This window comes from Lysinibacillus sp. NPDC097279, assembly GCF_044761745.1.
Classification (GTDB): domain Bacteria; phylum Bacillota; class Bacilli; order Bacillales_A; family Planococcaceae; genus Lysinibacillus.
The window spans coordinates 418,499-476,169 of the sequence record NZ_JBIWDA010000003.1 but is presented as its reverse complement, the minus strand read 5'-3'; the positions used below and the strand labels follow the sequence as shown (position 1 = coordinate 476,169).

Below are 57,671 nucleotides of genomic sequence, written 5' to 3'. Positions count from 1 at the left end.
TTGGTCTAGTGCTTCGATATCGCCAGCTTTAATAATTTCTGTTTTTCTAAAGGCTAGTTCGAGTAAGCTTTTATGCATTCTCTCTAATATTGTTAATGTAGAACAAATGGTTTCTACAGTCATATTACTAAGCACCCTTTCTGTATTTCCTAGAAGCGATAATATTTCAGCATATCTTCAGCAACTTTACGAGCATTGACCTTGTATTCTCCAGAATCAATATCTGCCTTTAATTGCTGCACGCGTTCAGCACGTTCAGTACTGTATGTCGTCACACCTTGCATTTCTTGAGCTGCTTTTGAAATTTCAATTTTATCAGCGAATGACGCTTTGTTGTCGCCAGATTTAACATTACGTACTTGATTTTTATATGCGTTTACAGCATTAACACCATACGATGTAATTTTCATATTCATCCCCCTATCTTAAAAGCTTATCTTACTATTATTTCGGATTGTCTCCAATAATGTTAAGTTTTCAAATATAAAAAAGTGTGCTAATTTTGTTTAAAATTAACACACTTTCGCTTATCAACCATCTTTAAGGTGTATAATTTAACTTCGTCATTCTCGATTCCCTGTTACATTTGCTTGGTAGATCGCATCAGCATTGGACGTATGTAAGTGAAGGAAGCTCAACTCTTGTGTAAAATCAACCTATTTCAAATTATTACTTTTTACGTTCGGCATGATAAGTTACACGATCATGTTCTGCTACACTTTCACGGAACTCCTTAGCTGCTTCAAATGTACGAAGATCTGACTTTAATTCATCTTGGCATTTTGTACACAGTTTCCCTGTTGTCGTTAAATGACCGCAGTTATCACATGGATAACCTAAGTTCGGGAACATTGCTGGCTGCAAACGCCCTTTACGAACCCATTTATATAATAATTCCTCTTCAGCACCAGTTGCCTCCACAATTCGTTCCACTGTAGCCGCACGATTTTCTCGTTTTCGTAAAAAACGATATACTATTTGATATAATTCCTCTTCTGATTGTGCGCATTTATGACATACGTCTCTGACCCCAGTATAATTAAAAAACTCATTACATTTTGGACAATTTCGAACCTCAGCCATCTCTTCTTCCTCCTCTTGCATGATCACTATTTAATTACACGAATCCTAAATTCGTAATCTATTATACATGATGTATTAGCATTTTCATCCATTAATTAATGTGAAGGTTCGAACATTTCGGGCACCTGCTTCTAGTAAAATCTGTTTCGCATGCCGTAGTGTTGTCCCTGTAGTTTGTATATCGTCAAAAAGGAGATAATCTTTATGTTCAACTTGCGCTACAGGGTTTAGTCGAAAAAGTGGAGCTGATTTTAGACGTTGCTCCCTATTTTTGGAGCTTTGTGTTTCTACTGTCGTTTTTTCTAAAAGTTGTTTATAGGGAATATTTGCGGCTTTCAGAAGCTCCTCGGTATGTGAAAAGGTACGCTCTTTTTGCTTAATCGGGTGCATTGGAATCGGAATAATCGTTGCTGCTTCACATTTAAATTGTGTATGAATCTGCTGTCGAAATACTTTAGCAAGTGCAACGTCTTGAAGAAATTTATATTGATGCAAATACTTCTTCATTGCATCGTTATATTGATAAAGTGCTGTCGTTGTTGAGGAAAGCTCAAATTTGGAGAAACATTTTTCACAAAGACAAGGTGGAAAGTGTCTTATTAAAAGTGTTTTCCAGCTAGGAACGATTCGCAAAGGCTGGGCACATAGTAAACAAAACATTTCTACTTTATTCATAAGGAGAACCCTACTTTATTGTTATAGATTATTTTCTCGCGCGCTTCATCCATGGCGATTGTAATGCCATGATGAAAAAATACGACGTCTCCCTCTGCATAAGCTTCATGTCGCCCAACTCGTCCTGCAATTTGAATCAATGCACTTCCAGTAAAAATAGCCGATTCTGCCCCAACTACAGCGACTTGTACATTCTTTATCGTAATACCTCTTTCTAAAATCGTCGTCGTTACTAATCCTGGAATCTCTTCATTACGTAGCTGAAGCACTTTTTCTTTTCTTTCTGGGTCATCAGCATGAACGGCTAAAATATTTGCATGTATCCTTTGAAAAAGTGGCGTGGCCATTTTCAACAATTCAACTTTCGGTAAAAAAATAAGAAATGGTTCTTTTTTAGTTAGCCGTTCCTCTATCCAAACTTTTAGCTTTCTCGGAAGTTTTCCCCGTTTTAAGCTTTTTTCATATCCCCATAGCGAGCTAAAGCGTGGCACCGGCAAAGGATTATTGTGATATCTTTTTGGAATAGATGAGCAATATTTAAACTGATCAATTATTGTCTGTGACGGTGTAGCTGTAATAAAGTAAGTTGAGGCTTTTGCAGTTTTGGCTTTTTTCACGGCTCTTGCTAATGTTTCATCGAATGAATAAGGGAATGCATCCACCTCATCAACAATCATGACATCAAATGCCTGTTCAAAGCGATATAGCTGATGCGTCGTCGCCAGTATTAGTTGCGCATAACCGTTCTGCTTCGGCGCTCCACTATAATAAGCGTGAATGACGGTTTCAGGAAAAGCCTTTTGAAAGCGAGGCAACAGCTCTAGCACAACATCTGTTCGTGGCGCTGCTATACAAACGCGCATCCCTTTTTCTAGCGCATACTGTACTGATTGAAAAAGCAACTCTGTCTTACCAGCCCCACACACCGCAGAAATCAAATGACATCGACCTGCTTTAACACTTTCAAGCAGCTCATTTGCCGCCTGTTGTTGGAGTTCTGTCAGTTGGCCTGTCCATTGGAGTGGATGCTGTCTTTTTCTATAAGCTTTCGGCCCTCGCCATATGACCAGTTGCGTGCAGCTACTCACTCTGCCCATGCTTAGACAATGTCTACAGTATAAACATTGTTGCTGGCATTTTGAGCAATCAAACATCGTAAAAAACTGAGGCTTGTCATTAGAGCAACGGTTACATCTCAAAGTTGGTGTTATTTGAATCCCTTCTATTATATGAAGATACTTTTTATCTATAGCATTCTGTATATCAAGCTTTGCAAAAGGTGAATGTTCCATTAACCATATACGCCCTTCATGAAAATCTCGTAAAGCAGGAGGCAACAGCCATCCTTTATAATTCATTCTAATTTACTCCTTTCTTTTTGTGATATTGGTTCTAACAGAGGGTTCTGCCTGGTTATCGGCGATTTACTCAGGTTTATCGGCGATTCGACAGAGTTTATCGGCGAATTAAGCAGTTCTATCGGCGATTCACGCGCTTCTATCTAAGGTTTCAACCAGGTTTACAGGCGATTCGCTCGCGCTATCAGAGATTTCTCGCCTACAATAAATAAAAAAAGCCCCTACAACAAGTTGTAGAGACTTTACTTTTTCATATTATTTTTTTGTCCAGCCTAATCCCATTGCACCTTCACCAAGGTGTGTGCCAATAACGGGGCCGAAATAGCTCAATTTAAAGTTTACGTTCGGATAGGTTGCAGCGAGCTGTGCTAACCATTCTTCTGCTTCTTTTTGGCAGTTGCCATGTATGACTACTGCATCCATCTTGTCATACTTGTTGGCATCTTCAGCTAGTAATTCTTCTGCACGCTTTAGTGCTTTCTTACGTGTACGAATTTTTTCGAAAGGTACAATTACCTTATCTACAAAATGCAAAACAGGCTTTACTTGTAATAAACCTCCAATTAAAGCTGCTGCTGAAGATAGACGTCCTCCACGTTGTAAGTGCGCTAAGTCATCTACAATGAAGTAAGCACGAATAGACTGCTTCATGTCCGCTAATGCTGCTAATATTTCTTGAGCCGTGCAACCTTGCGCCGCCATTTCAGCTGCACGTAGCACGTAAAAGCCTTGAACCGCACAAGAAATCTCGCTGTCAAATGCGAATACATCAATACCTTCCACCATTTCTCCTGCTTGGACAGCACCTTGATATGTACCGCTTATACCACTTGATAAATGAATAGAAATTACTTCGTCATAATCATTTGCCAACTCTTCAAAGAGAGCAGCAAACTCACCAATTGGTGGCTGTGTTGTTTTAGGGAATTCTTTTGCCCCACGTACTTTATTATAAAATTCAGAAGCCGTAATATCTACTTCCTCTGCGAATAATTCACCTGCGATGTTTACACTTAACGGAATCATACGAATATTTAAGCGCGCTCGTTCTTCTGGCGTAATGTATGCAGTACTGTCTGTTACGATTGCCGTCCTCATTCATGTCCACTCTCCTATGTTCCAAGTTTACCTCAAAAAGAAATGAATGTGAATTGAATTACGACCTAACGTAATTACATCATCGTTTGGACTACAAGCTCAAACGATGACGTCCATTTCACATTCATTTTCTATGTATTGTAAAGGGGATGACTTCCCCTTATTAATTGCCCGTGCTTGATTTAGTGTCATCTCCAATATAAAAGACGCTCGTCACTTTCCATTCTCTACCCTCTTTGACAAATACCGTTACTTGTCGTCCGGCACTTTCATGTTCAACATTCGTCTCGAGTTGGAGAGAGTGCGTTGTCATATTAGCGAATACTTGCGCTTCTTCCTCATCATACTTTGCAATAGTAACATTTTCTACATTGCGTTTTGTATCGGTTTGGTCGAATACTTGCTCTGCTAATATTTTATCTTCATCATAGTTAAAGCCTTTTGGTTTTTTAGATATCGTGTTCATATAACGATCAATGTCTTTATCATTGAATGCAGCAATATATTCATCAAACGCCGCTAAAATTGCTTCTTCCTCATTAGCTGGTACATTCGTCGCTTTTTCGACTTCTCCACCCATCATTTCAAAGCCTACTGTACCATCCTCAATAACCTTTTCTCGCTCTTTTGCAGTTAAGTCTTCATCTTTATTGCCACAGGCAGTTAACACTAATAAGGTTAAAACTGCTAGAATACTTTTCTTTAACATCATAAAACCTCCCGCGCAATATTGTAGCATATAAATGCATTAGTAGGAATTTTGTTGCGCATTTTCTACATTTAGGTGCTTATATCATTCTTATGACGTCTTTTAATTTAAAATGTTGCACAACAAAAAAACTGCCTTAAAAACTACTTTATCTGTTAAAGTAGCTTTTAAAAACAGCCTTCAATTCTATACTATACAGTTATCGTACTTCAACCCAACCATTTTTAATGGCAGTTACTACGGCTTGTGTACGGTCGTTAACATTCATTTTTTGTAAAATGCTTGAAACGTGGTTTTTAACCGTTTTTTCAGAAATAAACAGTGTCTCACCGATTGTACGGTTAGATTGACCATCTGTTAGTAATTGTAAAACTTCACATTCACGTTTTGTTAGTAAATGGAATGGACGACGAATTTCCGTTTGATGGAAGTTACCTTTGTTTTCATGTTCAGAAAGGCGACGGAATTCTGCTACTAAATTTTTTGTTACTTTTGGATGTAAATAAGAGCCGCCATTTGCCACTACTTTAATCGCTTCTACGATTTCATCAGCATCCATCTCTTTTAGCATATAGCCAAGTGCACCTGATTTTAATGCATGTGTTACATATGTTTCATCATCATGGATAGATAGCATGATTACTTTTGCATCTGGAAATTCTGCAATTAAATCAGCTGTTGCCTCTACACCATTTTTTCCTGGCATATTGATGTCCATTAAAACAACATCCGGTTGATTTTCCGCATATAGGTTTACAACATCTGTGCCATCGTCACCTTCTGCAATTACATCAAACGTATCTTCAAAATCTAAGATACGTTTAACCCCTTCTCGGAATAGCTGGTGATCGTCTACAATAATTATCTTCGTCATAAGTCTTTACCCCCTAAAATTCTGCAACACATTCTTTAATCTACTTCTAACGGAATTTTAAATAGTACCGTTGTACCTCTATTAATCTCGCTTTCAATTGAGATTGTACCATTTAATATTTCAATTCGTTCTCGCATTCCTAAAATACCAAAGGAATGATCTTTTACAACTTTTTGATCGAATCCAACGCCATCATCTTTCACGACAATATTTACCGCGTTATTCAACCATTCAAGCTTTACCCAAATATCCTTACATTTCCCGTGTTTCATAGCATTTGTTACACATTCCTGTACTAAACGGAAAATGGATACTTCATAATTTGATGGAATACGTTGTTCTGTACTCCTTGACTGAAAATGGATTTCAACTCCCGGATTATATTCGGTCACAGTCGACAAATATTTCTTTAATGTCGGTACAATACCTAAATCATCGAGTGCCATAGGACGTAAATCATAAATAATACGTCGCACTTCTGATAGCGCATTGCGCACTGTTTTTTTCAAATCAGCAATTTCAGCCAAAGCATATTCAATGCCCTTTTCACGATACGTTCTTTCAATTAAATCCGTACGCATTAAGACATTGGCCAACATTTGCGCAGGTCCATCATGAATCTCTCTTGATAAACGTTTTCGCTCTTCTTCTTGCGCTGCGATTATTCGTATACCAAAATCTTGCTTCATTTTCGCTTGTTCAAGCGCTAACCCAACATTTTTTAAATCAGACGTTAAATAATTTAAAATAACATTTACTTGATTAACAATATGATCAGCACGTTCAATTGTATCGAGTAAACCTCTTAGACGTCGCTCTAAATCATCTCTTTTGTCGCGCAGTTGCTTTTCTTGTGTTTTAATGACGGAGAGCTTCAATTGAAAATCATGGGCCGTTTCATATGCATCTCTAACTTGTTCTTCGGTATAATTATCAAAAGCTTTACTCACTAACACAAGTCTTTGCTTAGCAAGTTGCGTGCTTTTTTCTAAAGCATCGCCTTCATCGATGACAGTTGAAATCTGTTTTCGAACAATTTCTAGCTCTTGTTGCATATCTTCAAAGCTTCTACGGCTTTGTTCACTTATAATGAAAATATCGTCTTTAGAGCTCATTATTGTTTCTAACATTCGATTGAATACGTCATCAAGCGACTTTAAATCGAAGGTATCATTTGAAAACATAGTGTACTCCCCAGTCTAATGTCCTTATTACCACATAGTATTTTGAAAGACCAATTTCATAGAATCTAAGTCTAAACCTATTATAGCATCACAATGATAAAAATTAATGCTTTTTCTTTATGAAATTTATAGCATACAACCCTACTTTAAAGGAGAATGACACATATGAGAGATAACTATTTAACTGTAAAAGGCTATGGAGAAAGTGAAATCGTAATATCTAAATCTCGCTTTCTCACTTATATAGAACGCGCTGAAAGCGAAGAGGATGCAATGTTGTTTATTGAGCGCATAAAAAAAATGCATCATAATGCGACACATAATTGCTCTGCTTATATAATTGGGGAGCATGATCATATCCAAAAGGCCAATGATGATGGGGAACCTAGTGGTACGGCAGGCGTCCCTATGTTAGAGGTTTTAAAAAAACAAGGCTTAAAGGATACGGTCGTTGTCGTCACACGCTACTTTGGTGGCATAAAATTGGGCGGCGGCGGTCTTATTCGTGCTTACGGTAAAGCAACAACAGAAGGATTACTCGCTGCACAAGTTGTCGAACGCAAGCTACACCACCTAATGAAAATCGTCATCGATTACACTTGGCTTGGCAAAGTAGAAAATGAGATTCGCAACTCTGCTTACTCATTAGAGGAAATTCGCTACTTAGAAGGTGTCGAAATCATTGTTTCCGTGTTGAAAGAGGAAGAAAATCAGTTTACCAATTGGATTACAGAACTTACAAATGGACAAGCTTCGGTCTCATTCGAGAGTGCGCAATTTATCGAATTTATTGTGAAATAAATAGTTTTAATTGTCTAATGCTGAAGGTCCATAGTATAATTTTAATATTGAGCTAACTTACTCAGTTACGCCTCTGTGCTAATATGAATAAATTTTAGTTCAATCGCGTAATTATTCCCAAAATCAAGAGGAGAATATACCAGATATGAAAAGAACAAATGTAAAAAGGAAAAAGAGGTCTTCTAAAGCGTCTTTCATTATAAAAGTAGCATTACTACTTGTTGCTAGTTTGCTAATTTGCGTTACGGCCTATGGAGTATATATTACAAAGCAAGCCGAGCACGCTGCAAACTCAGCACATGAAGAATTAGAAGGTCGCGATGTTTCTACACTAAGAGAAGAAAAAGTAGAACCGGTTCATGATAATGTTTCGATTTTATTTGTAGGTGTTGATGATAGCGAAAATCGTGGACAAGGTTCTGATCACTCACGTTCAGATGCTCTGATTTTAGCTACTTTAAACAACAACACAAAAACGATTAAAATGTTAAGTATCCCTCGTGATTCTTACGTTTATATTCCTTCAGTAGGTTATAAAGATAAAATTACGCATGCACATGCTTTAGGCGGTACACTAGCAACCATTGAAACAGTTGAAGGACTTCTAGATATACCAATTGACTACTACGTGCGCATGAACTTTAATGCATTTATTGATGTTGTCGACGCATTAGGCGGCATCGAAGCAGAAGTGCCATATGCATTACACGAAAAAGATGAATTTGATCGTAATACAATTAATTTAAAACCAGGTTTACAGCAATTAAGTGGTAGTCAAGCACTTGCACTTGCCCGTACTCGTAAACAAGATAATGATATTCAACGTGGTATTCGCCAACAAGAAATTTTAACAGCTATTACGAATAAAGTAGCTTCAGTCGGTTCTATTACAAAGTATGACGATGTCATTAAGGCAATTGGTGATAATATGAAAACAAATATGACATTTAGTGAAATGAAATCATTCCTGTCATATTTAAAACAAGGTAAACCACGCATCGATTCGTTAACTTTAGAAGGTAACGATGATATGTCTACAGGTGTTTACTATTATCAACTAGATCAGCAATCAGTTGATGACGTATCACAAATTCTTAAAAATCATTTAGCTTTAAAATCTCCATCTTCTACGTTAACAAATAATAATACAGATAAAGATAATGCAGCTGGCGACGACAGTTCGACTAACGAGTCAGCACAATAAAGTTTTTGAGAAACAGCCAGTTGCGGGTATTTAACCTGTGACTGGTTGTTTTTCGCTTCCATTTAGTTTTTCCGCGCTTCATGACCCTTTTTCCGCGATACAACATCGTTATTCCGCGTTTCATGGGCTTATTCCCGCGCTTTAAACCCATATTTCCGCGAAGCAACAAGGTTTTTCCGCGATAGTACAAAAAAAGACAGAAGACAAACTCAAAGGCATTTGAGTTTGTCTTCTGTCTGAGCAACTATAGTCCAGTATAGTTGGTTCGAATGTTATTTATTAAAAATCCGCATGAAATTTAAGAGCGGTTTATAGTTTTTGCCAGCGAGTCCTATGATTTCAACAAAAATTTCAATGGCGATTAAAATCACTGTAATAAGCAATATTGCTCCCCATAATTTAGCCATTGAGAAGATAATAGCAGCTAAGCCGAACATCATCGCAATGCCATAAATAATCAGTACAGTTTGACGATGTGTAAAGCCCATATCCAATAATCGGTGATGTAAATGCGATTTATCTGGATCCGACCATTTTTTCTTCATACGTAAGCGACGAACAATTGCAAAGAATGTATCAGAAATCGGTACACCTAGCATAATAACTGGGATAATTAACGAAATGATCGTAAAGTTTTTATATCCTAATAATGCTAATACTGAAATCATAAATCCTAAAAATAGTGCTCCAGTATCTCCCATGAAGATTTTTGCTGGATGGAAGTTATAAAATAAGAAACCAATTGTCGCTGCAGCTAAAATTGCTGCAAAGGCTAATACGAACATATCGCCCATTATAAATGCCATACCTGATAATGTGATTAGTGCAATAGAAGAAACACCTGCAGCTAAACCATCTAAGCCATCAATTAAGTTAATCGCATTCGTAATACCAACAATCCATAGTATAGTAAATGGAATACTTAAGAAACCGAAATCTAATTGGCCACCAAATGGCAAGTTAATAAAGTCAATTTGAATTCCGCCAACAAAAATAACGATAAGGGCCGCTACTACTTGGCCGAGCATTTTTGCTTTTGCGGAAATTTCGCGCATATCATCAATGACACCAGTTGCTACAATAATACAAGCTCCGATAATAATCGCTAAACTATTTTCACCTTGTGGCTGTAAAAACGCCACCCCTATTAAAAACGCAAGGAAAATTGCCAGACCACCAAGCCTTGGCATTATGCGTGCATGTACTTTTCGATAGTTTGGCGCGTCAACGGCACCAATTCTAAACGCTAAACGTTTAACTAGTGGAGTTAACAAAATGGAAGCAACGAATGCTGCTATTAAAGACACGTAAAGCATGTCTCTCCCCCTCAAAAAATTAATCTACATTTGAATCCAATTTGATTATAGCATGAACAAGCTCTGAAATATACTTTTTCTATTCATTTTCCACCATTTCACAATTTACATTTTTCTCTATTATTCTACTTGTATTACTTAATGTCAAATGTAGTCATCATTCGTAAAATTTGATAGAATAATGAGGTGTCTAGCATTTAGACAACTTTAAAGGAGCGTAAATTCATGTTCTCAATTTTTAAACGCAACAACGAGCAAACAAGTGCTCGTCAATTAAAACGCTACTATAAAATAGTAGAGCAAATTAATCATCTAGAAGAAAACTATGTCAATAAGTCAGATGCTGAATTAAGAGAAATGACTTTTATTTTCAAGGATCGCTTAGAACAAGGCGAACCAATTACATCAATTATCCCAGACGCATTTGCAGTTGTACGCGAAGCCTCAAAGCGTGTTTTAGGAATGCGCCATTTTGATGTACAGCTGATTGGTGGACTTGTATTAACAGAAGGCAATATTGCAGAAATGCCTACAGGTGAAGGGAAAACGCTTGTCGCTTCACTGCCCTCTTATGTACGCGCATTAGAAGGTAAAGGTGTTCATGTCATCACAGTCAATGACTACTTAGCTAAACGTGACTTTGAGCTTGTTGGTCAAATTCACCGCTTCCTAGGTTTAACAGTTGGATTAAATATTCCAATGATGGAACCTACTGAGAAAAAAGAAGCGTATAACGCAGATATCACGTACGGTGTAGGTACAGAATTTGGTTTCGACTATTTACGTGACAATATGGCACATAGCTTAGCGGATAAAGTGCAACGTGCTTATCATTTCGCCATTATCGATGAAGTCGATAGTGTGCTTATTGATGAAGCAAAAACGCCACTAATTATTGCTGGTAAAATGCCTGCAAATGATGAGCTACACCGCATTGCAGCAATGTTAGCTAAACGCTTTAAAGCTGAAGAAGACTATGATTTTGATGATGAAACAAAAGCTACTTCTTTAACAGATAAAGGCATTGAAAAAGTAGAGGCTGCTTTCAATGTTGATAATTTATATGACTTAGAACATCAAACACTATATCACTATGTGATCCAAGCTGTTCGTGCCCATGTCATGTTCCAGCGTGACGTTGATTATATCGTTAAAGAAGATAAAATCGAGCTTGTAGACATGTTCACAGGTCGTATTTTAGAAGGTCGTTCTCTTTCTGATGGCTTACACCAAGCTATCGAAGCAAAAGAAGGCGTAACAATTACAGAAGAAAATAAAGCACAGGCACAAATTACAATTCAAAACTATTTCCGTATGTATCCGAAGCTTTCTGGGATGACAGGTACAGCGAAAACACAGGAAAAAGAAATTCGTGAAGTGTATGGCATGGAAGTAATTCAAATTCCAACAAACCGTCCACGTCAACGTGTTGATCAGCCTGATATGATTTTCAAAACGCAAGCTGCCAAATATAAATTTGTAGCTGCTGAAGCGAAACAACGACATGCTAAAGGACAACCAGTGTTAATTGGGACAACATCTATTCTACAATCCGAAATGGTTGCAGATCATTTGAAAAAAGAGGGCCTGAAATTCCAATTGTTAAATGCAAAAACGGTTGAACAAGAAGTTGAGCTTATTTCTCAAGCAGGTCAAAAAGGTCGTATTACCGTTGCCACAAATATGGCTGGTCGTGGTACAGATATCGTGCTAGGCGACGATGTCCATGAACTTGGTGGACTGTATGTTATCGGTACCGAAAAGCATGAAAGCCGGCGCGTTGATAATCAGCTGCGCGGTCGCTCTGGTCGTCAAGGTGACGTAGGTGAAAGTCGCTTCATTCTCTCTATTGAAGATGATATGTTCCGCCGCTATGCAAAAGAAGAAGTTGAGAAATTCTCTGCAAAAATGGTTGTGGATGAAAATGAAGTCATTCAAAACAAAGATGTACAAGAGCTAATTAATCGTACACAGCGCATTGTTGAAGGCTCACAATACGGCATGCGTGAGTACAATTTAAAATTAGACGATGTTATCAATGATCAACGTACTGTTATTTATGGTTTACGTGACAAGATTTTAGCTGGCGAGGATTTAATGGGTGAGTTAAAAAAAATGCTGAGCGAAACGGTCGATTTTGCCGTGCGAGATGCTGCGCCTGAAGAGCTCCCTTCTGTAGAATGGGCTTATGACCAAATGGAAAATTCACTTAATTCGTTATTCATTACTCCAGTAACGATCGATCGTGAAGTAGGTAAAGTGAAGCAAATTTTAGCTGATGTCCAGCCTTCTGAGCAAGAACTCCTTGATCATATGCAAAAATTTGCTGAAAATGAGCAAGTAATGGCTGTTATTCCACAAGTTATGTTGAGTTATTTAGATAGTGGCTGGGTGAAGCATTTAGAAGCAATGGCTCACTTAAAAGAAGGTATTGGCTTACGTCATTATCAACAAGAAGATCCAATGCGCATTTATCAGCGCGAAGGACTTGAATTATTCGGAAAGAACTTCCAGGAATTACGCCGTTCTATTATTATTGAAATTACAGGCTTCATGAAAATGATTGAAGGACAACAGGAGGTACAATAATGGGTTTATTTTCATTTTTTAAGAAATCAGACAAAATCGTTCAAGAAAACACAATTGATTCTAAAGATTTGCTAGGAAAAGTTTCAGCAAATAAAGGTGACAACCGTGACGTTGTAACGAAACTTTCATTCCATCCTGAATGGGATGTACCTCAGGAACAAAAATACATTTTTAACTTCCTAGCAAATGACCTAGAGCCATTAAAACCAAATCAATTATCACTATCATCTATTAGTATTGAAGAGGAGCCACGCACGGGCAAATGGCTTGTACGCGCCTTCTTCCGTTCATCATTAGCGGAAGCGATTGAACTAGGTGAAATTGAATTATTCATTATGGATAAAAATGATGAGCTAATAGCTTCTAAAAAATTCGATTTTAAAGCGCTTGGCACAATTCCAGCTGAAAGTGCACGTCCATGGGTATTTGAATTTGAAAAATCAACTATTAAAGTTGACGAAGTACCAGAAGACGGCTGGAAAATCGCCTTTAACCTTGTCTCATTACGTGGTCACCAATTAGAGTTAGACCCTACATGGGAGAAACAGTTACCAGCTGCACAAAAGGAAGAGCTTGCAAAAATCGTAAGTACATTACCAAAGTTAGGTGAAACGGAAGTTAACTTCACTGGTCTACAAGCAAAGCTTGCTGATAATGGAAACCTAAATGTATCCATCTTTATCCGTAATGGTCACAACAAAGCGATTAATTTAGAGCAATTACCATTAGAAATTATCGATGCAACAGGTAAACAAATTGCAAAAGGTTCATTTACAATGGATCCAATTTTAACTGTCCAACCGAACTCAACAAAACCTTGGACATTCATTTTCCCAGCTGAACTTGTTGATGCACAACAAGCTGACCTTTCTCGCTGGACAGCACGCGTTACTCAATAAAAACAGCAAAAATCCTTCTTTTTTCGGAAAGAAGGATTTTTTTAGTGTAAATATGGTGCTCACTTTTTCGCGGAAGTTGAACAGCGCTTCACTCCAGTTTACAGCATTTCATTGACTTCTATCGGCGGTTCGTCCGAGTTATCGGCAATAAGCACTATCCTTCTGGCGATTACCGTACATTACTGGCAATCCGCACGTCCTTCTAGCACATCAAAAGGCGATATTTGCGCAATGCAAATATCGCCTTTTCCTTATTTCACTGTATCGAATCGTTTATAAGCTACTAATCTAGTTGACCAGTAAGAGTACGTAACATCAGAAAGTTCTACACCATCCGTACCTGCGTGGATAAATTTATTGTTACCGAGGTAAATACCCATATGAGAAATACCTTCTTTATACGTATTTTCAAAAAATACTAAGTCTCCTGGTACAGGATTTTTCACTTGCGTTGTACTGTTATTGAAATAGCCTTCGCTGCTATCTCGTCCAATTTTCAAACCACCTTGATTGAAAGCGTAAAAAATAAATCCACTGCAATCAAGACCTTCTGGTGTGTTTCCGCCATAAAGATACGGTGTTCCAATTAGTTTATTAGCCAGGTCTACCGTTTTTTTGTATATAGCCTGTCCATTCGCTGTAGGATCTTGATTTGTTACTTTTGATGGTGTCCCTGCCCCCGTATCTGAAGTCACATTGTTATGTATTGTATCACCCTCGGGTATTACGGCTACTGGAGAAATCTTTAACACTTGTCCAATATAAATCGTGTCGTTCTCTATTCCATTCCAATCTTTAAGCTCTTTTAATGTCACATTGTATTGCTTTGCAATTTTCGAGAGCGTATCGCCTTTAATAACTGTATGAACGGCAGTCGATGGCTTAGAAGGTGTAGTTGTTGTTGGCTTTGACGGTTTTACTGTTTCCGTTGTAGGTTTTGACGGTTTTACCGTTTCCGCTGTCGCCTGCTTTGTAATCTCTAGTTTTTGGGCTACATAAATCGTATCCTTTGATAAATTATTCCATTTTTTTATGTCTTGAATTGTCACTTGGTGGGTTTGGGCGATTTTGGATAACGTATCGCCTTTTTGTACTGTATATGTTGCAGCTTCTGCAGTTTGTATTGCAAAAAATGAAGTAGCAATAGTGCTTAAAGCGAGAATTCTCCATTTTTGTGATTTTAGCATATCAAATAGCCTCCGTTCATGGTAGAATATTTCCTTGTGTGTCTATCATACTAAAGATATGTCTAAACAAAAATCGGAAAAACTGACTATTTTTCAAACAATTTATGAATCCTATAGAATACTACAGAATCCGACTATCTACTATTAGTATAATAATTGCAAGTTTTATAGTCCTATGATAACATACATGTCTGTATTTAAAATTTTTAGAAAGTTTTATTTTTTCAATTATAAAGGAGTTTTAGTATTTATGAGAAACATCTTGATTTTCATCAAAGAGAATTTAGCTGTAGGCTTACTACTTTTTGCCTTGTTCCTAGGGGCAGGCAACATTATCTTTCCACCGCTACTAGGCCAACAAGCCGGTGAACATATTACAATTGCTATGATCGGATTTTTAATAACGGGTGTAGGTTTACCATTACTTGCTATTGTCGCTGTTGCAAAAGCAGGTGGCGACTTACAGCTACTTGCTAGTCGTGTTCACCCTGTTTTCGGAATCATTTTCACTTCAATTGTCTATTTAGCAATCGGGCCATTTTTCGCCGTTCCGCGTACTGGCTCTGTGTCTTACGAAATCGGCATTGCACCGTTTCTTTCAGAGGCAGCACAAGCACATTGGGCTCCTCTATTTATTACATCGATCGTATTTTTTGCGTTTATACTTTATTTAGCATTCAATCCTTCTAAACTAGTAGATCGTGTAGGCAAGATTTTAACCCCTGCACTCTTAATAGTTATTTTACTATTAGCTGTTAAAAGCTTTATTACGCCTATGGGTGAAGCAGGAATGGCTGTTGGGAAATACAATGTTTCGCCATTTTCCGAGGGCTTTGTTCAAGGCTATTTAACGATGGACGTTCTAAGTGCACTTGTTTTTGGTATTGTCATTTTACAAGCTTTAAGTGATATGGGAATGAAAGATACTAAAAAGCAAGTTAAAACAACAATTTTTGCAGGCATTGTGGCTGCCATTGGTTTAGCCTTCGTATATATTTCACTTGGCTATATCGGCAATACAAGTATAGGAGCAATAGGTACATCTGATAATGGTGGCGTCATCATCGCAAAATCTGCAGAATACCTTTTCGGCAGCTTCGGTAGTATTATTTTATCGCTTACTATTTTATTAGCTTGTATTTCTACTGCTGTCGGCTTATTGACAGCCAATGCACAGTTCTTTAATAAGCTTTTCCCAAAAGTTTCATATAAAACGTTCTTAATCGTATTTACATTATTAAGTGTAGCCATTACAAATGTTGGATTATCAACAATTATTAATACATCACTACCTGTACTACTAATTATTTATCCACTGGCCATGGTTTTAATGGTGTTATCGCTTGCTGATCATTTCTTTAAAGGTGGACGAATTGTTTACATTTTAGCGTTAATTCCAACATTCTTTGTTAGTGTTTATGACGGCTTAAAACAAATGGAAATTAAAATTACTTCCTATGAAAATATTTTAAAAGCATTACCACTGTACGAGCAAAGTCTTGGTTGGCTCGTCCCTGCAATGATCGGTGCGCTTATCGGCTTCATTATTCATAAGCTTTTCAAGAAAAACTAAATAGGTAATGCAAGCAGACACGTTCTAAGATAGACGTGTCTGTTTTTATTCGACGCCAATATGGAAATTCATGTATAATATATGTAAATAATTCTGAAAAGAGGTGTCTTATGAAAAAAGTATTATGGTCTTTCTTGTTCGTATTGAGCTTTGTCATTTTTCCATTATCAAATGCTTCTGCTGCAAATAATAATGACCAGCAACTAGTTGAAGAAATAAAAGAAATTATAACAGAAAACTATGTTGGGAAAATTAATGGCGATCTACAAAAGGCAACAACCATTTCTGACATTATTAATATGTTAGACCCTTATTCAACATATTTTACTAAACAAGAATTTGAAGAATTTATGAATAGCATCAATCTATCCACAATCGGTATTGGTGTTGTTATTGAGGAACATGATGATGGAATACACATTTTACAAGTTATCGACAAAGGTGGAGCATCTGATGCAGGTGTCGTGGCTGGAGATATCATCATTTCCATTAACGGTCAATCCATTGTAGGTAACTCCATTGAAGAAGCCTCTTCCCTACTAATCGGTAATGAAGGTACACAAGTACAGGTTAAGCTATTACACGAGAACGGGTCTACTTCCACAAAAACAATTACACGTAAAAAATTCACACTGCCAAATGTAGAATCTGCTTTATTATTTGGTAATGTTGGCTACATAGCAATGTCTTCTTTCTCTGAAGATGGTGCGCAACTAGTAAAAGAGGCACTCATTCAGCTTAAACAGCGTGGCGCTACTTCTTTTATTTTGGATTTACAAAATAATGGCGGTGGCTATGTTACAACAGCAGAAGAGCTTACTGGTTTATTTCCTAAAGCAAAAATAGCTTATTTATTGCAAGAAGCACATGCCTCTTACGAAGTACGTGCTAAGCAACAAAACATTAAATTTCCAGCAGATACTCGTATTTTAGTAAATCGATATAGTGCAAGTGCATCTGAAATGCTATCAGCTTCGTTACAAGATCAACAATCTGCTATTTTATATGGTGAAACTACTTACGGTAAAGGGGCTATGCAAGGCTTCTATGAATTGCATGACGGTAGTTATTTAAAGCTTACTGTCGGTAAATTTACTGGTCCTGCAGGCCATACAATTAATGAAGTAGGTGTGAAGCCTAATATACAAACGAAGACTGCTCCAATTTTCCAAGCACATTATGATGCTATTAAGGCACAATACAAAGATTATCAAGAACTAACTAGCCTTAAAAATGTACCTACTACTAAAACGTTCAAAGTTAAGTTTTCACAGGCATTCACTACACCAATTCCTGAAGGAAGCGTACAGCTAGTTGCTTTAGGTGGAGATGAAGTTCCATTTACAACAAAGGTGGAAAAAGATAATTCCTTACTTATTAAACCTACTGAACCACTTGTTGAAGGGCAAGAATACATGCTGCTTGTGCATCCAACTATTCAAAAATCTTCAGGTGACAAACTACAAAAGGGGATTTATCTCCATATAGCAGTTACGAATTAAAAATTGAGTTTTCCATAATAGAAAGCGTTTGATAGTCGCGCCAATGCGAAATCAAACGCTTTTCTAATCCATAAAAAACCACTACAAATAAGTGTTAGATTGTCTATAATCAATCTAACACTTGCTGTCGGCTATTGAGCCCCTCTCTATCGTGGCTTCCACGGGCGCAGCGTATGCCTTAGGAGTCCTTTCCTTCGTCCCCAATGTTCTTGTGTGCCCTAGACTTAACTCTCTCTCCAAGCTATGTGGAGATGGGTTTTATACTTAAAAAAAGCTACATCTACATTCCCGACTTATGCGTTTCTCTTAGGAGAAAAAATACATGCACTAAATTGCGTGCAAGTTCACACGGCTTGCTTTTTTGTTCTAGTAAATTTGTTAATATTAAACGTTCAAATGAGCCAACTAAACTATCTGCTACTATTTTTATATCTATATTTTGTAATTGAAATAGACGATCACAATCATGACGATAAACTAGTTCAATAAATTGCTGTGTTAATTTTGTTTTAACGCATGATGATTGTTTAGATTCAAAAAAGCCAATTTTCGTTAGTTTTGGATTCTCAATTATATAAAGGAACAACAAATATAGCTTTTGCTCTAGCATTTGAATAAAGCCCTCTATCCCTTTTTCCACTTCTTCATTTTGATTGGACATGATTTCATTAAATCCTTGTTGGAATTTTATATTCAAATCATTATAGAGCGATTCTTTACTTTTAAAATATAAATAAAATGTAGGCTGAGTTACATCTGCCGCTTTCACTATATCGCTTATTTTTGTAGCATAATATCCCCTTTCAGAGAAAAGCTCCACAGCTTTTTCAAGTAATAATTGTTTACTTCTTTCTCCATTCGAATTAATCTTTCTACCTCTTGCCATACTAGTCACCTTACTCTATTAATAAATATTCGTTTTGTTTTGTTTAAATATGGTATTAAAAATATTTAATACCATATTTAAACCCACCATTTACCTTTTCACTGCCTGAATAATGTTAATTATAATACAATTCAAAAAATTACACTATGCATTTTTAACAATAATATGATACATGATACTTTTCTTGCCTCTTACAAACTACTACCATCAAAAAAAGAGACTACCCCACTCTTCATCACAACCCTTTACAAATGCCCTTTCACTAGCTTTAGATACAATATAAAAGCATGCCGGAAGTACTCCCGACATGCTTTTATAAAGATAATCTGTCTAAAATAAGCATATTTTTAACAAATAAGAAAACGTTGATTTTTTAGCTGACTGTTTATACAGCCACTCATTTTTATTGTTTTAACAGCTTCTTTTTCAGCTTATCATAATATTCTTTTACTTCATTAATGCCAAATACTAAGTAAGAGCCCACAAAGACAGCGATAAAAATAGCTAGTCCTACAATGAATGTTAACCACTTGTATTCAAACACTAAATAATGGCTTGAGAAATACATGACAATCGTAATGATAATCATTGGCGGCATCGCTCTGAAAAAATGTAACTCTTTGCTGAAGATGCCCATTTTCAAGTCATACTTCGGTATTGCATAAGCGACTAGCATAATAAAGTTTGTAATGGCACTAATTAATGTTCCCCAAGCAATTGCTTCAGCACCGTAATTATCCACCATCAGCATAATAACCGCAATATTGACACCAAAGACATTAATTAAGCTAAAAATAACAGGTGCCATCGAGTCGCCTTTTGCATAGTAAAAGCGTGTAATGTACGTATTCGCAGCTAAGAAATACATGGATAATACGAATATTGCTAAGACAGGTGCTGTAATGGCAGTCGAATCAGCATCGAATTTACCATATTGGAATATAACTTGTATAAGGTTTTCTGAGTAGAAGTAAGAATATATTGTCACTGGTATAAGTAGCAACAATAGATAATGTAAACCTTTTGAATACAGGCTCTTTATAGAAGCAGAATCATTGTTAGCTTCTTTTTGACTCAAAATCGGATAAATGACCGTAGTCACAGCTGTAATTAAAATCGCTTGCGGGAATTGCATCAGCTTAGAAGAATAGTTCACAGCTGCTACAGCCCCTTCAGAAAGCATACCAGCAAAAATACGCTGTAACAAAGCATATAATTGAATTGTCGCTCCTCCAAGCATAATTGGCAACACCATAATCCAAAGCTGCTTTGAGGAAATATTATGCTCAAATGAAAACCCGACTTTAGGGGAATCTAATTTGCGATAACCGACTATTAAGAAATACACCATAATAACCGCACTAGCTAAAGCACTAATACCGTAGCCAATTGGTCCGATCCAGAGAGATAAGCCAACTGCAATTACTAAGAAAATCGCGTTGTAAATTAAAATGGCAAAGCTTGATAAGTGAAATTTTTCATTCACATTCAGTAAGCCGCTATACCAAGAAGATAACACAAGTAATATAGATGAAGGCATCATCCAAAAGTAAAGATGTTTCAATAAGTCTAAATCACTTTGGGTATAATCTTCCGTATTTTTATCTTGGTTAAATATGTCCATAATTGGGTTTGTAAAAGCTAATAAGATGACAGTCATAATGGAAACTGTTAACAATACAATCGTAAAGGACTGTTTTACAAATAATGCTCGGTCTGTCGTTTCCCGATTATAAATCGAGATAACGGCTGTTGTAAAAGCCCCACCTACTACTAAATATAAAAAATTCGGAATGGTATAAGCAGTGAAGATGCTATCTGCAATATGTGTACTACCATATTGGTAACCGATAATCATTTCACGTAAAAAGCCGAAGACACGGGCGACGATATTAATAATCGCTACGGCCCCGACAACCTTTATAAACTTATTCATAAGTCATCCCCACCTTTAATGGCCGACTTATAAATGGCAATACATCTTGCAGTTATATTTTTTTCATCGTGAACGTCTAATACTTTTTCGACCGCTTCACGATTCATATATTTTTCTTTCGGCGTGTTCACGGCACGCAGCATCTCCTCAGATAAAGCGATTGCGTCTTCAGGCTCCACTAAATGCCCTGCACCTTCACCAAGTAGTGATACGAGGCCACCTACTTTAGAAGCGATGACAGGTGTGTCTGTCGCTAATGCCTCTAATGCTACAAGCCCAAATCCTTCTAAATGTGATGGTAATACGAAGACATCACTTGCCTGGAACCACTTTACAAGTTCCTGTTGTTTTAGTGGGTCTATAAATTTGACGTCTTCACTGAAGAATGGTTGCAAAGATTGGAAAAATCCCTCATCTCTTCTAGAGCCTACAATAACTAGTTCTATAGGACGCTCCACTTTCGTCTTTAACATTTGGAATGCTTGCAGTAGCTCTTCAACACCCTTTTGTTTAATGACATTTCCTACGAAAAGAAAAACAAAAGGCTCTTTGGCTAATTGCAATTGTTGTCGTGCTTCTGCTTGTCTACCTTGTGAAAATACTTCACGATTCACGCCCATGCTAACTACTGAGATTTTGTCCGGAGCTATATCAAAGTCTTGCTCAATTTGTTGCGCTAACACAGGACCTACTGCAATGACATGCTCACTTTCACGTAAAATACTCGCTGTCCAGTTACGAATTCTCGCACTTTTCTTTGCCATACGTTCAATGTCTCCACCATGAGCAGTAACAATGTACGGTATACCAAACATTTTCTTTAAAAGTAGCGATAACATCCCTGAAGGAAACACATAGTGCGCATGTGTGATATCGATTGATTTTCGATTTTTTAGACCCTTCAATAATGTAGAAAATCCCCATTTAGCATATTTTACAATGGTGTTTTTCTTGCCTGTAGCTGGGTTTGTATTCACTGCTATTTCAACGTCTAGTCCAGCTTTTTCAAGAGCTGTAACTTGGTTTTTTACAAAAATACCGAATGATAAATGATCAGATGTTGGATACATATTACTAATGACGAGTATTTTTTTCATAGACGTGTCACTGCCTTTTTCATTAATTCCTGACCATACATGGCCTCTTTATGAATATGTGTAGCAATTTGTTTCGTCTCTGCAATTGACTGTTCCCAATTGCTACTTATTTTACCAACTAATTTAGAAAGAGCATTCTCATCATCTTCTATATCCTGCATCTGTAAGCAACGATCTGATGCACCAACAAAGGACATAAAATCTTGCACTTTTGTATGATAGGATACAGCAATAATGGGAGTCTCTGAATTGGTAGCCAAAATAAGCGAATGTAAACGCGTACCAATTATTATATCTTGCTCGCCCGTAACTTCTAGCAAACGCTCAGGCACAAGATTTCCCTCAATTATTTCTGTCTGTGCACGATGCTGCATTTTCTTCTGTATATCTTGTGTCACGGTTACATCTTGAGGAAATTTCGTTGCAAAAAATGTAATGTGAGCATTTTGCTCCGAAATGACTTGATCTAAGTTTTTCGCCATACCTGTTACATATGCATCATATTTTGCTACATTACCTTCTGGCCAATAGTTTGCATTATAATACGGAACGGCAGATACACCAATTTTTCTTGGCTTTTCAGCATAATCTTTGCGATCACCTTTTAACGTAAACGCAGGATCACCAATCACTTCAATCGGTTTTTTGACCCCGATACTTTGTAATAACTTTTTAGACTGGGGATCACGTACAGAGATATTTGCTGCATAACGGCACATGAATCGGATACTAATTTTACCAGAAAATGTATCTAGTGGTCCTGCGCCACATCCGTAAATAATGTAGGGAATATTATTTTGTTTTGCCATCATTGCGTATGTTCCATAAAGATGGGCTTCACGTTTATAAAAATCCATTAAAATACCACCACCACCAATGATGAGGAGGTCAAAGTTCGATACATATTGTTTGTTATTTTTATACGTATGGATAAACGTTTTATATAGATTGCCCTTTTTATGATACAATGGATAGCTATGTACCCCGTAACGCTCGGATGTTTGTTTTGTGTTATTGCTAAAAACGGTAATGTCGTCACTCGTTACCGAAAATGTTTGTTTTACTTGTTGAAGAATGCCGTATAATATTGATTCATCACCATTATTATCATTGCCGTAATTCCCCACAATGCCTATTTTCATTAAAAAACATCCTTTTACTTTTTAATACAGAGATTATACCACAATTGCACTTATTCGTTCTTTTTAAAAATAGTAAAAAAAAAGGGAACCTCGAATATCTACGAGATTCCCTCTATTTCTACCGTCTTATGGCTACAATTCATAGCTTAAAACAGCAAAAAAGTACTACTTCTTTTTCAGCGATTACTTATTAATCGTTCTGTAAAGGAACAGACCAAAATGTGCTCGACTGATTGCTTCGTTCGGTTTATAAATGTTACCGTCGTAGCCAGTCGTAATGTTGTTTGCTGCTAGTTGCTGTACATATGTGTAAGCCCAATGATCTTTTGGAACATCTTTAAATGCAATACTACTTGTTCCTTTTAAATTATAGGCAATTGCCACAATTTTCGCCATCTGCGCTCGTGTCAATGTTGCATTCGGGTCAAAAGTATTATTTTCACGGCCGCTCATAATCCCTGCTTCTACAACAGCTGCAATTTCTTTATAGTAAATGTGATTTGCCTGAATATCTTTGAAGCTTGGATTTTTCACATTTTTTGTATCTAAATTTAATGCACGGCTAATAATGACTGCTGCATGTGCACGAGTTAGCTTGTCATTCGGTCTAAATGTACCATCAGCCTGACCTGTAATAATATTGTGCGTCGTTAAATATTCAATCTCTTTATAGTAGACATAATTATTCGGAATGTCCTTAAACAACGCTGGTTTCGCTACAGAAACTGTAGCAGCTACATTTTTCGTTCCTAAAGTAGCAATTACCTTACCAGTCGCCCCTGGATTTTGCGCTGTAAACTTACCAGTGCTTGTAATTGTACCGATGTTACCTTCTACAGACCATTTCACTTGAGAAGGATTATAAACAATAGGCTTACCTGCGTCATCTTTTGCATCAATCGTAAAGTTAACAGATTCGCCTGCACCTACCGTTTTAGAGCTTGGTGCAACAGCCATTGTTGTAGGGGCATCTACTACTTTAACTTGATATGATTGCACAGCAGCGCCGTCATAGCCTATATAGATGCGGTCATCCCCAGCTTGCGTTGCTGTATAGTTCAAGCCATTAATCTGTAACGTTTGGTTTTGAGATGCTAACGATAAATGACCATCTAGAGGTAGTGTCGTATAGTTATCATCTAAAACATATTGAACAGCTACACTCGATGAAGCACCTACTAAAAGTGTTGCGTAGTTTGTACTATTCGTAAATTTAATGTGTGTTGCCTTGCCAGTTGGCGCCGTACTTACTGCTTGTAGTGTGGCAGATACAAGACGTTGCGTATTACCTGAATTGGATGGTAAATTCGCTAAGACAACATTATTACTGCCATAGTTGCGAATACCCATTGTTGTTGAGCCACCGCCATCTAAGTTAATGGCTCTGTCGACACCAAGTGCTACTAAATAATTCGCAAGCTGCACCATATTCATGCCCTTACTATGGGTTTGACGCCCGTCTACTGTAATAAAGTGCACTGTTTGTCCATTATTACTTGTAGCTACTACTGTACGTGGTGCAACTTCTTTTGCACGTGAGCTTGAAGTGCTCATCATAATATAAGGTTTACCATCCTTTACTAAGTAAGGACCGCTCGCCAATATAAATTGTGCATTTTGCCAAAGCTGATCGATTGAAAAATTAACACTCATTTCATCGCCAACAGCTACTTGGCTTAACTTATTGTGCCATTCACCGCCCTGTAAAGATACAACAAAGCCAGTAGATGGAATTGTTAATTTTTCTTTCGATCCATAAGGCTTAATTTGTGTTACTTTACCAGTTAACGTTTGTCCAAATGTATTTTCTGTAATCGGTGAACCAGTGTCTACCACTATTTCAAAGCCGTATTCATTAGTATCTGTTGTTTTGCTATAAAACTGTGGTGTGTAAATAATAGCTTCATATATATTACGTGTACGATTTAAGCCTGACATCTCGTAATTCGTTCCGTTATGGGAAAGTGTCACGTCAAAATCAAAATAATCAATAACACCGCGACCATCAGATGTCATCCCAAAAGCCGTCGGAACATTCATATATTGGTCGGAACCGCTTGAAACTGTTCCACCGTTCAAAATAACATTATTTTTAGCTAGTAAAAATAATGGGTAACCTTCTGACATATTATAAAAACTTGCATTAATAGCACCAACTACTCGATTTCCCTCACGAGAAAGACGATTCGCATTTGCTACTGTCGATTCTTTTCCATTGACTGCTGCGGGCATCCCTAATTGTACTTCTGTCGTCGGATCTCCAACATTAATCGATAAATGATTAATAGAGTTTGTATAGGTATTACTGTATGTATATTGTTTATACTGTACACCTTTTGAAAGCGGGTAATCCTTCTTTACTGTTTGAAATGCATAGGCATTTAGCGGACTAACAACGATCGACATCATTACAACTAAAATCAGTAAAATTTTTGCTATTTTTTTCATTTTTTCGCGCTCCTCAAGTAATGTAGAGCCCTCACCTTCCCTTCTTTGTTTTACTTCTATAAGATTATCAAAAATATGCCAAAATAGCTATGGAACATTTAAGCTATTTTCCAGTTACATATAATTGGTAAAAAAACTATTTATATTGACGCATTTTACAAGAATCCATACATTTGACCTTATCGCGACTCTCTAACTTTGGTAAAATGATGTTAAAGTTTAGGAGGGAAAAATATGAAAAAACTATCAATCATTGCATTGCTTATGGCAGTGGTTAGCTTGCTCTTTTGGCAACCCCAAATGGCATCTGCTGATGAACTTTCAGGGCATGCTCATGAAAATGGTCTGCGCTACTTAATTTCGAAGAACGCTTTAGTAACGGATGCTAATGGCAGTTATCGTCCAAATGACAATGTCACGCGTGGAGAATTTGCTTCTTATTTAGCGAAGGTAATGAATCTTGAAGCAAATAACGGTATGGCATTTACAGATGTTCCAGATACATATGTGTATGCAAAAGACATTCAATTGGCTGCTACAGCTGGAATTATAACTGGATACACAGACGGTTCATTTAAACCTGATGCAGCCATTTCAAGACAGCATATGGCAATTATGCTGGAGAGAGCTATTGATTATTTAAAAATTCCTAAGGGTACTTCATCCATTACGTTTAAGGATAATGCATCCATTATTAAAGACTATCGCAATGCCGTAGCAATCGGTGCACATTTAGGAATCATTATCGGTTCTGATGGCTACTTCATGCCAGAAAAAAATGCAACAATTGGACAAGCTGCAACGTTTATTCAACGTTTAATGTTGCTTGCAGGTGATGCTGCTGCTGACTTCTCTACTTATGCGATTAAGGAAATTTCAAATGGTACACTAGTTGGCAATCAAGGCTTCACAAGCTTTGATGCTGCTGAAAAAGCATTAACAAAAAATACGCAAGTTATCGTTCAAAAAGATAAAATTGTAAAGATGACTTCTGGCTATGTTGTAACTAATAAATATGTTGCACTTTATTCTGAAACGATTAAAGATCAAATCGCTGTTGCTGGTAATACAGAAATGGAATATATCAGCAGTGATGCAGCACAAGTAAAAGTGCGATTAGCTGGTCAAGTAGGCTATTTAAAACAGGCCGATGTAACGCTAATTCCTTTTTCACTAAGTAAGGGACGTTCTTACTATTCAAACGAAAATGGCGAAATTAAACACACACTATACGATTACGCAACAAATAAATATTCTTCAAGCTATGTTTACGGAAAAGCACCTGCCTTCATGAAGCAAGGTGAAAAATACTATAGCTGGAATGGTATTTACTTCACAAATGGTAATGGCTCTTCTAAAGGTGACGCTTATAACTATTATCAATTTTTACCTGCTCGTGCAACAACACAATACACAGCAGAAGAAATCGATGCTTACATTATGAACAAGCTTGCGGAAATGGAAAGTACAGGTATTACACTTTATAAAGATGCCACTACGAAAAGTAAGCTTATCGGGTTAGGTCAAACATTAAAAGAGGTTGAGGCAAACTCGCATATTAACGCCATGTTAATTTTGGCACTTGCTCAACATGAAAGTGCTTATGGTATGAGTGATCATGCACAAAACTTAAACAACCTATTTGGTTTATATGTTTATGATACGAATCCACTTAATAAGAAATTTGACAGTGTTGCTGCTAATATTAACGAACTGGTTGATAAGTTCCTACAACCAAACTATATTACACCAGGTGGTGCCCCTGGGAAAAACTATGCAAACGGGGCAGTAGTCGGTTCAAAAGCACTTGGTTTTAACGTAAAATATGCTTCTGACCCGTACTGGGGAGCTAAAATTGCTGGACACTACTATCGTGCTGAAAAAGCGTTAGGCTTTAAGGATGCAAATAATCCTTATAAAATCGGCTTAACAACAACGACTGGTTTAAATGTACGTGTAGACACTTCTACTAGCAATAGCCCGCTCTTCACATATGCTAGAAGTGGGATGCCTGTTATTGTTATCAACACAAACATTAACGGCTGGTATGAAGTACTATCTGATAAGCTCCACACTGGTTCAGCTTACATTAGTAAAGACTATATTCAGTTTATAGATACAGTGAAATAATAAAAAGCTTCATCCAATAAAGGTATTGGATGGAGCTTTTTTACATACCATATGGTAGTTTCCGCGATATAAGGCTAGGATTCCGCGGTTCTGCATCCTTTTTCCGCGGTATGACGCTGGAATTCCGCGGTTCTACACCTTTTTCCCGCGGTATGACGTTGGAATTCCGCGATTCACTTCCCTATATGCAGGAATAATAAAAGGGCTGTCCTTAATAGGGCAGCCCTTTACTGTTAGTATCGAAGTTTTCTTTGCTCTGTTTTTATAATTGCTGATGCAATTACTACAAAACCTAACATTAATATAAAGATTAAATCAAGTAAGCCTGTGTGCATCGACACTGTAAACAGTGTAATGACAAATGCGTAGGCTACTGAGTGGAAGCTACGGATGCCACCTTGTTTAACTTTATTATAGATTAATGAAATTAATACACCATATAATAAGAAGCCAATTGCTACAAGTGCATAGCCACCATCAAGGAATAGTTGTCCGATAAAAGTAGGCGTTGTTGTTCTTGTTGGACGTGTAATATATTTACCTTCTTCCACGCTCAATGAGTTTACAACTTCCGTCACCTTCATACGAGGTGAAATTTGCTCACCAGGAAGAATCGTATTAAAGATCCCTTTGTGAATTTCGCCTTTTAAATAGCCCTCTTCTTGCGTGTATTCGATAATTTTACTTAAAACGATATGACCTGTCACACTTTCACCATTAATAGAACGCATCCATTTAGGTGTTAAATTTACTTTTTGCTCAACAGTTAAAAGCTTTTCTTTTTCTGTTTCTGTCAATTCAACATCTGGTTGATCACGATTATTGAATTCTTTCGTTGTATCTTCTGTTACTACTCGTAAGAAACCGAACATCGAGAACGCAACACCGATTACAAATAATGCTGTTAGGAACCAAGTTAATTTTACACGTTTCACAACATAGTGGAAAATAATAATTCCAGTAAATAGCATAATAATTAATGGCGTACGATAACCCATTAAAAGGAACAAGAACATTACAACAGCAAAGATTGTGCCGTATACTATTGCTTTCTTCCATGTCATATGCTTTTCTAAAATCATTTTGTAAGATAATAACAGTAAAATTCCATACCATAATAATTGGCTGAAGAAGTTTAGTTTTGGATCGAGATTACGACGATTAGATTCATCTGAAATCCCTAAACCTCCACCAAAAATCATCATTAAATAAGAAGCTAAACCGATTATAGTTAGTAACACAACAATGTGGATAACATATTTTCCTAAGAAAGATAGCCCAAATGATGGGATTGTCCATTGTAATTTATCAATAATATAAACACCGATATAATAGCAAACAAGTGCTACTAATACCGCTGGCAAAATTGATACACGAACGTTAAATAATTCAAATCGATGGAAATCGAATAGACTTGTAAAGAAATATAGTACTAATATAAAAGGTAAAAAGAAATACGGTGAAAACGTATCAATCTTATTGACCTTTGCGAAAACTTGCTTCAGTTTATTCATACATGTAATACATCTAAATAGATGTTATTGCCCTCCTCTATCGTGAATCAATAGTTGTTATTCACTATTACATTCTTTAGTTTTCCCTACAAAAACAAAGGTTATTATATCATAAATACGGATAGACTTATAGAAAGTATTCTATGGATTTTACATAAAAATGCTCAAATTTTTCATTTTCACCTAAATCTCTACGATTCAGTAATTATTTGGGTGTATGATGAAATGAAGTAATACTATTTTTGAGAAAAATACAAAACAAGGATGTGGATTTATTGAAGATATTCCTTTCATTAATTACAGTCTGCGCTTGTTTGCTTGTTGTATTCCTATTACCGACGCAAGCTCAAGCTACAACACAAAAAATTGGCATCGTTTTCTCTGAAAGTAGCGAGAAATATGCCAACGCCACACACCCTGGTGGTACATATGAGGGACAAACTGTATCTCCAAAGGTCGATTATAGCTCTACATACAACAAAGAGCTAAAAGCTTTCCTTTTATATCAGCAACAGGGCTTCAATGTAGAGAAAATTTACGAAAAGGACTTAAATAGCTTAGAAAGTTTAAGCCAATATGATGCAATCGTCTTTCCTTATACGGTCATGATGAACCATCAACAACGCGAAAATGTCAAAATGTACGTTCGCAACGGTGGTGGTGCCATTTTTGCGTTCCAAACAGCTCGTAACGAGTCTGCCAAATTTCCAAAGGTTGGCCAAATGGATCTCTCTCCGTTAATCTATGATGTCGACTCATGGGTCATGGAATGGGATAACCTATCAGAAGTTTTCAACTCACGCTTTATCGACGATATCGTGTTGGGTAACGGAACAATTAGCAATAACAATTCAGTTCATCCAATTATCCAAAATGCTACTAACGAGCTCGGTAAAAGCCAGCTAAGTTTTAAAAAATCTGATCGTGAGTGGGTTGAAATCATTAAACCATGGCAAGGTGGCTCTGCGTCACCGCTATTATATTTTTCGAATTACGATTATACTGATAAGCCACAAACAATGAAGAAAAATGAGTTCGGTGCAGCACATGCTATTGAATATGGCAAAGGTAGAGTCGTACAAATCGGATTCAAAATTTATGATTACATTACTATTAATACCAAAGCAGATTGGCAAGATAACGAAAACGGTGTTGCTTACTCTACAACACAAGGCGACTTAGACGCTCAAGTATTTATGAAGCATGCTTTACGTTGGGTTGCCGAAAATCATGATAGGGATGTGCCACGTCGCTATAATCTTTCGCTATACTCTGACGGTGTGCAAAGCTATGTAGCGCCATCTGGTAAATTCGTCTTCTACTCTACTGTAACGGTTAAAAACAATGGCAATGTGCCAGCCCGTGGTACACTAAAAGTAGAAATTCTCGATGCAAACGATCACGTTGTCGGTAAAGGGCATGATCGTTATATACCAGGCCTTGCTGCAGATGCGACAACTACTAATGCCGACCGCAAAGATATTAGTACCCACTCGGAAAAATATCAAATTTTTATGCCAGGAAATTTAGCTGCTGGAACATATACGATCCGTACTTCCTTCATAGAAGGTCGCGATGATCGTAAAAATGTTGACGAAAAATTTGCAACCATTGCAGAAATTAAAACGCTCACACGTACAAAAGGTTCCAATAAGGCGTCTATTGAAGTTGCCCCATTTTTTCCAGATGTATCAGCATCAAATGGTGCTTATTATGACATAAAAAACTTACATGCATTAGGTATTGTGAAAGGTAGTAATGGCAAATTTAACCCCCAAGGCACACTCACTCGGATACAAGCTACTGACATGATATTACGTGCACTTGCTATCACCCCTTCAAGCTCAGCAAGCTTGAACGCCAGTGATATAAGTGCTGGCGATTATGGCTATGCGGTTTTAGCCACAGGTGCTCGCTATGGGATTCTTTCGTTAGAAGATGGCAAAATTAACGCCCATCAACCAATGACACGTGCAGCAATGGCACATGCACTTGTAAAGGGCTTTAGGCTACAAGGCTTTACTAAAAATACATTCATTGATGTCCCGATATCTCATGTCAATTTTAAAGATATTCAAGCTCTCTTTGCTTTAAATATAACTACAGGCTACGCGGATCAAACTTTTAAACCAAACAGCACGGTAACACGCCAAAACTTTGCCCAATTTGTAAATCGTACACTTCATGCAAACGCTAAATAACTTGATTGTTAGCGCTAATAGATTATCTGTCATCTCCTTCACCCAATAAAAAAAGAGCTACGTCGTTCTAAACTATGAACGATGTAGCTCTTTCGTTTTATTGTTTTGCGTAGTATTGAGAAATACCTTTATAAATAGCTTCAGCAAATAACTCGATATATTGATCATCTGTCATTTTGCCACGGTCTTCACCATTTGTAAGGAAGCCTAGTTCAACTAGAATCGCAGGAATTAATGTATTGCGAATAACATAGTATTGTTGTTCTTTAACTCCACGATTTTTCATGTTTAAGTTATTAACAATTTGGTTATTTACAAAAGTAGCGAGATCAACATCTTCTTGATACATATCTCCAGTTGTTACAGCATAATATGTTTCAGTACCTTGTGCAGAGGTGCTAGATGCTGAGTTGACATGTATACTAACGAAGATTTCGCCAAAGTTTGCATCGGTAAAATCAACACGGTCTTGCAATGAAGGATATGTGTCACCTGTACGAGTCATTAACACTTTCGCTCCAGCTGCTTCAAGTTTCTGTTTTACTAGTGTACTAACTTTTAATGTAATAGACTTTTCTGAAGTAGAACCTACTACAGCTCCAGGGTCCTTACCACCATGACCAGGGTCAAGGATGATAATACGATTTTTCAGTGCATTACCACTTTGGTTTAATAGTTTTAAGTAAGATTTATGCACATAGCCTGTTTGTCCATCAAAAGTAATTTGAGCCCAGTAGCCACTAATGCTGTTAACATGCACATAGTCACCTTTACTTAATTTACCTAGTACCGTAGAAGTTGAGTTCGCTTCTTTGCGGACATTTAAACTATCAACAGTTGCGCGACCTAGTAAGTCTCCTGCCACTGGTGGAGGAGTTGGATCTGGTATAGAAGGTTGTTCTACTTCCACATCCTCTGTACTATTTGCAACAATATAACCTGGTAAACCATTTACTACTGTTAAATAGTAGCCATTAACCGTTTTATAGACAGGCAGTTTAACATTACTATTGATTGTTGAAATTGTTTTAGAAGATGAAGTAGCCTTCACATAAAGATTGATACCTTGTGTTGTCTTCACTTCTTTTTGGATTTTTCCTAACGCATTACCGTCCGCATCTAAAAATTGTGCGTACGTTTTATAAATATAAGCAAATGCACCTTTATATGTTACTTTTAACCAGTCTCCTTCAACTGCATAGACTGATAGTTTTCCACCTTTATCGACTGTACCTACAATGTTTGTACTAATTGAAGAGTCTTTTGATTTACGGATATTCAAGCCATCTGTTGTCACTTGAATTAAACCGATAACCTGTGCTGTATCTGGAACAGTAACACCTTTTACAGGTAACTCTAAACGGTATTTTTCACTTTTAGCACGAGCAACAAATAATGCGAATTGTGCACGTGTTACTTGGCTATTTGGATTATAGTTTTGACCGCTTCCTTTTGTAATACCATTATAGTAAATCGTATTGATATATTGAACGTAGGGATGTGTAATACCTACATCAACAAAAGGAGAATCAATATTTTCGTATTCACTTGCGTCAAGCTTAAATGCCTTTGTTAATACATAACTCATTTCATCGCGAGTTAGAGGCTTGTTCGGTAAAAACTGACCTGTTGTATTTGTTTTAAAGTACCCTAGCTGTATAGCACGTTCAACGTAGCCTGAAAGCTCGGTACCAACTGTTACATCTGAAAAATTGGATTTATTGACAACTAATGGTTTGTTGCCAGAAGCAACAACGGCCATTTTTGCAACTTGTCCGCGTGTCACGTTATTATAAGGCTTATAATACGTTTTACCATTTTCCGTGTACCCTTTAATAACACCTAAACTAACTAAATAATTGATCTCTTCATAAGCTTCATGCTTTTGGGGTACATCTTCAAAACCACCACTAGCATTTGCACTATGTATCGTAAACATAGAAGCTGAAATGAATAAGACGCATAATATAAGACTGATTTTTTTAAAGTACAATGTCTTATTTCCTCCCTTCATGTTCTCGTGTTATTGTGTTCATTTTAACAAAAATTCACATACAAAACTATCATAGATTGTAACTATTCGACATTTTTTTATATCACCCCATTTCATATAGATTCATAAAAAGAAGAGAGCCTGCAAGTGCAAACTCTCCTCCGTCTATACGTTATTTAAAAGAACTTCCATGCATTGCTTCACTTCAAACGTAGCCCTTGTCCGAAGCGAAGTAGAAATTGATTACTTATTCACTTGCTTAGCGCGCTCGATAAATGTTTCAAGCTGAGAAATTTTTAACATTTCATCATAGCCGAAATTACCGTTATCTTTACCTGATGTAATACCGTTTGATGCGATAATTGAAATATATTCTGTTGCCCAATAGTTTTCAGGAACATCAGCAAATGTCACAACATCACCTTTATGCTCAAGACCAAAAGCAACTACTAATACTTTTGCAATTTGTGCACGAGTCATTGGAGAAGAAGGATTAAATTTGCCGTGATCATCACCTGTAAAAATACCTAACTTCGCTACAGCAGAAATTGCTCCAGCATGTGCATAAGTAGGTTTTACGTCTGCAAATGATGTGTTTTTATCAGATGTATCTAAATTTAAAGCTTTTGCAATTTGTACAGCAACTTCAGCACGTGAAGCATATACTGAAAAGTCAATTGCAGCGTCTTTTACTTCAGCAGTCGCTACTTTTGTCACTTCAGCTTGTTGTTCTGCGTCAAAATCTGCTACACGTTTAGCACCAACGTAACGAGAACTCCAATAATATGGATCGTTTACATTAGAATAGCTAACACCTTTACCTGTTTGAGAGTGAATCATTTTACCGTCACCTATGTATATCGCTACATGTGAGATACCACTACCACTCGTGTTAAAGAAAAGTAAATCGCCAACTTTTAGATCACTCTTCGCAACCGCTGTACCTTGCTGATATTGAGAGCTTGATGTACGGTTTAGTTTAATGCCTAAATCGCTGAAGACTTTAGAAGTAAAGCCAGAGCAATCTAATCCGCTAGTAGTTGTACCACCATAAGCATAAGGAATGCCTAAATATTTCGTCGCTGTTTCAGTAACTTCATTTGCAGTTGCCGCTTCAGCGTTATCTATTTGAATTGTTGAAAATAACATAAAAGATGCAAAAATCGGTAATAACCATTTTTTCTTCATAAGTTTGTTATACCCCTCTCAAGGAACTTTTTTGCCTATACATAGACTATCACAAATGAAGGTATTTTAATTTTTCAATTGTGTAACGGTTTTAAAAGTAAAAAAAAAGCTGATATACCAACACTTTGTGGTTTATCAACGCTAAAATATGGGTATTAATTAATGGGTATTCCGGCTTTTTGTAACATTCCTGTAATATTAGCCACGCTTTGTTACAATAGAGTGCCTGTTGAAGTGCCAGGCACTCAAACAACTCAAACAACTCAAATAATTCAAACAATTTCTAACGACTTTAGGTGGCACTCGGATTTGAACCGAGAAAAATGTTTTACAAACTTTGCCTTACCACTTGGCTATGCCACTACGATTTTATTTATTAAAGATGAAAACAACCTAATTATTTTGTTCATTATACCGTTTCTTCAAATCCCAAAATCCTGGGACGGAATTCACATCATATTTTCGTATAGTATTGATGAGCTTAATAAGTAAATCCTGACGTAAATCCTCTCTAAAATGCGGATGGGTTTGATAAAGACAATGTTTCACTATAGGCTCAAAATAATTAATTACAGTTAATAAAGCTTTATCATCATATTTTGACTTTTTTACTAAGGCAATTAATTCTTGTGACATCTCCCTTCAGTCCTTTCTTACGTTTTTAATAAGGTCCGATAATTTATTAATGCTTAATTCAAGATTTTCAATTTTTTTTTCGAATCTAATAAAAAGGTAGACTGTTATTGCTATTGGAAAACCAAAATTTCCGATTATCATGATCCAATCAGATGGTTCTGTTATCATCAGAAATCCCCCTTTTTTCCCCATGACTTTTAATATACATCATCATATTTTCCAAAGCTTTTTTATGGGTCTTAGAGACAGCTTGCTGTGTTTTATTTAATCTTCGTCCAATTTCCGTATCGCTTAAACCTTCTGCATAAGCTAAACTAATTATCTCCTTTTGCTTTTTTGTCAGCGAATTTAATGCATCATACAATATCGGGCTTATTACATAATCATCTAAGTTATCCTTTAAGTTGACCTCACTAAAATGGCCTTCAGCTTGTTCGTCAGCTACTAAATCGAGAAATGTTTCTTGTCCTTCATTAGCATTAATCGTGGCGTCTAAAGTAAGAGAAAATCTAGATTGTATAAGTCTCAATTTTTTGTCGAAATTAATTGAATTAAACTTTAGAGTTGAGGAAATATGAGAAATAAAGCGAATTTTAAAATAAAAATGTTTAAATAACATATCTAATTCTTTCATATTCTCCATAGTTGGGTTTAATATGGTATCCATGTACTTTTCTTTGTTAGTTGGTATTTTCAAAAAGGAAATTACCAACTCGTTATTTAATAGCTGTTGATTTTCACCTTCAAATTTTTTAATTCTTTCTTCATCATCCCTTTTATTTTCCAACATCCAAAGCACTCCTTTTAAGAAGCATACATTCACTTCCAAATTTTAAAAAGAGCATATGTTCTTATTTCGAGTAAAAAAAAGAGTGTAAGTTCTTTTTCAAAGTAAACCATTTGTCCTTAAACCTAGTTTCTCTATCTTATGATTATTTTATCGATTTTATTATTTTCTTAAAATCACCTCCTTTTCTTATTGTATATAGAATAAACAATCTAAAATAAAACAACCTTTCAAAAAAAATTGTCAGTGCCAGTCACTCAAACAATTTCCAAACAATTTAATAAGACTATAAACAAACTCGAAATTGCTCGAGTTTGTTTATAGTCTGAAGGCACTTCTACTGCAGTATCAATGATTATAACTGGCTCATGAACCAAGTAGCTTGTCTATTACTAGTTTCGTTAAATTAGGCATGATTTCCATTGTATATTTTAATTCCGTTCTTTCGTATCTGTTATGTGCATCATAACCATACGGTCCAATATTAATTGCTGGAATATTTAAATCCCTAATGGCCTTATAATCCACAAAATGTTTTGTCCCCCAACTTGGGTTATTGTTCATAACGGATTGAATGCTATCTTCATCGTCATTAATTGCTACACAGCTCATATCACAGATATAAGGAAAATAATTTCTTTGGACAATCGGCTTATTATAATGTGGTTGCACTTTTTCGATTGCATAGTCTAAAGCGATTAATAGATTCTTTTCCTTTTGATTTTTACCAGTCACCTCTACACGTGGTGAATATAGTGACGAATAAAAAAGAATAATAGCAGGGCTTTTATCCTTTGCCCATTTCCAAGTTTCTTCTACAACTCTCGCTGAAAACATACGTACATCTAGTTCTTTATTTGCCAATAAGTTTTCTTTAAAGTTCTTCATATGCTCTTTATAACTTTCACCAGCTTGTGAAATAATTGATTGCTCTAGTTCTTCATAAAATAACACCCTTGTTTCCCAAGGTAATTTTGTATATTCCTGTTCACTAATTTCACAATACCGCTTATAATGATTATTTAAATTTTCCACTACATTATTAAAGGCAATTTCTGCTTGATTTTTCAACTTATCAAGAACATCTTTAGGGGACCATGATTGCACAAAGAAATTATAATATACATAGGAAGCAAGTGCTGTTTGCACAGTATATGTTTCTTTAAAATCCGTTTGCTTCAACGTTACTGGTGGCATAGGCGTTTCACCTAATGATTTATCGCATAGCTCAGGATTATATGCAATTTGTCTAGTTAACTCTGCAGCAATATAGTTAGGATCAAGTCCTTCAAAGCTTGAGCCAACGTGACTTTCAGCTCCAGTTATATAAAATGAAGGAAGCAGCTTCCCAACACTGCCTTTATAAATATATCTATTTTCATCGCCTTCATATCTAGGCGCTACAAAATCCGAATTTATTAACGCTTCATATTCAAATCCATATTCGTCTCTAAGTTGTTTTAAATCATTTAAGCCTGATAATACACCGTGCGAGCTATCTTCCTCATCACATTCAGCAAAAAATACAATATTTCCTTTTAATTCTTCTGGGTGCTCTGAGTAATACTTTAAAAGATAAAAATTGCTGGCTACACCGCTTTTCATATCTAGTGTTCCTCTGCCAAATAACCATTCATTTGATTCCAAATGCTCTTTAACTAACGGTGGAAGCTTTTCATTTTTTAATGCTTCTTGAAGATTATTAGGAAAACAGGCTTTTTCTTTTAAGCTATTATAATCATCTATACCTACCGTATCGGTGTGACCCATTAAGACAACCGTTTTAGCGCTACTTTCTTTTGTCCCCCTTACAAAAGCAAATACGTTATATCTCTCAATCTCATCATCTACAGTTTGTGATGTAAACACATAGTCCGAATGTTTTTGAAAGTATGGTAGGTTAGCAATTGTTTTAGCAAGTGTTGTTGATATATCGATTTCGCCTTCAGTATTGACGATACTTTCAATATTGACAAGATCATTCGTCACTTTTAATACTTCATCATACGTTTTTAACATTAAACACAACTCCTAACTTGAAATAATAATTATAAAACCTGTTGTAGAAACTTCGCTGTTCTCTCTTCCTTTGGCGTTTTAAAAAATTCGGAGGGCGGCCCTTCCTCAATTATTTTCCCATCAGCTAACATAATGACTCTATCCGCCACCTCTCTTGCAAAGCCCATTTCATGCGTTACAATGACCATTGTCATCCCATCCCTTGCTAAACTTTTCATTGTTTCTAATACTTCACCAACTAATTCAGGATCTAACGCCGATGTAGGTTCATCAAACAGCATAACGTTTGGGTTCATCGCAAGTGCTCTTGCAATGGCTACTCGTTGCTTTTGCCCTCCAGATAATTGTTCAGGATAATAGTTAGCCTTGTCAGCAAGCCCAACCCTCGTTAATAGCTCCATTGCTTTTTTGTTTGCTTCCTCCTTACTTTGCTTTTTCACTTGGATAGGTGCTTCAGTTACATTTTGTAAAACACTTAAATGAGGAAATAAATTAAAGTGTTGAAATACCATACCCATATTTTCTCTAACTTTATTTAAATTCGTTTTTTCTATATCAATCATTTCATCGTTAATGCTGATAGTTCCTTCATCTAAAATCTCTAAAAAATTCATACAACGTAACAACGTACTTTTTCCCGAGCCACTTGCTCCAATTAAAACAACTACTTCTGATTTATCGATTTCAAGACTTATATCCTTTAAAACTTTCAATTTACCAAATGATTTAGAAAGCGACTTCAACTTTATCATGCTTTTTCCCCTTTCCAACATCCATTCGGCTTTCAAGTTTATTGAACAACAGTGTGAAGATTAGAACTAAAATTAAGTAATATACACCTACTACAAAGTAGGTTTCTAAAGGCATATAATTGTACGCTTGAGCGGATAAGGCATGGTTAAATAATTCTGAAACAGCAATATAGGCTACTAAAGAAGAGTCTTTTAATCCAATAATGAATTGATTGGCTAATGCTGGTATAGCTCGTTTAAAGCTTTGTGGCAAAATAATTCGTCTCATTGTTTTAAAATACGTCATTCCTAAAGAGCGGCCTGCTTCCATTTGTCCCTTATCGATTGATTGAATGGATCCTCGAAAGATTTCAGCAATATAAGCTCCAGAATGAATTCCAAGTGCAATAGCTCCTGCTGCAAAATCCGAAAGAACAAATATACTAGAAATGCCGTAGTATAAAAACATAAGTTGTACTATAAGTGGCATACCACGAATAATAAAAATATAAGCATTTGCTATTTTTTCTAATATCTTTATATTCGAAACCTTGAAGAAGGCAAAAACAAGTCCAATAACACAGGCAATTAATAAAGAAACAACCGTTAACTCCACTGTTAAAATAGTAGCTTTTAAAAACTCGATTCCATGTTTTTGGAATATCGAGGCTATATTCGTTAAAAACTCCATAAAAATCACCTAACCTCTTTAAGTGTTTTTGGTATAGAAGAATATTTTTAGAATATTCAAATTATTTTACCTAGTATTTTTCTATTCAACTAGGTAAAATAATTTATACAGTCTGTTTATTCTAATAAATCTTTGCCAAACCATTTTGTACTTATTTCTTTATAAGTGCCGTCTGCCACCATATCTGCTATTGCTTTGTTTATTGCATCTAATAACACTTGATTGTCCTTATTAATAGCTACCGCAATTTCTTCTCTTTTAATTTCTTCTCCTACTGTTTCAATTTCTAACCCAGATTCTTTCATTGCTGAAATGCCTACAATTTTATCTGTAATGACGGCATCTAGACGTCCTGGAGGAAGGTCTTGTAAAGCATATATCTCACTAGGGAATTCTTTAATTTTATCTGTATATTTTTTTGCGTCTTCCACATACGTACTCGCTTGCATAACACCGATTGTTTTTCCTTTTAAATCTTCAAAAGATTTGATGTCTGTATTTTTACTTGAGATAAAGACTGTAGCTCCTGAAATGTAATATGGGTCTGAGAAGTCCACCTGTTTTGCTCTCTCCTCAGTAGCTGTCATACTTCCAATAATGGCATCATATTTCTCTCCTCGTAACCCTTGGAGAATCGTTTCCCATGGATTTGTCACAGGGTTCGGTTCAAGACCTATTCTTTTTGCAATTTCATTTCCAATTTCTACATCGAAGCCAACTAATTTTTCATTTTCCTTATAGTTTAATGGTTTTAGTAATCCGCTCATGGCAAATGTTAACTTCCCATCATTCACTAATTTCATTTCTGATGTAGCGCTATTTTCTTGTTCTTTATTATTTGCAGCTGTTTCAATTTTTTTATTTGAATCTTTTTCTGAACACGCAACCATCAATGCAGCAATCACCAATAACAAATAGAATAGACTTTTCTTCATAAATACCAATCCCCCTCGTTTTATGATTAAGCTAATTCTCCACCATCAATGGCAATTGTTTGCCCCGTAATGTAAGCTGATTCATCTGAAGCTAGGAAGGCATACAACGCCCCTACCTCTTTTGGATCTGCATGCCGCTTTAAAGGAATGCCTTCATTTACAGCCGCTAACATTTCAGGTGTATACTCAGCCATTTGCATCGGTGTTAATACATATCCTGGACATATTGTGTTCACTCGAATGTGTGGTGCCAATTCTAATGCCATCGTTTTTGCTAATAAATTGACGCCTGCTTTTGAAGCGTTATAGTCCGCATAGAACGGATGTCCCGTAACTCCATTTGTAGAGGCTGTCATGAGTATAACGCCTTTCCCCTGTTCAACCATGATTTTTGCAGCCGCTTGTGACGTATAAAAGACACCATTTAAATTAATATTTAATACTTTATTCCATTGTTCTGGCGTAATATCAAGAAATTGAGAGCGAACGCTAATACCTGCATTCGCTATAAAAACGTCCACTCCACCTAAATCCTCTTTAATGTTATTAAAGACAGCGTTTACACTTTCAGGGTTACTAACATCCACTACATAGCCTTTAGCAATTCCCTTGTTTTCTTTTACAGACTTTTCAATACTGTCTTCATTAATATCTAAAATAGCTACGATAGATCCTTCTTCGACAAAACGTTGTGCTGTGGCTAATCCTATACCACTCGCCCCTCCTGTAATGACTACTCTCTTCTTTTCTAAGCTACTATGCCTTGTCGTCATCAAATTCCCTCCTAACGGTTATAACTTGTTATTTCCGCTTCATTTCTCACCTTTTCTTGATATACCCTCCATGAAATACACCATTTTGCAGGATCATCTAAATAATCAGCTTCGATTAATTGATGAATTGTACTATTTTGCGGTGCATTTTTCACTACTTCTGGATTTTCATATGCTTCCTTTGAAATTTGTTCAAGTGCCTGGATATACTCATCTAAATCGGCTTTAGAGTAGGATTCTGTTGGTTCTAATGTGAATGGTTGTGGCACAATATACGGATGATGACTTGTCCAGTAATGTAAACCAAAGTCAGTCATGCGACGCTGTACATCCTCTGTTGTAACACCTGTTTCTTTCTCCAGTTGCTCCCAACTATAACGAACCTGTTCCAAACGTTGCCCTTTTACATATGGCACGCTTGCGCCACGAATTTTCGAAACTTTACTATATAAATAGTTATTATTTAGCACAGCTGTTTCTGCCACTGCTTTAAGCCCTTCTTGCCCTAATGCTCGAATCCATGCATACGAGCGTAAAATAGTTTGTGCTACCCCATGGAAAGCGCGTACTTTTCCAATTGAATGCTCTAATTGATCATTTAGCACATATTGATCCCCATTTTTTTCGACAATAGGTCCTGGTAAATACGGCTTTAATTCCTTTGTTACGCCTAATGCACCTGTTGCTGGACCACCACACATATGTGGCGCTGCGAATGTTTTGTGTAAATTGAAGAAACACATATCGAAGCCCGCCTCTTTTGCACGTGTAATGCCTAATAACCCGTTTGCATTCGCTTGATCGTAGTAACAAATACCACCTGCATCATGTACAATCTTCGTAAATTCTTTAATTTTCGAATTGTAAATACCTGTGTCTTCTGGGTTGGCTACAACAAAGCCTGCAGTTCTTTCGGATACAACTGCCTTTAACTTTTCAATATCAGGGAATCCATTTTCATCTGGATGTAAGGTAATAATTTTATATCCCTTTACAACTGCCGTTGCAGCTTGAGATGGATGAGAGAAAATAGTTGTAATAATTTCATTACGTTGCTCTGCTTCGCCCTTTACTTCAAAAAACTTACGTACAATCGATGCCATGGCAAATAAAGCTTGTGTCCCACCACTCGGTTGGAAAGAGAATGCATCCATTCCTGAAATCTCACGCATCGCTAAATCCATGTGATGAATAATTTCTAACATTCCTTGTACAGTACGAATATCTTGTAGTGGGTGTAATTCCATTAGTTTAGGATTCCGAATTAATAGCTCATTAATTTTCGGAATGTACTTCATCGTACAAGTCCCTTGACCAATTTCTACATTAAAATCTGAACCTAATGTTTCTTGTGAAAGTCGAACATAATGGCGTAAAACACGGGCTTGCCCGATTTCTGGTAAGCGCGGCTTACTTGCTCGCTTTATATTTTGCGGTAAAACTGAAATACCATCACCTACTACATCTATCACTTCTTGTGAAACTTGCGGTACTTCAACTCCAACTTCACCTGGTTGATGAAGCTCGAAAATTATAGGCTCATTCCACTTGGCTTGATGAAAATCTATATTTACAGACTGTCTTTGAATTTTTAACATGCTAATGCTCCTTTCTGTCTCGTTATTTCGTCACAATTTTTGCTAAAGCACTTACTAGTTTGTCTATATCTTCTTTCGTATGCACTTCCGTTACACAATAAAGAGCCGACTGCCCATATTGAGGAAACTCTTCCGAGAGATTCTTTCCTCCGAAGATCTTATGCTCTAATAATTGCGCATTGATTTCTTCTACAGTTAATCCCGTATCATTAAAGTCGATAATAAATTCCTTGAAAAAAGGTGATGTCATTCTCGAACCTCTAATGTTCTGAATTTTATTAAGCTGCATTACAGCATACTGACTATTTTGCATAATTGCTTGCCCTAAATCGTACATACCATTTGGTCCCATTAACGATAAATAAACACCTGCTGTAATACCCCATAGAGCTGTTTGCGTACCAACAGATTCTTTGCCATTTTCTCTATCTGCAAAAGATGTACGGTCATATGCAATGTCACCAAATCCATACTCTCCTTCTTTTACCGTAGGAATAATACCAAACAATCGTGATGGGTATTCATTAACGAATTTTGGATCATTATGTGTCGCAATAAACCCTGCTTGCCCTCCACTATAATTCATATGCATACCAAGTGGTTGAAGGTCTCCACATACAATATCAGCACCATACTGACTCGGTGGTGCTAGTATTCCAAGTGAAATGGGATCAACTCCGACTACGATTATGGCACCGTATTTTTTTGCAAGATTTGAAATCTCTTGCCCTTGAGATTCAATAAATCCTAAATAGGATGGATTTTCAAAATAAATCGCCGCAACATCATTAGATAGTTTTGATTCTAAATCGGCTAAATCCATTAACCCTGTATTAAGATTAAAATTCACATCTTCAAATGCTAATTGCGGTGTACCATAGTTTGTTATAATCTTTTTTCGCTCAGGCGAAACTGTACTAGCGAGTAAAATCTTAGTACGTTTCGTAATACGACTAGCCATACGAATCGATGTAGCTGCAGCCTGTGCCCAATCAAATGTTGGCACATTCACTACTTCCATATCAACAAGTTCAGCCATAAGACTTTGGTATTCAAATAAAGCTTGGAAACGACCATGATCTTCATATGGTTCTCCCGCATAAGCAGTTAAAAATTCAGCTCGTTGATTGACCTCATCACATACTGCTGGTATAAAATGTTGCCAGCAGCCAGCCCCTAAAAAGTTAAGATAATCATTCGTACTTATATTTTTATTTAATAAACCTTCAATATGTCGTCGTAACTCCAATTCATTTAAAGCTTTCGGGATATTCATTGTTCCTTTATATTGCAAATCCTCTGGAATACAAGAATAGAGTTCTTTAATGGAAGGTACTCCTATTTCGTCTAACATTTCTTGTTTTACTTCGGGTACCATATTTGGAATGTATGGATGAACTTTTTTACTCATGTAAATTACCTCCTAAATTTTTTTATGCTAAGCCGCCACCATCAACGGTTAATGTCGTTCCAGTAACCCAAGCAGATAAACCACTTGCAAGGAATAATACCCCCTTCGCAATATCTTCAGGTGTGCCCAACCTTGCCAATGGTCTATCTACAGCCGAACTACGAAGAAAACTAGACTCCTCTATATCTAATTGTTTTGCCTCCCCACGCAGTAACGGCGTATCTGTATCTCCAGGGCAAATACAATTTACGCGAATGTTCTCTGATCCATGGTCGATAGCCATAGCTTTCGTTAAATTGACAACCCCTGCTTTCGCAGCACAGTAAGATGCCGCTTTGTCTCCACCTTTTAGTCCCCAGCCAGAACCAGTATTGATAATACTGCCGCCTCCGTTGTTCCGCATAAGTGGAATCAAATATTTAGAAAGTAGGTAAACACCTTTTAAAGAAACATTAATGACAGCATCCCAATCAGATTCATCTAGATCTACAACTGTTTTTCTACGTATAATGCCTGCATTATTAAAGAGCACATCGACGTTTCCATGCTTTTCTTCAAGTAACCCCGCCACACGCTGGCAATCTTGTGAGTTTGTGACATCACACTTTAGAAACTCAATATCTAAGCCCGCAGCTCGCAATGTTTCTTCTGTTTCCATTCCCTTTTGCTGATCGATATCAAGAATAATTGTTTTCGTCCCCACCTCACTTAGCAATTTAGCGGTTGCAAGACCTATTCCTGAAGCTCCCCCTGTTACTACTGCAATCTTCCCACCTAATTCGAAGTAATCTAGCAAATAAATGTACCCCCTTTTTTGTTTCTCAATGTATATAATGCAAAAACCATGCCAAATTAAAAAAGCTGATTTTACGAGATTCATAAATAATTCATCAGTATTTTTTGACACATCTGTCATTTCAAATGTTGTTTTTGTCATAATATTCAGTTTTTTAATGAAGTTAATTAAGAACTATCTAATAGTTCCTTTAGAAGAAGCCTTAATGATTTAGCTTTCTGATAAAATAAGCATAAAAATATAAAAATTGAAGATAAATAAATTTTAAAAATAGAAAAGGTAGGAGGAATGATTTAAAGAAAAGAAAAATGAAATTGATATTGCAGCAATCAATATGCCTATCTTAAATACAAGAGTGTATTCAAACTTAGAGAGTTACAGGGGTTTCAAAGACAACTATCTACAAAATAAAACAAGAAATTGAAAAATAAAATAGAAATTCATATAAAAATGTAGAATAAAAGTCTAAGAAAATGACTAGTATAATACTATAGAGAGAATATAGGGGCGATGAAATGAGCAACCGATTACACGTAACTAAAACATTTAAATCTTTAGATGAACAAATTGCTTTATTAAAAGGAAGAAAATTAATCATTAGAGATGAACAAAAAGCTAAACGTCATTTATTAGAAAAAAACTATTTTGATTTAATTAATGGTTTTGAAACACTTTTATTAAAGGACGATAAAGCGATAGATAAAGAATTCGAAGGATATTACTTTGAGGATTTTTTATTGTTGTATGATTTAGATAAAAAATTGAACATTGAGCTATTAAAGCTTTTAGATAAATTTGAAACTCGCTTAAAAACATCAATGGCATACAGATTTTGCGAAAAATATTTTCGAACTGCTGCCGATGCAGATTGTTACATTAATTTGAGCAATTACACAAATCCTGCTAATAATCATTTAAGTTTACCTAGCGATATTGCTAAATCTATTAAGAATCATAAAATATTTAAAACTAACATTCGATATAACGGGGTTACGTATAGAACCTTTATTGAGTTTAGCAAGGCAAAATACACTTTTTTGTCTACTTATGATTCTCCGCCTTTTTGGATGTTAATTAAAGTACTTGAATTTGGTGCTGTATTCAAACTTTTATTAGGTTATGAAAAGGACGTATTTGAAAAAGTCATTGAAGATATGGGAATGAAGTACATAGATAAACAAAAATTTATTAATTCAATACGAATCTTTATTGACTTACGTAATACTTGTGCACATTTCCAACTGGTTAATAGATACCGTACAGCAAAAAATATAAGAATAGATGCAGGAATGATTAATGATTTAGGATTGAGACCAAAAACAAATATCCGGGGATTACCTACTTATTATGAAATAAAACTTTATGATACTTTGTTAGTTATTTCTCAATTCGAAGATTTAAAAAACATAAGGAAGTTGATGAATGATTTTTATTATAAAAGATGTAATTCAAAAAGAGAAAGACAGTTAATGATGAAAATATTCGAAAGAATGGGAGAAAACAAACTTTCTAAATGGCTTAGTATAGGGAAATGCAACTAGCCTTCTATCCATAGAGTTGTGATTTTTCTTTAATAATTAAAGCATATATGTTATTATTTAAACATATAATATATCGTGCGTGACGGCGAGTTATCCGATTAAAAGGTTAACTGTATAGTCAAAAAGAGATGCTCAAATGAGCATCTCTTTTTTTCTGTGCATATAGCATAGTAGGTTTAAGTGTCAGGCACTCAAACAATTTAGAGTGCAATGATGCCGCCCGTAGTGGGAGTCGACTGCCTGTTAATTACTTTTTAATTTTCGATAAAGCGTCCTTGTACTAATGCCTAACTCTTCTGCAAGACGCTCCTTGCCCGCAGCGTCATTTCCGTACTCAGATAACTTTTGATTGATTAATTCCATTTCCATATTTCTTAATAATTTAGGAGGCGTAACGTGGGAATGTTGCATCCTATTATGCTCAATTATATAGCCAGGTAAACTGTCTTTTGTTAATTGCAATGAATCTTCCATGACCATACTATATTCTAAAACATTTTCTAATTCTCTTATGTTACCTGGCCAATCATAAGCATTCAATTCTTCTAAAAATTCGTCTGTAAAATCGTTAATATATTTACCTGTTTTATGTTGGATTTTTTCTAGTAATGTAAAAATTAAGTACTCCATTTCACCTTTTCTCTCTTTTAATGGAGGTAAAGTTAAAGGAATCACATTTAATCGATAATATAAATCTGCTCGAAATTCTCCTTTTTTCACCATTTCCTCTAAAGGTCTATTTGTTGCAGCAATAATTCTTACATTTACCTTTCTAGGCTCAATTGCCCCCACTCTATAAATAAGTCCATTTTGTAAAACCGATAATAGTTTAGCTTGAAGATGCAACGGTAATTCGGTAATTTCATCAAGGAATAAGGTACCTTTATCTGCAATTTCAAAATAACCTTGTTTTCCTTTTCTCCTAGCGCCAGTAAATGCGCCCTCCTCATAGCCAAATAATTCACTTTCAAATAAAGTTTCTGGAATACTAGCACAGTTTAACTCTACAAATTTCCCTTTATGCGTAATACTGTTTGAATGAATATGATTAGCTAGTAAACTTTTACCAGTGCCTGTTTCTCCAGTGATAACAATGGAAGAGGAACTATTTGCAATACTATTTAGTTTGGTTTTAATAAATTGCAAATAAGGTGCATCTCCAAGTACATATTTTGTATCAAATCCTTTTTTTGTTTCAAATAATAAATAAGACCCCTCGTTATTTAGAACATTAATCACTATTTCCCCTAAACGAGCTAACCAGTATTGATATTTCTTTTGTTCAGTAGATAATTTTCTTTCCCCTTCATCTGTAAAACTTACAAATGTTAAATACCCAAAATGCCGATCATCTTTAACTAAATTCATCAGTATTTCTACTTTTGAAGGACAATTGTTTTGAAACCTACACCCAGAGCATGTTTTCATTTTTCCAGGTCTTTGCACGTATTGAAATGGCTCGGAATAGTACTTTTGGAAAAAGGGTAAATGCACTTGCTCCCCTTTTCTTTTTCTATACTCATCTGTTGCTAAAATTTTACCTTTAGCAGTAAAATAAGCGACTTCTACTTGTAGCAAGTCTCCATATAAAATAATTATAGATTGTACTAACTTTTCACCATTTAACATAACATCACCCTCTCAGAAGTAAATTGAGTCATTGGCATTTTACACGAAAATATCCTTAACTTTATAATTCTACATTCGCTGGTGGGAACGCTTTATACGGCTATAGTAGACATGACATCCATCTCTTCTATATACATAAATTCCGCAAAAAAAGGGTCCATTCCTTTAAAAATCGTTCAACAAATACAGACATGCAAAGTCGAATACTATCAGAAAAAGGGATGGTAAATTTAAAGTGAGAAAATCCAAAATTAATTTTACTGTCTAAGGAGCTTGAATTTTATCCAAGTAAAAGGACATAACATTCTAATTAATGCTATGTCCTGCTTGTTCGTTTTAAGTTAGATATTATAAAACCAGTCTTTATTGCTCATCAATATAGCAGTTATATATCGATAAATTCTCTCTTCATTTTCCGAAATCCATTTATCAATATGCTCCATGATCGTTTCGTCATTATATTTATTTAGCCCCATCTTATATATAGGAAGAATTTCAATTTCTTCTTTTCCTTTTAGTTTACCTATAAGTGTAGTAGCTGAAGAATTATTTACTATTTCATAATATGTCCAAACGCCCGATCTATTGGACTGAGATTGCCAATTCATCATCTCTCTTAATTCAACAAACCAATCAGGCAAATTGTTTTGTTCTTTTAATTCACCATATGCAATAAGAAATAACTCAGCCATAGAACTATATTCGTGAATGTTATGAAAGTAGTTATCAATATAGTTTTTAGTATATTTCATCGTCTATTCCTCCTCTCCATCGTACAATAAAAAGCTCCACCATTATTGGTAGAGCTTCCTTTAGTAGCTATACGCTATGAACTTTCGTAGCCCTCAGGCAATTACCGCTTTCTAGTCTAGTTATTGACTGGAAAATAGCTGGACCCAATAGTAAATGCCTTTGCTATCGACTGCAATAGCTACTCCCGTATTTGTATAATTTTCTCTCAAAATATTTTCACGGTGGGGTGGTGATGCCATCCATGCTTTAACAGCCGCCTCAGGGGTTGGAATATTTCTACCTATATTTTCTCCTAAACTTGTATATGGATAATCAAATAAAGTAGCTAAATCCCATGGCATGCCGTAGTAAGGTGATTCGTGTTCAAAATAACGTCGATTCACCATATCCTGTGCCTTAATAACGGCAACTTGTGTTAAAGCTCCATCATAAGTAAGTATCGGCAGCTTCCTTTTTTGTCTTTCGTTATTGACTAAATTTAACACTTCATTAGACAACGTTGCTGAGTAGTTTTTTGTCGGAATATAAGACTTTGATAAATAGTCATAGGCTATTTCATAATTAGTTAGCGTCGTTGTAAAGTCCAAGCTTCGTTCCACTAGAGATGCAAATTGCGCTCGTGTTACTAAAAGATTAGGTGCAAATTGTTTTGCGTTGACCCCTTTAATAATACCGACATCTGCAAGTGATTCAATGTAATCTTTTGCCCAATGGCTATCCGAAACATCACTAAACTTACTATTATTTTGAGAATCCACCTCAATTTTATATGCAAGCGTTAACATTTTAGCGATTTGCATGCGCTTCAATGGTGCATCTGGATTAAAGCAATCACCATTCTGCAATATCCCTAATTCTACTAGTGCGCAAATCTCCTTATAAAATGGATGATCTGCTTGTAAATCTACAAAATTAGGCTTAGCAGACACACTCGTCTTCAGTTGCATCGAACGGGCAATGGCCGCTGCTGCCTCTGCTCTTGTTATTGCTTGCTCTGGCTTAAACGTACCATCCTCATATGTTGTCATATATTGCTTATCTAACATGTGCTGAATCGAGCTTCTCGCCCAATGTGAAGGCGAAATATCCTTTGCCTCCTCTGCCGCTAACGCAACGTTTGAGCTATTTGGTAGAGGTAATGCAAATGGAGTAGCCAGCAAAATAAGCGACATTCCGACAATACTAGATACTTTTTTTAACATAGCTACCTCCTATATATGTATGGAGTTGTTAATTAATTTCCGATTTCTCAACAGTTTATGACAGCTAGTTCTTTCGGATAATTGATTTTCTATACCCATATTCCTTATATATAAACATACCATTATTACCTGTTTTTTCCTACTACGATTTTAAAAAATCACCCTAAAGATTTTTCTTTTCTAAGAGTGATGTTTTTCCTGCTATTCTACCCCAATAATGTAAAAGCCATCGTTATTTTTTTGTAGCATACGATAAAGGAATAAAGCCATTTGACCACGTCGAACATCCGTATATGGCGAAAACGTCGTAGCGCTAGTACCTTGTGTAATGCCATAATCTAATAACGTTTGAATATAACGATCGGTTTCAGCATCCTTCGTAAAATCTGTAAAAGAAGCAGTTAATGATGTCGCTTGTTTTAAATGGAAACCTAATGTCAACATTTTGGCCATTTGGCTACGTTTAATTGAAGCATTTGGATGATAATGCGTACCTTTTTGGATAATACCATTCGCTGCAAGTGCTGCAATTGGTCCATAGTATGGATGTGTAGTTGGAACATCGCTAAAGCCAGGATTCTCAACATTGGACGTTTGTAAATGAAGTGCTTGTGCTAAAAAATAAGCTGCTTCCCCACGTGTTAATTGTTGATAAGGGCTAAATGTTGTAGACGTTGTACCAAATACGATTCCTTTGCTGTACAGTTCGCTTACTGCATTGTACAGCTCCATGTCACGATCGCTTTTTTTAATATCTACAAATGGCATTACAGCCGCTTGAGTCGGAATGACTGCTACACAAGGTGCCACAACTAAAGCCGTAGCAAATGCCCATGCGTATTTGTGCTTTATTTTCATTGTCCTTCGCCCCTTTTAAATTGATTGACCTCTATCGAAAAATAATGAAAAGAGGGCATGCCCTCTTTTCATTCTCTATTACAGCCCTAATTCTTTTATATGCTCTTGTAAAATACGGTAGTTATAAACTAAATCTTGTTGTTCAAGTGATAGTGAACTATAAAGTTTTTGTGCAGCAATGACTTTCTTTTCAAATGTTTTTGCATCAGGATCTAATTCAGCAATAGCATCCACCACTTTTAGAACAGCAGCTATATCTTTTTCAGCAATTTTCAACTTATCGTAGTTGATAACTTGTCCTCTTACTTTTGAGTCTAGTGCTTTATACGCGGCTACTGCGTTCGCTACATCTTGAATATACGTACTTGATGTTGGAGAAAGGCTTGCGATAAGCTCCACAACCTTTTTCACTTCACTCATGTTTTTCTCTGCTTCTAGTAAAATTGAATAATTTGATACTCTTTGTTTATCTGTTGTATTTAAACTATCGTAATCTTTACGTACGGACTCAATCATACCAAAGTACATTTTATCGCTTGGTTTTAAAGCCGCAATACTTTTGTACACTTTAATGACATTATCTAATGACAGAAGCAGCTGCTCATTATAAACGTATTTGCGTTGTGTCGCGTTTAAATTATCATATGCTTTTAAAATCTTTTGATATTGACTATCCATATTTTTCGATGTCATCAGCTTATCAATCTCATTGATTACACTAATAACAGGCTTAATAATTTTTTCTTGATCTTGTAATGTTTTATAATTTTCGACTGCCAATTGCTGATCTTTAGGTAATGCATTATAGGCTGCACGAATTTCCTCAATGCGTTTTACATATTGATGTGGCTCAATATATGGCAATTCCTCAATCATTCGTTGCACATTTCCTGCACCTAAAATACTTGTTTCAGCAGCTTGTAACTGCTTATAGTTTGTGACATACTGCTGCATGTCCTTACTTAGCGCATCATATAAAGCACGTGCTTGTACAGTATCCGTATGGAATGTTTTACTCGATGATTTTAGCTTACCAATTAATTCAATAACCTTTGCTAACGGTTCGTAGCTTTGTAGCGTCGCCATGTTGCTCACATACGCCTTTTGGTCTTTAGTCAATTTTTCATACGCTTTTTGCGCGGCATTCACTTTACTTACAAAGTTATTTGAGCTTGGGTCTAAGTTATCGATTTGCACCATGACATTTAAAATTGGTTTTACTTGTTTTTCACGATCCGTTAATAACTTTACATTAGAGACAAGCTTTTTTTGGCCTGTTGATAGTTTGTCATAAGCAACACGTGCATTCATTAATTTTGTTAAATAGTTTTCCTCTCCAGGAACTGCCGCATCTATTAAAGCGATGACTGTACTTGCAGATGTTAGCTCTGCTTCTGCTGTTACAAGCTTTTCATAGTTAATGATTGCTTGCTGTTTGTCTTGAGGTAATGCATCGTAGTTTGCACGAGCTGTTTTTAAATCGTTTAAAAATGTCTTGCTCGTTGGCTTCAACGTTTCAATTAAGCCAATTAAAGATGCCACATCTTCTACAGATGTTAACTGTTCATAGTTTGTTACACGCTTTTGAGATGCTGTATCTAAGGCATTAAAGGCTTTACGAGCTGCGATTACCTTTTTCGTATAATCTTTGTTCGTTGGATTTAGAGCAGCGATTAAATTAATTACTTTCACAACATTAGCGTTATTTTTCTCGTACGTCGTTAATGTTTTATATTGCGTCACTAATTTTTTCGCATTTTTGTCCATTGCTTTATATTCTGCAGACAACTCCACTACTTTTGCAACGAATGTTGCATCTGATTCATTTGCCAATGCAATCACTTTATCGTCAAACTGCTGAGCTGTAGTGATATAGCTTTCCGCAGTTAAAAGAGCTGGATAGTTCGTCACTAATTTTTGCGCTTCAGGCGATAGTTTATTATATTCTGTTTTCAAAGAAGAAACAGTTTCTTTGTAATCTTTACGTGAGGTATTTAAAGCCAAAATAGGATCGATGAGACTCATTGCATCTACTTGGTCTTTTAATTTACTATCTTTATAGCCTTTTACGAACTCACGCTTTGCTGTATCTAATTTTAAGTAAGCAGTGTGAGCGGCCTTTGCCTTTTTTGTATAATCCTTTGCTGCTGGATCTAGTTTTTCAACAAGGGTAATGACATTTAGTACTGCCTTATTTGAGCTTTCCCAGCTTGTTAGCTCTGCCAAATTGTTAACGATTTTTTTCACACTTGCTGCGTCGATTTTTTGACCATCTAGTGCTACAGGTGTGTTGTAGGCAGCTCGCGCTTCTTCGATTTTAGTAATGACATCTGGAGCTGTCGCAATGCCAGAAATAAGTTTTTCAATTTCTTTTGCTGCTGCAATATTCGCTTCAGCTAATTGTAAATCAGCCGCATTTTTCACGAAATCTTTTTTAGTTAACTGATCGTATTCCGCCTTTGCCGCCGTTACTGCAGTACGATACGCATCAGTATTGGAAATACGTAATGCAGTAATTTGTTTGGAAACAGTAACTGCAGCTTGATATGGCAGTAGGTCATTGTAATTCGATACTAAGCGTTTTGTATCTGCATCCTTTAAATTGTTATAAGCTGTTTCAATGGCCGTTACAGCACTAATAAAGCTTGCAGCCGTTGGGAAGTCTTCTGGTTTTTTTGCGATCAGTTGTGTAATACTTGCAACTATTTTATCTGCAGAAGATAAGTTAGCTAATACATCTGTATATTTTTTATATGGCGTCACTGACGTAGTATTCGGGTTATAGGCTGTAATAATTTTCTTTTGGTCTGTTGTCAGTGTACTGTAGCTTGTCGTTACTTCATTGGCTGCTTCAGCGATTTGAGTAGAAGTTGATGACGTATTTTCTAGTACGCGAACAAAAGCATCTAATTGGTCAGTTGTTATTTTCGCTGCAGTTGCATCCGCGTTTAATTTTGCTAGCTTTGCGATATCTGCTCCGCTCTTTTTAAAATAATTGTTACGTTCAGCATCGTCGTAGCCGTATTGCAAAGATGTCCCTCGAACAGCCGATACAATGCCCTTAGCATCCTCAGCTGCTAATGCTGTATTAACAGCGTCATTAAAAGTTTCTTGAACAGTAAGATAGGGTATTAAAAATTTGTCATAGACTTCTTGAACTTTTGCAACATCCGCTACAAATGTTTTACTTGTATACGACAATGCATTGATGCTTTTACCAATATCAGTTAATTCCTTAACGAACTTTCGTTGTTCTACTACATAATCATACTTTGCTTCAATAAATGCTCGTTCATTTTCATTGAAATCAGTCGTGCTTAAAACTTTTACGTCTCCGTCTGCAATGACCATGTCATTGGCTGATGATGTTTCTGAAAGCTTACCAAATTGTTCAATCGTTTTACTTCTTGTATCTGTTGCTGCTACGGTATTTACATAAGCTACTTGCTCAGGTTGTGATACTGTTTGCGGTTGTGCTTCTTGCGCATTCGCAAGTGCAGTTGGTGTTAATAACAGACTTGTTAGGACACCCACTTTTAATGGTTTATTCAACTTGCTCATCCTTTCTTATTGCGTTATATGAGAACATAGATATGTATTATTTATTGTTGCGAATCTACTATATTAAGTATCGGTATGCATCACTTGATTTCAAGCTAATCTAGTAAACTCACGTACTTCCTTTACTAACTTACAGATAATTGCTATTTTTAGATAGAATAGACTTTTTAAAGGAAGTTATTGTTAGGATACTATATAATTGGATTAGACGCATTTATCCCGCATCGGGTATAAGGAATTGAGCCGAATTAAAGTCCCACCATATCGAGAAAATTCCTGAAAAAAACTAGCATTTATACTATGTCATTTACCAGTAACTAGGTGTATACTACATCTTTAATATTTAATTTACTAGAAAGGGAGCTAGATATGTTTTATCACTACAAGTTTTGGCATAGCTTAACGCACCCCACGAACTTTACACAGGCTATTGAGTCAGGAGAAATAAGGGGCTATAAAAAACGATCATTTACGGTTTTCATCCTCTTTTTGCTCCTTTTTGTGATACGCGAGTTTTGGGGAATGGGCACTGAAAGCTTAACATCATTATTTGCAATGAATCACCAGAATGAATACTATACTGCCCGTTTGCTATCAATGGTCGGAGCAATTGTTTGGGGAATCATTTATTTTTGCTTCCACTATTATGGCGTTACATATATATTACATCTATTAACGGACATTCCTTACAAATGGATTCAAAAAGTACAGTTATATGTGGTGGCATTTTTGCTTATCGAAAAGGCCATTTTATTTGCAGTGTTCTATGCAGTTGGTTACTCTACAACGTTCTCCTTCTTTTCACTTGCCCCTGTTGTACAGCAAGTATTAGATAAAGATGTTGTGTTATTCATTATTAATCAGTTAACGGTAACGACTGTACTGACGATTATTGTACACTTTACGTTTCTTTCAAAATGGGAGGAAGCAACAGATCGTAAAGCATTATTAGCAAAAATTATCGTACTCCAAGTAATAATGGCTATTTTTGTTGGAATGATTAGCGTGTTACCACTACAAGAATGGATTACAAGGGGGTTAGGATGATGCGTTTTATAAAATCCAGACCTTGGACAAGCCTGAGTATTATTGTTATAGCGCTATTAGTCGGCGTGAATGCCTTCTTCGTTTTCAAGGATAATAGTAAAGTGGCACGTTCGTATTTTGTAGATGAATTTCAACGAGCTACTACTGGTGACCGAGTTGAAACGGTGAAAAAGGATACGATTGTTGCGCCCGCTGAAACGTATACAATTTCTGCAGATGCCAAAACTTTATCAGCAGTAAACGTAAAGCGTGGGCAGGACATCAAAGCAACGGATCTTCTAGCAACTTATAAAACAGAAGAAGTTGACGATGAATTAACGAAGCTAGAGGCTGAACGGGATGCATATGAAACAGAATTAAGCGATTTAGAATCTGCTTTATCACAAGTAGAATCTGAATTCGGAGACAAAACAAATCCGAAAAGTTCAATCAATACAGACCAAATTAGTGATAAATTAAATGTCACAGTTAAATTAGAATTAGGCCAACAAAATTCACCATCAACAGCTGTTGCTATTTTAAATCGTCACATTGCAGAAGCGACGCGTCAAATTGCCGTAATAGATGCACAAATTGCGCAAATCCAAGCACGACAAGGCGTGATAAGCCCAGTGGATGGCGTTATTGCCAACATTATAGAAGAAGCTGGTACGGTGACATTTGAAGTATATTCTACAGAAAAATCAATGCTCGCTTACTTATCTGAAGATGAATGGCAAAAAGTATTAGCGGGACAAACGGTTAATTTTGATTTACAACATTTTAAAGATGACTTATCTGGTGTTGTACTTGAAAAGCAAATGATTGCAACAAATCATGACTCCACATGGGCAAAAGAACTAGCGAAATCGGCAAAATTGCCGAAACCAACTAATTATGAAGTAACATTACAGCAGGACGATGTGTTAGAAAATATTCCATTTTCTACAGTCGGCCAAGCTTCAATTGTTGTTAACGAAGCGCTAGATGCTTATAAAGTGAAGTCTACTTGGGTCAAAAAAGCGAAAGATGCTAAGCGCGTATATATTATCGATGAAAACGGAAAAATCCGTCTTGAGGATATTGACGTTGATTTTTCAACTGCCAATTCAACGATTTTCACAAGCTATTTCGATGAAGGTACACCGATTCTAGCTAATGAACAGCGCAACATTTTAGCACGCTCCTTCTGCTCAATGCCTGTTAAAAAAATCGAATGGCAACACTTTAAAGAAATTGGCTGGAAAGACTACGTTAAATATATTATTTTCTAAAACTTAATTAAGAACAAAAAAGGTATCAAGAAAAGTTCATTCTTGATACCTTTTTTAAGTGCCAGGCACTCAAACAATTTTCAAACAATTATGTTGCTCGGTAGTGTGTTGCTAGTTCGTGATATTCTTTAGCTTTTTGATTGTGTCCTAATCGCTCATAACAAATTGCTAATTGAACATACGGTAGCCACGTCCAAGCAGCATGGTCGATTAAATTTCCTTGTTTAGGTTGGTTTTTCACGTTTATTGCTTGCTCATACCAATAGATGGCTTGTTCATATTGTTCATCTACTAAAAATCTTGCACCTAAGCGACAACAACCTTCTGGACGAGGCATATAATATGCCAATGTTTTAAATAAAAATTGCAATTGTTTATCAGGAGCATGCAGGACTTCATAACAGTCTGCTATGTGTAAGCAAGCTGCTATCTCATCTTCTATCCATCCTTGTTTTGTTAGTAAAAATTGTTTATATTTTTCGATTGCTTCTTCATACATGGCATGGTCCTTTAATTCATTCCCATAGTAAAATAAATCACGCGCCGAAAATTCCTTTCCTAACGCTTCTCTTTGTTTATATATTTTTATATTTCGATCTGTATATGGCTTCTCTTTACGATGCGTAATCGCTATATTGCGTTGTATTATATTGCCGTGCACAGCTAAGTATTCATGGACAGCACCAACCCAAGTAAAATTGCATGAACGTTTTACTAGTCTGTTTCTTTTTAGGCTATATGTTGGCTCTCCGTTCTGATCGAATGCTAAGTGATAGTCCATCATGACACTGTCCACTTCTTTAAAGCTGAGCTCTTTTGTTAAGCTCAAAAAACGTTGTCTTTCGCTTTCCTGTAAAATATCA

47 protein-coding genes and 1 tRNA gene (2 of these 48 running past the window's edge) are annotated in these 57,671 nt (G+C 36.2%); 11 read left to right on the top strand and 37 right to left on the bottom strand.

Annotation, left to right across the window (positions count from 1 at the left end; translation table 11 throughout):
* The 9 genes from ACIQ1H_RS15875 to ACIQ1H_RS15835 all read right to left on the bottom strand — a co-directional run.
* Positions 1-123: the start of a flagellar protein FlgN gene (locus tag ACIQ1H_RS15875; RefSeq protein WP_402889989.1), read on the bottom strand. It extends 378 nt beyond the left edge of the window; the window shows 123 of its 501 coding nt (coding positions 1-123); its start codon is at positions 121-123; the stop codon falls past the left edge of the window.
* A gap of 26 nt (positions 124-149) precedes the next feature.
* Positions 150-410 carry a flagellar biosynthesis anti-sigma factor FlgM gene (gene flgM / locus ACIQ1H_RS15870; RefSeq protein WP_173479684.1) on the bottom strand — a complete coding sequence of 87 codons (261 nt, stop codon included), beginning with the start codon at positions 408-410 and terminating at the stop codon, positions 150-152.
* Between the two features lie 259 nt (positions 411-669).
* The gene (locus ACIQ1H_RS15865; RefSeq protein ID WP_173479685.1) at positions 670-1,083 is read right to left on the bottom strand and encodes a TIGR03826 family flagellar region protein; all 414 of its coding nucleotides are present in this window, start codon (positions 1,081-1,083) and stop codon (positions 670-672) included.
* Positions 1,084-1,167: 84 nt separating this feature from the next.
* Positions 1,168-1,758, bottom strand: coding sequence for a ComF family protein (locus ACIQ1H_RS15860; protein WP_402889987.1), 591 nt, complete (start codon positions 1,756-1,758; stop codon positions 1,168-1,170).
* Entirely contained in the window at positions 1,755-3,116 is a 1,362-nt protein-coding gene (locus tag ACIQ1H_RS15855; protein ID WP_402889985.1) for an ATP-dependent helicase ComFA, read from the bottom strand. Before ACIQ1H_RS15855 ends, ACIQ1H_RS15860 begins: the two co-directional genes overlap by 4 nt.
* Positions 3,117-3,371: 255 nt before the next feature.
* Entirely contained in the window at positions 3,372-4,214 is an 843-nt protein-coding gene (locus tag ACIQ1H_RS15850) for a DegV family protein (protein ID WP_402889983.1), read from the bottom strand.
* Positions 4,215-4,377: 163 nt separating this feature from the next.
* On the bottom strand, positions 4,378-4,923 hold the full coding sequence (locus ACIQ1H_RS15845) for a nuclear transport factor 2 family protein (RefSeq protein WP_402889981.1): 546 nt from the start codon (positions 4,921-4,923) through the stop codon (positions 4,378-4,380).
* A gap of 199 nt (positions 4,924-5,122) precedes the next feature.
* Positions 5,123-5,797, bottom strand: a complete 675-nt coding sequence (locus tag ACIQ1H_RS15840) for a response regulator (RefSeq protein WP_173479690.1) — start codon at positions 5,795-5,797, stop codon at positions 5,123-5,125.
* A gap of 35 nt (positions 5,798-5,832) precedes the next feature.
* Complete coding sequence (locus ACIQ1H_RS15835; RefSeq protein WP_402889979.1) at positions 5,833-6,981, bottom strand: sensor histidine kinase; 1,149 nt, start codon at positions 6,979-6,981, stop codon at positions 5,833-5,835.
* A gap of 165 nt (positions 6,982-7,146) precedes the next feature.
* Here ACIQ1H_RS15835 and ACIQ1H_RS15830 point away from each other — a divergent pair, with 165 nt between their 5' ends.
* Positions 7,147-7,782 carry a YigZ family protein gene (locus ACIQ1H_RS15830; RefSeq protein ID WP_402889977.1) on the top strand — a complete coding sequence of 212 codons (636 nt, stop codon included), beginning with the start codon at positions 7,147-7,149 and terminating at the stop codon, positions 7,780-7,782.
* Between the two features lie 145 nt (positions 7,783-7,927).
* Complete coding sequence (locus tag ACIQ1H_RS15825; RefSeq protein WP_402889975.1) at positions 7,928-8,986, top strand: LCP family protein; 1,059 nt, start codon at positions 7,928-7,930, stop codon at positions 8,984-8,986.
* A gap of 272 nt (positions 8,987-9,258) precedes the next feature.
* On the opposite strand, the gene ACIQ1H_RS15820 is transcribed toward ACIQ1H_RS15825, so the two are convergent.
* Complete coding sequence (locus tag ACIQ1H_RS15820; RefSeq protein WP_173479694.1) at positions 9,259-10,302, bottom strand: glycosyltransferase family 4 protein; 1,044 nt, start codon at positions 10,300-10,302, stop codon at positions 9,259-9,261.
* Positions 10,303-10,527: 225 nt separating this feature from the next.
* On the opposite strand from ACIQ1H_RS15820, the gene secA2 reads away from it, so the two are divergent.
* Together secA2 and ACIQ1H_RS15810 are read left to right on the top strand one after the other, a co-directional pair.
* Positions 10,528-12,891, top strand: a complete 2,364-nt coding sequence (gene secA2, locus ACIQ1H_RS15815) for an accessory Sec system translocase SecA2 (protein WP_402889973.1) — start codon at positions 10,528-10,530, stop codon at positions 12,889-12,891.
* Entirely contained in the window at positions 12,891-13,790 is a 900-nt protein-coding gene (locus ACIQ1H_RS15810) for an accessory Sec system S-layer assembly protein (RefSeq protein ID WP_337982054.1), read from the top strand. The genes secA2 and ACIQ1H_RS15810 overlap by 1 nt, the downstream gene beginning before the upstream one ends.
* Positions 13,791-14,041: 251 nt before the next feature.
* Here ACIQ1H_RS15810 and ACIQ1H_RS15805 read toward each other — a convergent pair whose 3' ends face one another.
* Positions 14,042-14,977: a C40 family peptidase gene (locus ACIQ1H_RS15805; protein ID WP_402889971.1), complete on the bottom strand. Its 936-nt coding sequence runs from the start codon at positions 14,975-14,977 to the stop codon at positions 14,042-14,044.
* A 250-nt stretch (positions 14,978-15,227) separates the two neighbouring features.
* On the opposite strand from ACIQ1H_RS15805, the gene brnQ reads away from it, so the two are divergent.
* Positions 15,228-16,550 carry a branched-chain amino acid transport system II carrier protein gene (brnQ, locus tag ACIQ1H_RS15800; RefSeq protein WP_402889969.1) on the top strand — a complete coding sequence of 441 codons (1,323 nt, stop codon included), beginning with the start codon at positions 15,228-15,230 and terminating at the stop codon, positions 16,548-16,550.
* 110 nt (positions 16,551-16,660) lie between these two features.
* Positions 16,661-18,052: a S41 family peptidase gene (locus ACIQ1H_RS15795; RefSeq protein WP_402889967.1), complete on the top strand. Its 1,392-nt coding sequence runs from the start codon at positions 16,661-16,663 to the stop codon at positions 18,050-18,052.
* A gap of 280 nt (positions 18,053-18,332) precedes the next feature.
* Here ACIQ1H_RS15795 and ACIQ1H_RS15790 read toward each other — a convergent pair whose 3' ends face one another.
* The 5 genes from ACIQ1H_RS15790 to ACIQ1H_RS15770 form a co-directional block, all read right to left on the bottom strand.
* On the bottom strand, positions 18,333-18,938 hold the full coding sequence (locus ACIQ1H_RS15790; RefSeq protein WP_402889965.1) for a TetR/AcrR family transcriptional regulator: 606 nt from the start codon (positions 18,936-18,938) through the stop codon (positions 18,333-18,335).
* A gap of 403 nt (positions 18,939-19,341) precedes the next feature.
* On the bottom strand, positions 19,342-20,874 hold the full coding sequence (gene murJ / locus ACIQ1H_RS15785) for a murein biosynthesis integral membrane protein MurJ (RefSeq protein WP_402889963.1): 1,533 nt from the start codon (positions 20,872-20,874) through the stop codon (positions 19,342-19,344).
* The gene (locus ACIQ1H_RS15780; protein WP_402889962.1) at positions 20,871-21,971 is read right to left on the bottom strand and encodes a glycosyltransferase; all 1,101 of its coding nucleotides are present in this window, start codon (positions 21,969-21,971) and stop codon (positions 20,871-20,873) included. The genes murJ and ACIQ1H_RS15780 overlap by 4 nt, the downstream gene beginning before the upstream one ends.
* Positions 21,968-23,113, bottom strand: coding sequence for a polysaccharide pyruvyl transferase family protein (locus ACIQ1H_RS15775; protein WP_402889960.1), 1,146 nt, complete (start codon positions 23,111-23,113; stop codon positions 21,968-21,970). Before ACIQ1H_RS15775 ends, ACIQ1H_RS15780 begins: the two co-directional genes overlap by 4 nt.
* Before the next feature lie 183 nt (positions 23,114-23,296).
* Positions 23,297-25,561 carry an S-layer homology domain-containing protein gene (locus ACIQ1H_RS15770; protein WP_173479704.1) on the bottom strand — a complete coding sequence of 755 codons (2,265 nt, stop codon included), beginning with the start codon at positions 25,559-25,561 and terminating at the stop codon, positions 23,297-23,299.
* 234 nt (positions 25,562-25,795) lie between these two features.
* Between ACIQ1H_RS15770 and ACIQ1H_RS15765 the strand changes: the two genes are divergently transcribed.
* The gene (locus ACIQ1H_RS15765; RefSeq protein WP_402889958.1) at positions 25,796-27,691 is read left to right on the top strand and encodes an S-layer homology domain-containing protein; all 1,896 of its coding nucleotides are present in this window, start codon (positions 25,796-25,798) and stop codon (positions 27,689-27,691) included.
* A gap of 233 nt (positions 27,692-27,924) precedes the next feature.
* On the opposite strand, the gene ACIQ1H_RS15760 is transcribed toward ACIQ1H_RS15765, so the two are convergent.
* Positions 27,925-29,205 carry an oligosaccharide repeat unit polymerase gene (locus ACIQ1H_RS15760; protein WP_173479706.1) on the bottom strand — a complete coding sequence of 427 codons (1,281 nt, stop codon included), beginning with the start codon at positions 29,203-29,205 and terminating at the stop codon, positions 27,925-27,927.
* Positions 29,206-29,480: 275 nt separating this feature from the next.
* Between ACIQ1H_RS15760 and ACIQ1H_RS15755 the strand changes: the two genes are divergently transcribed.
* Positions 29,481-31,406 (top strand): S-layer homology domain-containing protein, encoded by a 1,926-nt coding sequence (locus tag ACIQ1H_RS15755; RefSeq protein WP_402889956.1) that lies wholly within the window; start codon positions 29,481-29,483, stop codon positions 31,404-31,406.
* 97 nt (positions 31,407-31,503) lie between these two features.
* Here the strand turns inward: ACIQ1H_RS15755 and ACIQ1H_RS15750 are convergent, their stop codons facing one another.
* From ACIQ1H_RS15750 to ACIQ1H_RS15685, 14 genes are all read right to left on the bottom strand, one after another.
* Positions 31,504-33,399 carry an N-acetylmuramoyl-L-alanine amidase gene (locus ACIQ1H_RS15750; RefSeq protein ID WP_402889954.1) on the bottom strand — a complete coding sequence of 632 codons (1,896 nt, stop codon included), beginning with the start codon at positions 33,397-33,399 and terminating at the stop codon, positions 31,504-31,506.
* Between the two features lie 243 nt (positions 33,400-33,642).
* On the bottom strand, positions 33,643-34,587 hold the full coding sequence (locus ACIQ1H_RS15745) for a C40 family peptidase (RefSeq protein WP_402889952.1): 945 nt from the start codon (positions 34,585-34,587) through the stop codon (positions 33,643-33,645).
* A 294-nt stretch (positions 34,588-34,881) separates the two neighbouring features.
* Positions 34,882-34,949, bottom strand: a tRNA-Tyr gene (locus tag ACIQ1H_RS15740).
* A 31-nt stretch (positions 34,950-34,980) separates the two neighbouring features.
* On the bottom strand, positions 34,981-35,223 hold the full coding sequence (locus tag ACIQ1H_RS15735) for a helix-turn-helix domain-containing protein (protein WP_173479708.1): 243 nt from the start codon (positions 35,221-35,223) through the stop codon (positions 34,981-34,983).
* A 6-nt stretch (positions 35,224-35,229) separates the two neighbouring features.
* The gene (locus ACIQ1H_RS15730) at positions 35,230-35,391 is read right to left on the bottom strand and encodes a YvrJ family protein (RefSeq protein WP_173479709.1); all 162 of its coding nucleotides are present in this window, start codon (positions 35,389-35,391) and stop codon (positions 35,230-35,232) included.
* Positions 35,372-36,013, bottom strand: coding sequence for a sigma-70 family RNA polymerase sigma factor (locus ACIQ1H_RS15725; RefSeq protein ID WP_402889951.1), 642 nt, complete (start codon positions 36,011-36,013; stop codon positions 35,372-35,374). The genes ACIQ1H_RS15730 and ACIQ1H_RS15725 overlap by 20 nt, the downstream gene beginning before the upstream one ends.
* A gap of 363 nt (positions 36,014-36,376) precedes the next feature.
* A complete protein-coding gene (locus ACIQ1H_RS15720; RefSeq protein ID WP_402889950.1) occupies positions 36,377-38,029 on the bottom strand; it encodes a M20/M25/M40 family metallo-hydrolase in 1,653 nt (550 codons plus the stop codon).
* A 29-nt stretch (positions 38,030-38,058) separates the two neighbouring features.
* Positions 38,059-38,781, bottom strand: coding sequence for an amino acid ABC transporter ATP-binding protein (locus tag ACIQ1H_RS15715; RefSeq protein WP_402889948.1), 723 nt, complete (start codon positions 38,779-38,781; stop codon positions 38,059-38,061).
* Positions 38,756-39,451: an amino acid ABC transporter permease gene (locus ACIQ1H_RS15710; protein WP_173479713.1), complete on the bottom strand. Its 696-nt coding sequence runs from the start codon at positions 39,449-39,451 to the stop codon at positions 38,756-38,758. Before ACIQ1H_RS15710 ends, ACIQ1H_RS15715 begins: the two co-directional genes overlap by 26 nt.
* A 116-nt stretch (positions 39,452-39,567) precedes the next feature.
* Positions 39,568-40,386: a transporter substrate-binding domain-containing protein gene (locus ACIQ1H_RS15705; protein WP_173479714.1), complete on the bottom strand. Its 819-nt coding sequence runs from the start codon at positions 40,384-40,386 to the stop codon at positions 39,568-39,570.
* A gap of 26 nt (positions 40,387-40,412) precedes the next feature.
* A complete protein-coding gene (locus ACIQ1H_RS15700) occupies positions 40,413-41,159 on the bottom strand; it encodes an SDR family NAD(P)-dependent oxidoreductase (RefSeq protein ID WP_402889946.1) in 747 nt (248 codons plus the stop codon).
* An 11-nt stretch (positions 41,160-41,170) separates the two neighbouring features.
* A complete protein-coding gene (gene gcvPB / locus ACIQ1H_RS15695) occupies positions 41,171-42,757 on the bottom strand; it encodes an aminomethyl-transferring glycine dehydrogenase subunit GcvPB (protein ID WP_402889944.1) in 1,587 nt (528 codons plus the stop codon).
* Between the two features lie 22 nt (positions 42,758-42,779).
* Positions 42,780-44,168, bottom strand: coding sequence for an aminomethyl-transferring glycine dehydrogenase subunit GcvPA (gene gcvPA / locus ACIQ1H_RS15690; protein WP_402889942.1), 1,389 nt, complete (start codon positions 44,166-44,168; stop codon positions 42,780-42,782).
* A 22-nt stretch (positions 44,169-44,190) separates the two neighbouring features.
* Positions 44,191-44,964, bottom strand: coding sequence for an SDR family NAD(P)-dependent oxidoreductase (locus ACIQ1H_RS15685; RefSeq protein ID WP_402889940.1), 774 nt, complete (start codon positions 44,962-44,964; stop codon positions 44,191-44,193).
* Positions 44,965-45,479: 515 nt separating this feature from the next.
* On the opposite strand from ACIQ1H_RS15685, the gene ACIQ1H_RS15680 reads away from it, so the two are divergent.
* On the top strand, positions 45,480-46,505 hold the full coding sequence (locus ACIQ1H_RS15680; protein ID WP_402889938.1) for an Abi family protein: 1,026 nt from the start codon (positions 45,480-45,482) through the stop codon (positions 46,503-46,505).
* Between the two features lie 243 nt (positions 46,506-46,748).
* Here the strand turns inward: ACIQ1H_RS15680 and ACIQ1H_RS15675 are convergent, their stop codons facing one another.
* The 5 genes from ACIQ1H_RS15675 to ACIQ1H_RS15655 all read right to left on the bottom strand — a co-directional run bounded on the left by ACIQ1H_RS15675 (position 46,749) and on the right by ACIQ1H_RS15655 (position 54,499).
* Positions 46,749-48,134, bottom strand: coding sequence for a sigma-54 interaction domain-containing protein (locus ACIQ1H_RS15675; RefSeq protein WP_337982069.1), 1,386 nt, complete (start codon positions 48,132-48,134; stop codon positions 46,749-46,751).
* A 341-nt stretch (positions 48,135-48,475) separates the two neighbouring features.
* On the bottom strand, positions 48,476-48,886 hold the full coding sequence (locus ACIQ1H_RS15670) for a hypothetical protein (RefSeq protein WP_402889936.1): 411 nt from the start codon (positions 48,884-48,886) through the stop codon (positions 48,476-48,478).
* A gap of 120 nt (positions 48,887-49,006) precedes the next feature.
* Positions 49,007-50,089, bottom strand: coding sequence for a CAP and S-layer homology domain-containing protein (locus ACIQ1H_RS15665; RefSeq protein ID WP_402889935.1), 1,083 nt, complete (start codon positions 50,087-50,089; stop codon positions 49,007-49,009).
* Positions 50,090-50,290: 201 nt separating this feature from the next.
* The gene (locus ACIQ1H_RS15660; protein ID WP_402889933.1) at positions 50,291-50,947 is read right to left on the bottom strand and encodes an S-layer homology domain-containing protein; all 657 of its coding nucleotides are present in this window, start codon (positions 50,945-50,947) and stop codon (positions 50,291-50,293) included.
* Positions 50,948-51,025: 78 nt separating this feature from the next.
* Positions 51,026-54,499, bottom strand: a complete 3,474-nt coding sequence (locus ACIQ1H_RS15655; RefSeq protein ID WP_402889932.1) for a hypothetical protein — start codon at positions 54,497-54,499, stop codon at positions 51,026-51,028.
* Positions 54,500-55,030: 531 nt separating this feature from the next.
* Here ACIQ1H_RS15655 and ACIQ1H_RS15650 point away from each other — a divergent pair.
* Together ACIQ1H_RS15650 and ACIQ1H_RS15645 are read left to right on the top strand one after the other, a co-directional pair.
* On the top strand, positions 55,031-55,555 hold the full coding sequence (locus ACIQ1H_RS15650; protein WP_402889931.1) for a hypothetical protein: 525 nt from the start codon (positions 55,031-55,033) through the stop codon (positions 55,553-55,555).
* Positions 55,552-56,808, top strand: coding sequence for an efflux RND transporter periplasmic adaptor subunit (locus tag ACIQ1H_RS15645; RefSeq protein ID WP_402889930.1), 1,257 nt, complete (start codon positions 55,552-55,554; stop codon positions 56,806-56,808). Before ACIQ1H_RS15650 ends, ACIQ1H_RS15645 begins: the two co-directional genes overlap by 4 nt.
* An 88-nt stretch (positions 56,809-56,896) precedes the next feature.
* Here ACIQ1H_RS15645 and ACIQ1H_RS15640 read toward each other — a convergent pair whose 3' ends face one another.
* A protein-coding gene (locus ACIQ1H_RS15640) for a glycosyltransferase (RefSeq protein WP_402889928.1) crosses the window boundary here: on the bottom strand, positions 56,897-57,671 show its 3' end. It continues 1,070 nt past the right edge of the window; only the last 775 of its 1,845 coding nucleotides appear in the window; its start codon lies beyond the right edge, outside the window; the stop codon is at positions 56,897-56,899.

What these genes read in the sequence shown, in the direction of transcription:
- ACIQ1H_RS15720 (WP_402889950.1), bottom strand. Translation starts at nt 38,029, where the DNA reads ATGTTAAAAACGTATGATGAAGTATTAAAAGTGACGAATGATCTTGTC.
- ACIQ1H_RS15675 (WP_337982069.1), bottom strand. Translation starts at nt 48,134, where the DNA reads ATGTTAAATGGTGAAAAGTTAGTACAATCTATAATTATTTTATATGGA.
- ACIQ1H_RS15860 (WP_402889987.1), bottom strand. Translation starts at nt 1,758, where the DNA reads ATGAATAAAGTAGAAATGTTTTGTTTACTATGTGCCCAGCCTTTGCGA.
- ACIQ1H_RS15725 (WP_402889951.1), bottom strand. Translation starts at nt 36,013, where the DNA reads ATGTTGGAAAATAAAAGGGATGATGAAGAAAGAATTAAAAAATTTGAA.
- gcvPA (WP_402889942.1), bottom strand. Translation starts at nt 44,168, where the DNA reads ATGAGTAAAAAAGTTCATCCATACATTCCAAATATGGTACCCGAAGTA.
- ACIQ1H_RS15865 (WP_173479685.1), bottom strand. Translation starts at nt 1,083, where the DNA reads ATGGCTGAGGTTCGAAATTGTCCAAAATGTAATGAGTTTTTTAATTAT.
- ACIQ1H_RS15780 (WP_402889962.1), bottom strand. Translation starts at nt 21,971, where the DNA reads ATGAAAAAAATACTCGTCATTAGTAATATGTATCCAACATCTGATCAT.
- ACIQ1H_RS15680 (WP_402889938.1), top strand. Translation starts at nt 45,480, where the DNA reads ATGAGCAACCGATTACACGTAACTAAAACATTTAAATCTTTAGATGAA.
- murJ (WP_402889963.1), bottom strand. Translation starts at nt 20,874, where the DNA reads ATGAATAAGTTTATAAAGGTTGTCGGGGCCGTAGCGATTATTAATATC.
- ACIQ1H_RS15845 (WP_402889981.1), bottom strand. Translation starts at nt 4,923, where the DNA reads ATGTTAAAGAAAAGTATTCTAGCAGTTTTAACCTTATTAGTGTTAACT.
- ACIQ1H_RS15660 (WP_402889933.1), bottom strand. Translation starts at nt 50,947, where the DNA reads ATGAAAATAAAGCACAAATACGCATGGGCATTTGCTACGGCTTTAGTT.
- ACIQ1H_RS15735 (WP_173479708.1), bottom strand. Translation starts at nt 35,223, where the DNA reads ATGTCACAAGAATTAATTGCCTTAGTAAAAAAGTCAAAATATGATGAT.
- ACIQ1H_RS15795 (WP_402889967.1), top strand. Translation starts at nt 16,661, where the DNA reads ATGAAAAAAGTATTATGGTCTTTCTTGTTCGTATTGAGCTTTGTCATT.
- flgM (WP_173479684.1), bottom strand. Translation starts at nt 410, where the DNA reads ATGAAAATTACATCGTATGGTGTTAATGCTGTAAACGCATATAAAAAT.
- ACIQ1H_RS15825 (WP_402889975.1), top strand. Translation starts at nt 7,928, where the DNA reads ATGAAAAGAACAAATGTAAAAAGGAAAAAGAGGTCTTCTAAAGCGTCT.
- ACIQ1H_RS15835 (WP_402889979.1), bottom strand. Translation starts at nt 6,981, where the DNA reads ATGTTTTCAAATGATACCTTCGATTTAAAGTCGCTTGATGACGTATTC.
- gcvPB (WP_402889944.1), bottom strand. Translation starts at nt 42,757, where the DNA reads ATGTTAAAAATTCAAAGACAGTCTGTAAATATAGATTTTCATCAAGCC.
- ACIQ1H_RS15645 (WP_402889930.1), top strand. Translation starts at nt 55,552, where the DNA reads ATGATGCGTTTTATAAAATCCAGACCTTGGACAAGCCTGAGTATTATT.
- ACIQ1H_RS15770 (WP_173479704.1), bottom strand. Translation starts at nt 25,561, where the DNA reads ATGAAAAAAATAGCAAAAATTTTACTGATTTTAGTTGTAATGATGTCG.
- ACIQ1H_RS15710 (WP_173479713.1), bottom strand. Translation starts at nt 39,451, where the DNA reads ATGGAGTTTTTAACGAATATAGCCTCGATATTCCAAAAACATGGAATC.
- ACIQ1H_RS15760 (WP_173479706.1), bottom strand. Translation starts at nt 29,205, where the DNA reads ATGAATAAACTGAAGCAAGTTTTCGCAAAGGTCAATAAGATTGATACG.
- ACIQ1H_RS15855 (WP_402889985.1), bottom strand. Translation starts at nt 3,116, where the DNA reads ATGAATTATAAAGGATGGCTGTTGCCTCCTGCTTTACGAGATTTTCAT.
- ACIQ1H_RS15765 (WP_402889958.1), top strand. Translation starts at nt 25,796, where the DNA reads ATGAAAAAACTATCAATCATTGCATTGCTTATGGCAGTGGTTAGCTTG.
- ACIQ1H_RS15650 (WP_402889931.1), top strand. Translation starts at nt 55,031, where the DNA reads ATGGGCACTGAAAGCTTAACATCATTATTTGCAATGAATCACCAGAAT.
- ACIQ1H_RS15715 (WP_402889948.1), bottom strand. Translation starts at nt 38,781, where the DNA reads ATGATAAAGTTGAAGTCGCTTTCTAAATCATTTGGTAAATTGAAAGTT.
- brnQ (WP_402889969.1), top strand. Translation starts at nt 15,228, where the DNA reads ATGAGAAACATCTTGATTTTCATCAAAGAGAATTTAGCTGTAGGCTTA.
- ACIQ1H_RS15820 (WP_173479694.1), bottom strand. Translation starts at nt 10,302, where the DNA reads ATGCTTTACGTGTCTTTAATAGCAGCATTCGTTGCTTCCATTTTGTTA.
- ACIQ1H_RS15790 (WP_402889965.1), bottom strand. Translation starts at nt 18,938, where the DNA reads ATGGCAAGAGGTAGAAAGATTAATTCGAATGGAGAAAGAAGTAAACAA.
- ACIQ1H_RS15665 (WP_402889935.1), bottom strand. Translation starts at nt 50,089, where the DNA reads ATGTTAAAAAAAGTATCTAGTATTGTCGGAATGTCGCTTATTTTGCTG.
- ACIQ1H_RS15670 (WP_402889936.1), bottom strand. Translation starts at nt 48,886, where the DNA reads ATGAAATATACTAAAAACTATATTGATAACTACTTTCATAACATTCAC.
- ACIQ1H_RS15830 (WP_402889977.1), top strand. Translation starts at nt 7,147, where the DNA reads ATGAGAGATAACTATTTAACTGTAAAAGGCTATGGAGAAAGTGAAATC.
- ACIQ1H_RS15745 (WP_402889952.1), bottom strand. Translation starts at nt 34,587, where the DNA reads ATGAAGAAAAAATGGTTATTACCGATTTTTGCATCTTTTATGTTATTT.
- ACIQ1H_RS15775 (WP_402889960.1), bottom strand. Translation starts at nt 23,113, where the DNA reads ATGAAAATAGGCATTGTGGGGAATTACGGCAATGATAATAATGGTGAT.
- ACIQ1H_RS15810 (WP_337982054.1), top strand. Translation starts at nt 12,891, where the DNA reads ATGGGTTTATTTTCATTTTTTAAGAAATCAGACAAAATCGTTCAAGAA.
- ACIQ1H_RS15850 (WP_402889983.1), bottom strand. Translation starts at nt 4,214, where the DNA reads ATGAGGACGGCAATCGTAACAGACAGTACTGCATACATTACGCCAGAA.
- ACIQ1H_RS15705 (WP_173479714.1), bottom strand. Translation starts at nt 40,386, where the DNA reads ATGAAGAAAAGTCTATTCTATTTGTTATTGGTGATTGCTGCATTGATG.
- ACIQ1H_RS15730 (WP_173479709.1), bottom strand. Translation starts at nt 35,391, where the DNA reads ATGATAACAGAACCATCTGATTGGATCATGATAATCGGAAATTTTGGT.
- ACIQ1H_RS15840 (WP_173479690.1), bottom strand. Translation starts at nt 5,797, where the DNA reads ATGACGAAGATAATTATTGTAGACGATCACCAGCTATTCCGAGAAGGG.
- ACIQ1H_RS15805 (WP_402889971.1), bottom strand. Translation starts at nt 14,977, where the DNA reads ATGCTAAAATCACAAAAATGGAGAATTCTCGCTTTAAGCACTATTGCT.
- secA2 (WP_402889973.1), top strand. Translation starts at nt 10,528, where the DNA reads ATGTTCTCAATTTTTAAACGCAACAACGAGCAAACAAGTGCTCGTCAA.
- ACIQ1H_RS15700 (WP_402889946.1), bottom strand. Translation starts at nt 41,159, where the DNA reads ATGACGACAAGGCATAGTAGCTTAGAAAAGAAGAGAGTAGTCATTACA.